At 71.0% G+C, this 57,671-nt stretch carries 38 protein-coding genes and 1 pseudogene (1 of these 39 running past the window's edge); 25 read left to right on the top strand and 14 right to left on the bottom strand.

Features of this window, described 5'->3' with window-relative positions; translation table 11 throughout:
- Positions 1 to 506: 506 nt before the first annotated feature.
- The 8 genes from C6N31_RS35950 (at position 507) to C6N31_RS35985 (ending at position 31,810) form a co-directional block, all read left to right on the top strand.
- Positions 507 to 1,124 (top strand): VOC family protein, encoded by a 618-nt coding sequence (locus C6N31_RS35950; protein ID WP_138351956.1) that lies wholly within the window; start codon positions 507 to 509, stop codon positions 1,122 to 1,124.
- Positions 1,125 to 1,928: 804 nt separating this feature from the next.
- Positions 1,929 to 3,002 (top strand): iron chelate uptake ABC transporter family permease subunit, encoded by a 1,074-nt coding sequence (locus C6N31_RS35955; RefSeq protein WP_138351955.1) that lies wholly within the window; start codon positions 1,929 to 1,931, stop codon positions 3,000 to 3,002.
- Positions 2,999 to 4,081 carry a FecCD family ABC transporter permease gene (locus C6N31_RS35960; protein ID WP_244809713.1) on the top strand — a complete coding sequence of 361 codons (1,083 nt, stop codon included), beginning with the start codon at positions 2,999 to 3,001 and terminating at the stop codon, positions 4,079 to 4,081. The genes C6N31_RS35955 and C6N31_RS35960 overlap by 4 nt, the downstream gene beginning before the upstream one ends.
- A complete protein-coding gene (locus tag C6N31_RS35965; RefSeq protein ID WP_138351954.1) occupies positions 4,078 to 4,983 on the top strand; it encodes an ABC transporter ATP-binding protein in 906 nt (301 codons plus the stop codon). The genes C6N31_RS35960 and C6N31_RS35965 overlap by 4 nt, the downstream gene beginning before the upstream one ends.
- 91 nt (positions 4,984 to 5,074) lie before the next feature.
- Positions 5,075 to 5,317 (top strand): MbtH family protein, encoded by a 243-nt coding sequence (locus C6N31_RS35970; RefSeq protein ID WP_138351953.1) that lies wholly within the window; start codon positions 5,075 to 5,077, stop codon positions 5,315 to 5,317.
- Positions 5,318 to 5,319: 2 nt separating this feature from the next.
- Entirely contained in the window at positions 5,320 to 7,056 is a 1,737-nt protein-coding gene (locus C6N31_RS35975) for an ABC transporter ATP-binding protein (protein WP_138351952.1), read from the top strand.
- Complete coding sequence (locus C6N31_RS35980; protein ID WP_198359096.1) at positions 7,053 to 8,921, top strand: ABC transporter ATP-binding protein; 1,869 nt, start codon at positions 7,053 to 7,055, stop codon at positions 8,919 to 8,921. The genes C6N31_RS35975 and C6N31_RS35980 overlap by 4 nt, the downstream gene beginning before the upstream one ends.
- 41 nt (positions 8,922 to 8,962) lie before the next feature.
- Positions 8,963 to 31,810: a non-ribosomal peptide synthase/polyketide synthase gene (locus tag C6N31_RS35985; RefSeq protein ID WP_198359097.1), complete on the top strand. Its 22,848-nt coding sequence runs from the start codon at positions 8,963 to 8,965 to the stop codon at positions 31,808 to 31,810.
- Positions 31,811 to 31,876: 66 nt separating this feature from the next.
- On the opposite strand, the gene C6N31_RS35990 is transcribed toward C6N31_RS35985, so the two are convergent.
- The gene (locus C6N31_RS35990) at positions 31,877 to 32,746 is read right to left on the bottom strand and encodes an ABC transporter substrate-binding protein (protein ID WP_244809715.1); all 870 of its coding nucleotides are present in this window, start codon (positions 32,744 to 32,746) and stop codon (positions 31,877 to 31,879) included.
- On the opposite strand from C6N31_RS35990, the gene C6N31_RS44540 reads away from it, so the two are divergent.
- The 4 genes from C6N31_RS44540 to C6N31_RS46240 all read left to right on the top strand — a co-directional run bounded on the left by C6N31_RS44540 (position 32,739) and on the right by C6N31_RS46240 (position 34,306).
- Entirely contained in the window at positions 32,739 to 32,936 is a 198-nt protein-coding gene (locus C6N31_RS44540) for a hypothetical protein (RefSeq protein ID WP_232486086.1), read from the top strand. The two genes, C6N31_RS35990 and C6N31_RS44540, sit on opposite strands and share 8 nt — an antisense overlap.
- Positions 32,937 to 33,062: 126 nt before the next feature.
- Positions 33,063 to 33,485 carry an aspartate 1-decarboxylase gene (gene panD / locus C6N31_RS35995; protein ID WP_138351948.1) on the top strand — a complete coding sequence of 141 codons (423 nt, stop codon included), beginning with the start codon at positions 33,063 to 33,065 and terminating at the stop codon, positions 33,483 to 33,485.
- Positions 33,486 to 33,517: 32 nt separating this feature from the next.
- Entirely contained in the window at positions 33,518 to 34,126 is a 609-nt protein-coding gene (locus C6N31_RS36000; RefSeq protein WP_198359098.1) for a hypothetical protein, read from the top strand.
- A 9-nt stretch (positions 34,127 to 34,135) separates the two neighbouring features.
- Positions 34,136 to 34,306, top strand: a complete 171-nt coding sequence (locus C6N31_RS46240) for a (2Fe-2S)-binding protein (RefSeq protein ID WP_198359099.1) — start codon at positions 34,136 to 34,138, stop codon at positions 34,304 to 34,306.
- Positions 34,307 to 34,414: 108 nt separating this feature from the next.
- Here C6N31_RS46240 and C6N31_RS36010 read toward each other — a convergent pair whose 3' ends face one another.
- Entirely contained in the window at positions 34,415 to 35,362 is a 948-nt protein-coding gene (locus tag C6N31_RS36010) for a methionyl-tRNA formyltransferase (RefSeq protein WP_138351946.1), read from the bottom strand.
- A 246-nt stretch (positions 35,363 to 35,608) separates the two neighbouring features.
- On the opposite strand from C6N31_RS36010, the gene C6N31_RS36015 reads away from it, so the two are divergent.
- A complete protein-coding gene (locus C6N31_RS36015) occupies positions 35,609 to 36,961 on the top strand; it encodes a lysine N(6)-hydroxylase/L-ornithine N(5)-oxygenase family protein (protein WP_198359100.1) in 1,353 nt (450 codons plus the stop codon).
- A 278-nt stretch (positions 36,962 to 37,239) separates the two neighbouring features.
- Positions 37,240 to 37,698 carry a GNAT family N-acetyltransferase gene (locus C6N31_RS36020; protein ID WP_138351944.1) on the top strand — a complete coding sequence of 153 codons (459 nt, stop codon included), beginning with the start codon at positions 37,240 to 37,242 and terminating at the stop codon, positions 37,696 to 37,698.
- Positions 37,699 to 37,902: 204 nt separating this feature from the next.
- Here C6N31_RS36020 and C6N31_RS36025 read toward each other — a convergent pair whose 3' ends face one another.
- From C6N31_RS36025 to C6N31_RS47065, 6 genes and pseudogenes are all read right to left on the bottom strand, one after another.
- Positions 37,903 to 38,109: a hypothetical protein gene (locus C6N31_RS36025; RefSeq protein ID WP_187145190.1), complete on the bottom strand. Its 207-nt coding sequence runs from the start codon at positions 38,107 to 38,109 to the stop codon at positions 37,903 to 37,905.
- Entirely contained in the window at positions 38,106 to 39,017 is a 912-nt protein-coding gene (argB, locus tag C6N31_RS36030; RefSeq protein ID WP_138351943.1) for an acetylglutamate kinase, read from the bottom strand. Before argB ends, C6N31_RS36025 begins: the two co-directional genes overlap by 4 nt.
- 17 nt (positions 39,018 to 39,034) lie before the next feature.
- Positions 39,035 to 40,186 (bottom strand): bifunctional glutamate N-acetyltransferase/amino-acid acetyltransferase ArgJ, encoded by a 1,152-nt coding sequence (argJ, locus tag C6N31_RS36035; RefSeq protein ID WP_198359101.1) that lies wholly within the window; start codon positions 40,184 to 40,186, stop codon positions 39,035 to 39,037.
- Positions 40,183 to 41,223 (bottom strand): N-acetyl-gamma-glutamyl-phosphate reductase, encoded by a 1,041-nt coding sequence (gene argC, locus C6N31_RS36040; protein WP_138351941.1) that lies wholly within the window; start codon positions 41,221 to 41,223, stop codon positions 40,183 to 40,185. The genes argJ and argC overlap by 4 nt, the downstream gene beginning before the upstream one ends.
- Positions 41,224 to 41,265: 42 nt before the next feature.
- A pseudogene (locus C6N31_RS36045) lies at positions 41,266 to 41,481 on the bottom strand (isochorismatase family protein); the annotation flags it as partial.
- Positions 41,482 to 41,677: 196 nt separating this feature from the next.
- Positions 41,678 to 41,881: a hypothetical protein gene (locus tag C6N31_RS47065; RefSeq protein WP_381586584.1), complete on the bottom strand. Its 204-nt coding sequence runs from the start codon at positions 41,879 to 41,881 to the stop codon at positions 41,678 to 41,680.
- A 187-nt stretch (positions 41,882 to 42,068) separates the two neighbouring features.
- On the opposite strand from C6N31_RS47065, the gene C6N31_RS36055 reads away from it, so the two are divergent.
- Positions 42,069 to 42,332 carry a hypothetical protein gene (locus C6N31_RS36055; RefSeq protein WP_198359102.1) on the top strand — a complete coding sequence of 88 codons (264 nt, stop codon included), beginning with the start codon at positions 42,069 to 42,071 and terminating at the stop codon, positions 42,330 to 42,332.
- 140 nt (positions 42,333 to 42,472) lie between these two features.
- Here the strand turns inward: C6N31_RS36055 and C6N31_RS36060 are convergent, their stop codons facing one another.
- Positions 42,473 to 43,162, bottom strand: coding sequence for a M24 family metallopeptidase (locus tag C6N31_RS36060; RefSeq protein ID WP_198359103.1), 690 nt, complete (start codon positions 43,160 to 43,162; stop codon positions 42,473 to 42,475).
- Between the two features lie 765 nt (positions 43,163 to 43,927).
- Positions 43,928 to 44,299 carry a winged helix-turn-helix transcriptional regulator gene (locus tag C6N31_RS36065; RefSeq protein ID WP_164293223.1) on the bottom strand — a complete coding sequence of 124 codons (372 nt, stop codon included), beginning with the start codon at positions 44,297 to 44,299 and terminating at the stop codon, positions 43,928 to 43,930.
- Between the two features lie 92 nt (positions 44,300 to 44,391).
- Between C6N31_RS36065 and C6N31_RS36070 the strand changes: the two genes are divergently transcribed.
- From C6N31_RS36070 to C6N31_RS36090, 5 genes are all read left to right on the top strand, one after another.
- Positions 44,392 to 45,231: an SDR family oxidoreductase gene (locus tag C6N31_RS36070; RefSeq protein ID WP_198359104.1), complete on the top strand. Its 840-nt coding sequence runs from the start codon at positions 44,392 to 44,394 to the stop codon at positions 45,229 to 45,231.
- 679 nt (positions 45,232 to 45,910) lie between these two features.
- Complete coding sequence (locus tag C6N31_RS36075; protein WP_198359105.1) at positions 45,911 to 47,851, top strand: RICIN domain-containing protein; 1,941 nt, start codon at positions 45,911 to 45,913, stop codon at positions 47,849 to 47,851.
- A gap of 271 nt (positions 47,852 to 48,122) precedes the next feature.
- The gene (locus tag C6N31_RS36080) at positions 48,123 to 49,985 is read left to right on the top strand and encodes a serine/threonine-protein kinase (RefSeq protein WP_198359106.1); all 1,863 of its coding nucleotides are present in this window, start codon (positions 48,123 to 48,125) and stop codon (positions 49,983 to 49,985) included.
- 324 nt (positions 49,986 to 50,309) lie between these two features.
- A complete protein-coding gene (locus C6N31_RS36085; protein ID WP_198359107.1) occupies positions 50,310 to 50,885 on the top strand; it encodes a helix-turn-helix domain-containing protein in 576 nt (191 codons plus the stop codon).
- A gap of 77 nt (positions 50,886 to 50,962) precedes the next feature.
- Positions 50,963 to 52,024 carry a threonine aldolase family protein gene (locus C6N31_RS36090; RefSeq protein WP_198359108.1) on the top strand — a complete coding sequence of 354 codons (1,062 nt, stop codon included), beginning with the start codon at positions 50,963 to 50,965 and terminating at the stop codon, positions 52,022 to 52,024.
- Between the two features lie 44 nt (positions 52,025 to 52,068).
- Here the strand turns inward: C6N31_RS36090 and C6N31_RS44545 are convergent, their stop codons facing one another.
- A complete protein-coding gene (locus C6N31_RS44545) occupies positions 52,069 to 52,305 on the bottom strand; it encodes a hypothetical protein (RefSeq protein ID WP_232486077.1) in 237 nt (78 codons plus the stop codon).
- Between C6N31_RS44545 and C6N31_RS36100 the strand changes: the two genes are divergently transcribed.
- Positions 52,295 to 52,789, top strand: coding sequence for a TetR/AcrR family transcriptional regulator (locus tag C6N31_RS36100; protein WP_232486078.1), 495 nt, complete (start codon positions 52,295 to 52,297; stop codon positions 52,787 to 52,789). The two genes, C6N31_RS44545 and C6N31_RS36100, sit on opposite strands and share 11 nt — an antisense overlap.
- A gap of 233 nt (positions 52,790 to 53,022) precedes the next feature.
- Here the strand turns inward: C6N31_RS36100 and C6N31_RS36105 are convergent, their stop codons facing one another.
- Positions 53,023 to 53,727, bottom strand: coding sequence for a GntR family transcriptional regulator (locus C6N31_RS36105; protein ID WP_198359109.1), 705 nt, complete (start codon positions 53,725 to 53,727; stop codon positions 53,023 to 53,025).
- A gap of 165 nt (positions 53,728 to 53,892) precedes the next feature.
- On the opposite strand from C6N31_RS36105, the gene C6N31_RS36110 reads away from it, so the two are divergent.
- From C6N31_RS36110 to C6N31_RS36125, 4 genes are all read left to right on the top strand, one after another.
- The gene (locus C6N31_RS36110) at positions 53,893 to 54,429 is read left to right on the top strand and encodes a YbhB/YbcL family Raf kinase inhibitor-like protein (RefSeq protein WP_138351931.1); all 537 of its coding nucleotides are present in this window, start codon (positions 53,893 to 53,895) and stop codon (positions 54,427 to 54,429) included.
- Between the two features lie 8 nt (positions 54,430 to 54,437).
- The gene (locus tag C6N31_RS36115; protein WP_138351930.1) at positions 54,438 to 55,130 is read left to right on the top strand and encodes an iron-dependent transcriptional repressor DtxR; all 693 of its coding nucleotides are present in this window, start codon (positions 54,438 to 54,440) and stop codon (positions 55,128 to 55,130) included.
- A 306-nt stretch (positions 55,131 to 55,436) separates the two neighbouring features.
- Entirely contained in the window at positions 55,437 to 56,258 is an 822-nt protein-coding gene (locus C6N31_RS36120; protein WP_138351929.1) for a hypothetical protein, read from the top strand.
- Positions 56,255 to 56,995, top strand: a complete 741-nt coding sequence (locus C6N31_RS36125; protein ID WP_244809716.1) for a class F sortase — start codon at positions 56,255 to 56,257, stop codon at positions 56,993 to 56,995. Before C6N31_RS36120 ends, C6N31_RS36125 begins: the two co-directional genes overlap by 4 nt.
- A 205-nt stretch (positions 56,996 to 57,200) precedes the next feature.
- Here C6N31_RS36125 and C6N31_RS36130 read toward each other — a convergent pair whose 3' ends face one another.
- Entirely contained in the window at positions 57,201 to 57,359 is a 159-nt protein-coding gene (locus C6N31_RS36130; RefSeq protein ID WP_187145192.1) for a hypothetical protein, read from the bottom strand.
- Positions 57,356 to 57,671, bottom strand: partial view of an ISL3 family transposase gene (locus C6N31_RS36135; protein WP_138352080.1) — the final stretch only. 1,190 nt of this gene lie beyond the right edge of the window; 316 of the gene's 1,506 nt are visible here — the last part of the coding sequence; its start codon lies off the right edge, out of view — the gene reads right to left on this strand; the stop codon is at positions 57,356 to 57,358. The genes C6N31_RS36130 and C6N31_RS36135 overlap by 4 nt, the downstream gene beginning before the upstream one ends.

A 57,671-nucleotide genomic window follows, 5' to 3' on the forward strand; every position in this document is an offset into this window, starting at 1 on the left:
CAAAAATCATTCACGGATCACCAGGCCCGGCGAACGTTCGTGGACAACGCACTAGGCGTGGCGCACCGGTCCCTGCACACCAGCGAACGCCAGCACGTGCGTGACCACGACCACGGATGGGCCGGACGGGTGACTTTTGAGGTAGTACTCGAGGGCAGATGTTGTGTCAGGGCGGTGGCCACGTCGTGCAGAACTACCAGCCTGGTCGATCACGCCCACTTGGCCGTCCCCTCCGTGCTCGCTCACTGACCAAGGGTGGACTCCGGTCCGCCCCGAAGGCTCTCGCGTTCGAGTACGCCACTCGCGGGATCCGCAGCAACGCGGGCTGCCTGAGCGTCGGTTGCTGACCCCTCACCGCACGAGCCGTACCTGGCACGCGGGACGCTCTGGCCCGTGACCTCCCTGGCCCACATCGACCCCTGCCATGCGCTGGGGGTGCCCCGGTGATCGGGCCGTGCAAGTCTCGCCTTGTCGGCATTTTCGGACGAGCGCAGGAGGCGCGGGTCATGGACATGAAGCTCGAAGTCGTCGTGGTGCCGGTGGCCGATGTCGACCGGGCCAAGGACTTTTACACAGGGCTGGGTTGGCGGCTCGACGCCGACGTCGCCACCGACGAGAACTTCCGGGTGGTGCAGGTGACCCCGCCCGGCTCGCCGGCGTCGGTCATCTTCGGCACCTCGGTCACCTCCCAGGCACCGGGCTCGGCTCAGGGACTCCACCTGATCGTCAACGCGATCGAGGCCGCCCACGACCAGCTCAAGCAACTCGGCGCCGACCCGAGCGAGGTGTTCCACGACGCAGGCGGTGTCTTCCACCACGCCGGAACCGACGCCCGAGTAACAGGCCCGGATCCGCGACGCAGCAGCTACGGCTCGTTCCTGTCATTCAGCGACCCGGACGGCAACGGCTGGGTCCTGCAGGAGATCACCACCCGGCTTCCGGGACGAATGGACCCCACGGTCACCACCTTCTCGTCTTCCTCGGACCTCGCGGCCGCGCTGCGCCGCGCCGCGGCCGCACACGGCGGGCACGAGGCGCGCACCGGCGCGCAGGATCCGAACTGGCCGGACTGGTACGCGGACTACATGGTGCGCGAGCAGGCCGGAACCGAGCTGCCTTCGTGAGCGCCCGCAACTCCGCCCGACGCCAGGGATGGGGAGTGATCGAGCGCGGAGTGTGCCCTCATCGGGCAGTGCACCTGTCCGGAGAGCGTCAACTGGTGCGGTGGCCGTCGTTCGATGGGAGGACAGCGCCCGCAAGGGCCGTTCCAGGTCGATGTAGCGGAACTCGTACACGACCTCGTCGAATGCACAACGGATGAAACTACCCGCACCGGGTTGGGTGCCCAATGGGATATGAACGGCAATTCGTCTGACATGGGTGTGCTCCGGCAGGGGGCTCCTCCTCGGCAAGGGGGCCTTCGCGATCTTCCGGGGGCTTGCTGTGTCGGCGGGGTCGAGGGTGCAGGGTTTGGCGGGCGCTGGGTGCGGTGGGTCTCGGGTCTGCACCGGTAAAGGCCAACTCGGCCGGTGCCAAGACCGGATGGCGGACGGGGTGGGCTTCTTTCGCTCGTCCGCCCTCCGGCTGCGGAGCGATTACGCCTCGCGACCAAAGCGTTCACGAATGCCCGTCCGGGCGAATCGGGGTGCCGGTTCCAGAAGCCTGGCGCCCGCGCCCGCCCGTCGTCCGGTGGCCCGGACTCTCCCCGGATGGGATGCCCGAGGAACCGCACTGGGTCCTGTGCGCCGGCGACAACGTTCGTTTCCGTCCGTTTTGGGTGGAGCATGCTACTTGCCTTGGGTCATGGGGGCAGCGGATGATCGACGCTTGGATTAGGTTAGCCTGTCTTAACTAAGATGGGCGCCTGTCTTCGACGGCTATGCGTCTGTCCGGCTGTGTGTACCTGTGGCTTGTGAGGATGTACGGGAATGCGTGCTCGGGTGTCTGATCGGCCGCCTCGGGCGGTGAAGGCGCAGCGTTCAGCGGGGACGACCGGTATAGCCGCGTCGGACGCGCGCCGCGCGGGGTGGCTGCTGGCGTGTGTGGCGCTCCTCGCGGTGGCGTGCCTGTTGAGCATCGCGGTGGGGACACGGACGATCGGAGTGCACACCACCTGGGACGCGTTCGCCCACTACACCGGCACCGATGAGCAGACGATCGTGCGGGAACTGCGGGTTCCGCGGTTGGTGCTGGGACTGCTGACCGGGGTGGCGCTGGGGGTGTGCGGCGCGCTGATCCAGGCGGTGACGCGCAACCCGCTGGCCGACACCCAGATCCTCGGGGTCAACGCGGGCGCGGCGCTGTTCGTGGTGTTCGCCGTCGGCGTGCTCGGGCTGACCAGCATCTGGTCGTACGTCTGGTTCGCCTTCGCCGGGGTGGCTGTGGCGATGGTGGCGGTGTACGCCCTGGGGTCCATCGGGCGCGGCGGTGCCACGCCGGTGCGGCTCACCCTGGCGGGGGTCGCGCTCGGAGCGGTGATGGACGGACTCTCCGCCGGCATCCGTCTCGTACGGCCGCGGGCCTTCGACTATCTGCGGTTCTGGGACGTGGGGACGCTCGGGGGGCGTCCGATGAGCATCGCGCTGGCGGTGGCACCGTTCATCGGGGTGGGGCTGCTGCTGGCGCTGACGGTCGCGCGGTCGCTGAACGCCGTCGCGATGGGTGACGACATCGCGCGCTCGCTGGGCGCGGACATCACCCGTACCCGGGTACTCGCGGTTCTGGCGGTGATGCTGTTGGCGGGTGCGTCGACGGCTGCGGTCGGGCCGATCGGGTTCGTCGGGCTGATGGTGCCGCACGCGGTGCGCTGGCTGGTCGGCCCCGACCAGCGCTGGATCCTCGCCTTCACGGTCGTCTGCGCGCCCGTCCTGATGCTGAGCGCCGACGTCATAGGGCGGCTGGTGATCCGGCCGGCGGAACTGCAGGCCGGGATCGTCACGGCGTTCGTCGGAGCGCCGGTGCTGATCTGGATGGTCCGTCGTTCGAACGTCAGCGCGCTGTGAAGGCCCTGACGCGCCGCCAGGACGGCGCTCCCCGGGTCGACTTCGGCCACCGGGTCATGGTGCTCCGGCCGTCGGCGGCTGTCTCGGTGCGGCTGAGCGTCCGGACGACGGTGGTCTGCGCGATCCTCCTGCTGCTGACGCTGGTGGTCGGTGTGCTGGCGCTGGGTACCGGCGAATTCTCCCTCCCTCCGGACCAGGTCGTACGCGCCCTCACCGGCCAGGAATCCGGCTGGGCCCGGCTGGTGGTGGTGGAGTGGCGGCTGCCACGGGTGGTCCTGGCGCTGCTCATCGGGTCCGCGCTGGGACTCAGCGGCGCGGTGTTCCAGTCCCTGATGCGCAACCCGCTGGGCAGCCCCGACGTGATCGGTTTCAACACCGGTGCGTACACAGGCGTCCTGGTGGCCACGGCCTACGTCGGCCATGACTACGCGCAGACCTCGGTGGGCGCGCTGGTCGGCGGGCTGCTCACCGCCGCGGTGGTCTATCTGCTGGCCTACCGGCAGGGGGTGCAGGGGTTCCGTCTGATCATCGTCGGGATAGCGGTCAGCGCTGTCCTCGGCTCGGTCAACCAGTGGTTCATCATCAAGGCGGATCTGCAGACGGCCTACGCGGCAGCGTTGTGGGGCCAGGGCAGCCTCAATGACCTGAGCTGGGACCAGGTGCCACCGGTGGCGTACGCGGTCGGGGCGCTCAGTCTGCTCCTGGTGGCGATGGGCCCGTCGCTGCGGCTGCTGGAACTCGGTGACGACGCGGCCTCCGCGCTCGGGGTCCGGCGCGAGCCGGTGCGGCTGGCGTATCTGGCGGTCGGGGTGGCGCTGACCGCGGTGGCGACCGCCGCCGCCGGGCCGATCTCCTTCGTCGCGCTGGCGGCCCCGCAGATCGCGGCGCGGCTCACCCGGGCCCCGGGGATCGCGCTGGTGCCCTCCGCGGTGACCGGAGCGCTGCTGCTCCTGGTCGGGGACTTCCTCGCGGTGCGGCTGTTCGCTCCCACTCAACTGCCGGTGGGAGTGGTGACCGTGAGCTTGGGCGGCGCTTACTTCGCCTGGTTGCTCGCCAGGAACACGAGAGGCCGGAAATGAATGCCACCCCCGCACCGAGCGACACGGCGCAGAGCGATGCCGTTGAGACTACTGGGTCCGCACAGACTGAGGCCGGCCTTACGCCCGCACGACTGCACGCCCAGGGCGTGACCATCGGCTACGACCAGCGGGCCATCTGCGAGGACCTCAGTGTGGAGGTGCCCGACGGGCGATTCACGGTCATCGTCGGTCCGAACGCCTGCGGGAAGTCGACGCTGCTGCGGGCGCTGTCCCGGCTGCTGCGCCCGAGGCGCGGGCGGGTCGTGCTGGACGGCCGGGATATTCACGGCTATCCGGCCAAGGAGGTCGCCCGGCGACTGGGTCTGCTCGCCCAGTCGTCGACCGCACCCGAGGGAATCTCGGTGGCCGACCTGGTCGCCCGCGGACGTTTCCCGCACCAGAAGCTGATCCGGCAGTGGTCGGCCCACGACGAGGCCGCGGTACTCGAGGCGATGGAGGCCACCGGGGTCACCGACCTGTCCGGTCGGCTGGTCGACACTTTGTCCGGCGGGCAGCGCCAACGAGTGTGGCTGGCGATGGTCCTGGCACAGCAGACCTCGATCATGCTTCTCGACGAGCCGACGACCTTCTTGGACATCGCCCACCAGGTCGAGGTGCTGGAGCTGTGCGTACGGCTCAACCGGGAGCAGCGCGCCACGATGGTGGCGGTGCTGCACGACCTCAACCACGCCTGCCGCTACGCCGATCACCTCATCGCGATGAAGGCCGGGCGGATCGTGGCGCAGGGCGACCCCCGGGAGATCGTCACCGCGGAGCTGGTCGAGGAGGTCTTCGGGCTGCGCTGCCGCATCATCGACGACCCCGAGACGCACACCCCGCTGATCATCCCCCGGTCCGGAATCGTGACCGCACCCCGGACCGCGACCACGATCCATGGTTAGGTTAGGCTAACCTCTGCGCATCTCGCGCATCACTTACATCGTGCAGATCGCGCCTGTTCCGGGGCGCCCAGCGGCCATTTGAGGAGACCCCGTGTCCGACAACCCCTTCGACGACGACAGCGGCAGCTTTTACGTGCTGGTCAACGACGAGGAGCAGTACTCGCTGTGGCCGACCTTCAAGGAAGTCCCGCGGGGCTGGGCGATAGCCCTCGGCCAGGGACCGGGAGCCCCGCGCCAGGAGTGCCTGGACTACATCGACCGCACCTGGACGGACCTGCGTCCCCGGAGCCTGCGCGAGCGGATGACCGCCGACGCCGACTCCGTCGCGCACTGACCGTGGCCGGGCCCACGACACCACCGGCCACCGGCGGGCGCGTCCTGCGCCGGACGACGACCCGCAACGCCCGGCGGCTGACCGCCGGAACCGTACTGATCAGCCTGCACCAGGTGTGCGAGGCGCTCGTTCCGGTGCTCATCGGCGTGATCGTGGACCGCGCGATCGGGCCGGGTGACGGGACGTCACTCCTGTGGTGGCTCGCCGGGCTGGCCGGGCTGTTCACGGTGCTGACGATCGTCTACCGGTACGGGGCACGCACTCTCATGCGGGCCCTTGCCGAAGAGACGCACCTGCTGAGGCTGGAGGTCGCCGGCCGCATCATGGATCCGCGCGGCATCGAGACCGAACTGCGCGCCGGTGACCTGCTGACGATCTCCTCCAGCGACGCCGAGAAGGCGTCGTACATCATCGACTACATACCCCGGGCGACCGGCGCGGTGGTGGCCACGGCGGTCTGCTCGGTGACCCTGCTGTTCATCGACGTCCCGCTCGGCATCGCCGTGCTGGTCGCGACACCGCTGGCGCTGCTGGCACTGCACCTGGCGACCCCGCGCATCACCCGCCGGGTCGCCGAGCAACAGGAGATGATGGGCACCGCCGCGTCCTTGGCGACCGACCTGGTCAGCGGGGTCCGGCCGCTGCAGGGCATCGGCGCCGAAGCCGCCGCGTCCCGGCGCTATGCGGAGGTCAGCCAGAAATCCCTGGCCGCCGCCCTGCGGGCAGCGCGCACCCAGGGCGTCTACAACGCGGTCTCGAACGCGAGCGGTTCGCTGCTCGCCTGCGGAATCGCCGTCGCTGCGGGCTGGTTCGCGCTGCGCGGGCGGATAACCATCGGCGAGTTCCTGACCATCATCGGGGTGGCGCAGTTCCTGATGGCACCGGTCGGCCTGCTCGCCGTCATCCCCGGCTGGATCGCCGAGGCCCGCGCGTCGGCAGACCGTATCGCGCGGGTGGTCTCCGCCCCCGTGCTGCACACCGACGACGGCGCCCCTGCCGGCCCGGCCGTCGCCGCCTCGCCCGGACTCGCGGTGCGCGGACTGCGCTACGGCACCCTCGACACGATCGATCTGGACGCCCGGCCCGGTGAGTTCGTCGGGATCGTGGCCCACCGCGGCACCGACGCCGACGCCCTCGTCCGGGTCCTGTCCGGGCGGGTGGTGCCGCACGAGTACGACGGCCAGGTGCTCCTCGGTGGGGAGCCGCTCGGCGGGATCAGCCTGGCCGACGCCCGGCGCACGATGCTGGTGGAACCGCACCGCACCGACCTGTTCGAGGGGACGCTCGCCGCCAACCTGACGGCGGGGGCGGACGGCGACGCCGACCCGGCGGCGGTGTCCGGCGCACTGGCCGCCGCCGCGGCCGGCGATGTGGTCTCGGCCCACCCCGAGGGTCTGGCGTACGAGGTGGTGGAGCGCGGGTCCGGTCTGTCCGGCGGACAGCGTCAACGGGTCGCCCTGGCAAGGGCGTTGCTGGCCCGCCCGCCGATCCTGGTGTTGCACGACCCGACGACCGCGGTGGACACCGTCACCGAACAGGCCATCGCCCAGGGCGTACGCGACCTGCGCCATCTCGCGGGGACGGCGGCGTTCACCACCGTGCTGGTGACCAACAGCCCGGCGATGCTGGCGGCCACCGACCGTGTCGTCGTCCTCGACGGCGGCCGGGTGGTCACCGAAGGGATCCACGCCGAACTCGGTGCCACCGATGACGACTACCGACGGGCGGTGCTCCGATGAGCCAACAGAGCGAACAGAGCCATCAGAGCGAGCAGAGCGAACAGCCGGACGAACACCTGCTGCCGATCGCGAACTCCCGTACCACCTGGCGCTGGCTGGGCGGCCGGCTCCGTGAACGCCCCGCCGCCCTCGCCCTCACCCTGCTGGTGGGGCTGCTGGGCGCGGCCGCGGCCGTCGTCCCGGCGTACGCGCTCGGCATCCTCGTCGACCGGGTGCGCGACGGGGCAGGCTCGTCGGCGATCCTAGGGATCGCGGTCACGATCGCCGCGGCGGCGCTCGTCGGTGGCGCCGCCACCGGCCTGACCTCGTATCTGGTGGCCCGACTCGGCGGACAGATCCTGGCCATGCTGCGTGAGCGCACCGTGTCCAGGGCTCTGACCCTGCCGGTCACCACCCTCGAACGGGCCGGCCGGGGCGACCTGCTGTCGCGGGTCAGCGCCGATGTCGCCGAAGTGAGCAACGCGCTCGTCGAACGGATCCCCGTCGTCATCTCCTCGACGTTGCTCGGCACCCTCACGCTGGCCGCCATGTCGAGCCTGGACTGGCGGCTCGGGCTGGCCGGCGCCGTGGCCGTACCCCTCTACGTGCTGGCGCTGCGCTGGTATCTGCCCCTGGCCATGCCCCGGTACGCCAAGCAGCGCAAGACCGTCGCGCGGTCGTCGCAGCGCCTGGTGGAGAGCATGCAGGGCCGGCGTACGGTGCACGCCTATGGGTTGCAGGATCGCCATCTGGAGAACATCGACATGGCGTCCCGGAGTTCACGGGATGTGTCGGTCTGGGTGTTCGACCTGTTCACCCGCTTCGTGGGCCGGGTCAACCGCGCCGAGTTCGGTGGTCTGTCCGTCATTCTCGTCACCGGGTTCCTGCTGGTCCGCGAGGGCACCGTGACGGTCGGTCAGGCCGCGGCCGCAGCGGTGCTGTTCCACCGGCTGTTCGAACCGATCGGCATGCTGCTCTTCGTCTTCGACGAGGTACTGGCCGCGGGGGCGAGCCTCGCCCGGCTGGTGGGTGTGGTCAAGATGCCCCCGGAGCAGGAGCGGGAGCAGGAACAGGAACAGGGACCGGGGCAAGTGTCCGGGGCCCCCGGACAGGTTCCCGCGGACGCCTCGCTCGACCTGACCGATGTGCACTTCGCCTACGCCGGCGGGGCCGATGTACTGCGGGGGATCAGCATGCGGGTACCCGCAGGGTCCCGGGTGGCGTTGGTCGGCTCGACCGGCGCGGGCAAGTCCACGCTGGCCGCCATCGTCGCCGGATCGCTGCGTCCGCGGCGCGGCACCGTGCAGTTGGGCGGAGTGTCGCCCGCCGCGCTCGGAACCGACGGGTTCCGCGGCCGGGTCGCCCTGATCACCCAGGAGATCCATGTCTTCGCCGGACCGCTCATCGAGGACCTGAGGCTGGCCAGCCCCGGCGCCACAGTTCAGCGGGCCACGGAGGCGCTGACCACGGTGGGCGCTCTGGAGTGGGCCGAGGCGCTGCCCGAGGGACTGGACACCGTGGTCGGCGAGGGCGGGCACGAGCTGACCGCCGCCCAGGCCCAGCAACTCGCACTGGCCCGGCTCGTACTGGCCGACCCGGCGGTGGCGGTGCTCGACGAGGCCACGGCCGAGGCGGGCAGCCTCGGCGCCCGGTTGCTCGAGGAGTCCGCCGCCGCGGCGACGCGCGGGCGGACCACGCTGATAGTGGCGCACCGTCTGACCCAGGCGGCGTCGGCCGACCGGGTCGTCGTGCTCGAACACGGCCGCATCGTCGAAGAGGGGTCGCACGAGACGCTGGTCGGGGCCGGAGGCCGTTATGCCCAGTTGTGGTCGGCATGGGAGTCCCGGACCCCGACTTCCCCTGATAATAAGGTTAGGCTAGCCTAAGTATTCGGCTGACCCTCACCTGATAGGCGGAACAAGAGAACATGACGGCGCCCACCACCATCACCACCGTCGCGGACCTGTTCATCGCCCAGGTGAGCCGCACACCGGAAGCCGTCGCCCTGGTGGCCGGGGACGTGCGCCTGACCTACCGGGAGCTCGGAGACCGCGTCCACCAGCTCGCGCACCGGCTGGGGGAGTTGGGCCTGCGGTCCGAGGAGGTCGTGGCGATCTCGACGCCGCGTTCGCCGGAGATGGTGGTCGGTGTGCTGGCGGTGATGGTCGCGGGCGGCGCCTTCGTCCCGGTCGATCCGGCCTGGCCGCAGGAGCGCCGCCGTCAGGTCCGCGCCGACGCGCAGGCCCGGTTGGTCATCGCCGCCCCCGGCGGGGAGTTGGACATCGAGGCGAACGCCCTGGTCGAGGTGGACCTCGGGGACTGGAGCCACGGCCACCACAGCACCGACGCGCCGCATCCGCCGATCCAGGGCCCCCAGCTCGCATACGTGATCTTCACCTCCGGTTCTACCGGGAAGCCGAAGGGCGCGATGATCCGCCATGAGGCGATCTGCGAACGGCTGTTGTGGCAGGTGGAGCACATCCTGGGCTTCGGCCCCGGTGACGCCTCTCTCTTCAAGGCGCCGCTGTCGTTCGACATCTCCGTCAACGAGATCCTGCTGCCGCTGGTCTGCGGCGGCTACGTCGTCGTGGCCGAGCCCGGCGGCGAACGCGACCCGCAGTACCTGCTCGACCTGATCGCCCGCGAGGGGGTCACCTTCGTCTACCTCGTCTCGTCCATGCTCGACGTTCTGCTGGAGATGGCACGCGGCACCTCGCTGCTCTCCGGCCTCAAGCACGTGTGGTGCGGCGGCGAGGTCCTCACTCCGGAACTGTTCGAACGGTTCCGCAGCCGGCTGGGCACTACGCTGTACCACGGGTACGGTCCGGCCGAGGCGACCATCGGTGTCTCGCACGTGATCTACCGGGACACCGCCGAGCGGATCGCCACCTCGATCGGCAGGCCCAACCCGCACACCCGCCTGTACGTCCTGGACGAGCAGTTGGAACAGCTGCCCGCCGGGGAGACCGGCGAACTGTACGCGGCCGGGTTCCTGCTCGGCCGCGGCTATGTGAACGCGCCGTCGCTGACCGGGTCGCGGTTCGTCGCAGACCCGTTCGAGGGCGACGGCAGCCGGATGTACCGCACCGGCGACCTGGCCCGCTGGAACACCGACGGCACCCTGGAGTTCGTCGGCCGGGCCGACAACCAGGTGAAGATCCGCGGCATGCGTCTGGAACTGGAGGAGGTCGAGGCCGCCCTCGCCGCGCACCCGTCCGTCCGGCAGGCCGCCGTCGTCGTCTTCACCAACGCCGCCGGGGCCAAGCAACTGGCGGGCTACGTCACCGTCGACGAACCCCTTGAGGCCGACGGCGGCAGCGCTGACGACAGGCTGCGCGTGTGGTGCGCCGGGCGGCTCCCCGAGTACATGGTGCCCGGCGTCCTGACCGTACTGGACAGGCTCCCGGTGACGGCCAACGGCAAGGTGGACCGGCAGGCTCTCCCAGCGCCCGCGGTGACCACCGCGCCCCGGACCAGGCCCGCGCGCACCCCCCTGGAAAGCACGCTCTGCTCCATCTTCGCCTCGGTTCTCGGCCTCGACCGGGTCGACGCGGAAGACGACTTCTTCGCCCTCGGCGGTGACAGCATCATCGCCATCTCCGCGGTGCGCCAGGCCCAGCGCGCCGGGCTCGTGCTGCGTGCCCGCGACCTCTTCACCGGGCGTACCCCGGCAGCGCTCGCCATGGTGGTGCGCCCCCTGGACACCGCCGCCGCGCCCACGGTGGCCGCCACCGGTCCAGTGCCGTCCACCCCGATCATCTGCTGGCTGCAGGAGGCCGGTCCGAGCCTGGACGGTTTCTTCCAGTCCATGACCGTGCGCACACCCGCCGCGCTCACCACCGGGCGGCTCGACGAGATCGTCACCGCGGTGCTGGACGTGCACGACGTGCTGCGCGCCCGCACCGAGGGCACCTCGCCTTGGACGCTGACCATCGCCCCAGCCGGGGCGCGGCCGGCCGCCGACGTGATCACCAGGGTGGACGCGGCCGGCCTGGACCAGGCGGCGTTGGCCTCGGCCGTCGAAGACGCCACCACCGCGGCCGCCGCCCGGCTCGACACCGCGGCCGGCCGGATGATCGAGCTGGTCTGGCTGGACGCGGGCCCGGACCGCCAGGGCCGTCTCGTCCTGGTGATCCACCATGTGGTCGTCGACGGCGTATCGCTGCGGGTGCTCCTCGAGGACCTGGCAGCGGCCTGGGACGCCGCGGTAGCGGGCCACGACGTGGCACTCCCGCCCGCCCCCACCTCGCTGCGGAAGTGGGCGACCCAGCTGACCGAGGCGACCCGGACGGGCGTCTTCGCCGCCGACGAGGACTACTGGCACCGTGTCGCCGCTGCGGCCGATCCGCTGCTGGGCGTACGCCCCCTCGACCCGCAGTGCGACGTGGTCGCGAACGAGGAGTCGCTGACCGTCGAGCTGTCCGCCGCAGTGACGGCCAGGCTGCTCGGCCCGGTCCCCGCCGCGATCCATGGCGGCGTCAACGACGCCCTGGTCGCCGCGGCGGCGCTCGCGCTGGGTCACTGGCGGGCGGCGGACTCCGCCGTACTCCTGGAGCTGGAGGGCCACGGCCGCGAGGAGGATGCCCCTGGGGACGCCGACCTGTCGCGCACCTTCGGCTGGTTCACCACGCTCTTCCCCGCCGTCCTCGACCCCGGATCCGCCCCCTGGGAACGGCTGCTGGCCGGCGGCGCGGAGCTCGGCGCGGCGGTGAAGGCCGTCAAGGAACAACTCCGCGAGGTGCCCCGGCGAGGGCTCAGCTACGGCGCGCTGCGCTACCTGGGCACCGCGCCCCGACCTGATCTGGCCGTGTCGCCCCAGGTGCTCTTCCACTACCTGGGCCGGTTCGAGGCCGACACCGACCGGCCGTGGACGGCCGTCGGCGGCAAGGAGGTCGTCGTCGAACGGCGCGACCCGAAGATGCCCCTGCCGCGGGCGCTCGAGATCAACGCGGTGGCGGTGGAGACGGCAGGCGGACCGGTACTGCAGACCCGGTTCAGCTGGCCGAACGGGATCCTGGACGCCGCCGAGGTGGGGCGGCTGGCCCGGCTGTGGACCGAACTGCTCGATGCCGTGGCGGGCAGCGACGCCGTCACCGGGCATACCCCGTCGGACTTTCCGCTGCTGGCCCTGGACGCCGCCGACGTCACCGCGCTCGAGGCCGCGGCGGGACCGGACGGCCTGCGCGAGGTGCTGCCGCTCAGCCCGCTGCAGACCGGCCTTTACTTCCACGCCACGTTCGCCCGCGACTCCGATCCGTACGTCGTCCAGCAGATCATCGAACTGGACGGGCCGCTCGACGCCGACCGGCTCAGGCTGGCCGCCGAACGCGTCCTCGACCGGCACCCGCACCTGGGTTCGGCGTTCCGGACGATCGGCGACGGCGAGGTGGTCGCCGTGACCGCCGGACGCACCAGGGTGCCGTGGCGCTTCGACGACCTCGGCTCCGACAACGTCGAGGAACGTCTCGACGAACTGGCCCGCGCGCAGCGTGAGGTGCCGTTCGACCTGACGGAACCGCCCGCGATGCGCTACGCGCTGGTGCGGCTCGGCCCGGACCGGCACATACTGATCCACACCGTGCACCACATCCTCGCCGACGGCTGGTCGGTGCCGCTGATGCTGCGCGAACTCCTCGGGCTGCACGCCGGAACCGAACTTCCCGCACCGGTCCCCTACGCGGACTTCCTGCGGACGCTCGCCGGAACCGGTACGGAGGACGCGGTCGAGGCCTGGGCCCGCTCCCTCGACGGTGTCACCGCGCCGACCCGGCTGGCAGGGACGCTCGCCGCGCCGTCGCGGCCGGGCACGGGCTTCGGCCGGGTCGGCGGCGAACTGCCCGCGGAGCTGAGCCGACGGCTGCGCGAGTACGCCGCCGGCCACGGGCTCACGCTCAGCGCGGTGCTCACCGGGGCGTGGGGCATCCTGCTCGGACGGCTCACCGGCTCCGCCGATGTCACCTTCGGACTGACCGTCTCGGGGCGCGGCGGCGACCTGCCGGGCCTGGACCGGATCATCGGCCTGCTGATCAACACGGTGCCGGTCCGGGTGCGTTGCGCCCCCACCGAACGTGTCACGGACGTGCTGCGGCAGTTCGCCGACGTCCAGTCGGGGCTGCTGGAGTACGAGCAGGTGCCGCTGGCCGAGCTGCAACGGCGTATCGGCGTGCCCGAACTCTTCGACACCCTCGTGGTCATCGAGAACTACCCGGCGCCCGACACCTCGGTGGGCGGGCTCACCGTGACCGCGCTGCGCACCGTGGAGGCCCCGCACTACCCGGTGACGCTGATGGCCAAGCCCGGCGAGCGGACCGAGGTCGTACTGACCCACGACCGGACGCTGATCGGCGCGCAGGCCGCAGCGGACCTGCTGGCCAGGTACGAGACCGTGCTCGCCGCGATCACCGAAGCCCCCGACCGGGCCTGTGGCGCACTCGAAACGGTCACCGGCGGGCAGCGGGAACTGGTCCTCGCGGCGGGCACCGGCGCGGTCCGGACGACCGTCGCGAGCGTGCCGGCGATGTTCGCCGACCGTGTCGCCGAGCACCCCACCCGTACGGCGGTGAGCTGCGGCGACTCCTTCCTGACCTACGGCGAGCTGGACGCCCGCGTGGACCGGGTGGCCCGCGCGCTGGTGGCCACCGGGGTACGGCGCGGCGACATCGTCGCGGTGTCGACCACACGCTCCACGGACCTGGCGGTGGCCCTGCTCGCGGTCATCCGCAGCGGCGCGGCCTATCTGCCGGTCGATCCCGGTTATCCGGCGTCCCGCGTCGAGTTCATGCTGGCCGACGCGCGGCCGGTCGCCGTCCTCACCGACGACGCCACCGCCCGTTCGCTGCCCCCGCACAGCCTGCCGACGCTCACCGTCCGGGCCGCCGCCGCAACCATCGCCACCACTGTTGAACTGCCCGTTCCTGACGGTTCCGAAGCGGTGTCCGTCGTCTACACCTCCGGCTCCACCGGGCGGCCCAAAGCCGTCGTCGGTACCCACGACGGGCTGGCCGGCCGGCTGGCCTGGGCACGGGAGCAGTGGTCGAACACCGGCCGTGACGTCCGGGTGGCCAAGAGTTCGCTGAGTTTCATCGACGGCACCACCGAACTGCTCGGCGGGCTGGTCGCCGGAGCCACCACGGTCATCGCCGACGACACCGTCGCCGCCGACGGCGCGGCGCTGGCCCGCCTCGTCGACCGGTGCGGCGCCACCCAACTGCTGGCCGTGCCGAGCCTGGCCTCGGCGCTGGCCGAGACCGCGCCGCAGCACCTGGCCGGGATCGGCCGCTGGATCCTCAGCGGCGAGGCCCTGGACGAGGTCTGCCTGCGGGCTCTGGCGCAGGCATCGCCCGACGCGGTGGTCGTCAACTCCTACGGTTCCGCCGAGGTCGCCGGGGACGTGCTGACCACCGAAGTGTCGCTGGACCGTCCGGTGGCCCTGGGCGCACCGGTGCCCGGCGTCCGCGTATACCTGCTCGACTCCGCGCTCGGCCTGGCCACTCCCGGCACGGTCGGCGAGATCTATGTCGGCGGCGCCCAGTTGGCCCGGGGCTACCTGGGCCAGGGCGCCGCCACCGCGGCCCGCTTCGTGGCCGATCCCTTCGGCTCGGGTGCCCGGCTCTACCGGACCGGCGACCTGGGGCGCTGGACGGTGGACGGAAAGGTGGAGTTCCTGGGCCGCGCCGACGACCAGGTGAAGATCAACGGCCACCGGGTCGAACCGGCCGAGGTCGAGGCCGCGTTGCGTCGCAGGTCCGGCGTGGCCGAGGCGGTCGCGGCCGTACGGCCCACCGCGGCGGGCGTTCCCACCCTGCACGGTTACGTGGTCGCCGTCGACGGCGAGCGGATCGAGGCGGGCGCGGTGCTGGCCGCGCTGCGCACCGAACTCCCGCCCTACCTGGTCCCGGCGACGGTGACCGTCCTCGACGAGTTGCCACTGCTGCCCAACGGCAAGCGCGACCGCGCCGCGCTGCCCGACCCCGCGCGGGCCCCCCGGCGCGCCGTCAGGACCGCGCCGCTCACCGCCCGGGCGGCGCTGCTGCGCGACCGGTTCGCCGAACTCCTCGGCATCGCCGAGTTCGACGTCGAGGACGACTTCTTCGCCCTGGGCGGCGACAGCATCACCGCGATCCGGGCGGTGAACCGGCTGTCCCGCGAGGGTGTCGACCTGACCACCGAGGAGCTGTTCCGGCTCCGCACCCCGGCCGCGATCGACGCCCGGCTGGGTGCCGCGCAGGATGTGGGCCCGGTGGTGCCGACGACCGTACGGCCTGCCGCGCTGACGCCCGACCAACTGGGCACCGTAACGCTCGACCAGGAGGAGATCGACCGGATCTGTGCCGCGGGACCGGTGCCCGTCGAAGACATCTGGGCGCTGTCCCCGCTGCAGGCCGGTGTCTACTACCAGGCGGTCTACTCCGACGGGGTCACCACCTACATCGCCCAGAACTCCTTCGACCTCGACCGCAGGATCGACGTCCCGGCGATGACCACGGCGTTCGAGGCGCTGCTCCAGCGGCATCCGACGCTCCGGGTCTCGTTCGCCGAGGTGTCGTCCGGCGTCGTGCAGGTCATCGGCTCCCGGGTGCCCGCGGAGGTGACCGTGGCCGACCTGTCGGCGGGCACGCTCGCAGGCCGGCAGGCCGAGCTGGACGAACTGATGCGGGCCGACCGGGAGTTGCCGTTCGACCTGGGCCGCCCGCCGCTCATGCGGCTGACGGTGGTGCGGCTGCCCGATGGGTGCGACCGGCTGCTGCTGACCTCTCACTTCCTGCTGTGGGACGGCTGGTCCCGCGAGCTGGTGCTGCGTGAGCTGTTCGCCCTGTACGGCTCCGGGGGCGCCCGTGGCGCGCTGGAGCCGCCGCGCTCGACGTTCCCCGACTATCTGGCGTGGGTCGCCGACCGCGACCGTACGGCCGCGGCCGACGCCTGGACGCGTGCGCTGTCCGGGCTGGCGGAGCCCACCATCCTGGTGCCGCAGGCGGCGGGACTCGAACCGATCCCGTCCGAGCGGGTCTTCGCGGTGCTGCCCGCCGAGCTGACCGCCCGGCTGGACGAGCACGCCCGCCGCGGCGGCGTCACCCTCAACTCGCTGCTCACCGCCGCGCTGGGCGTCCTGATCGGCTATGAGACCGGACGTACCGACGTCGTACTCGGCACCACCGTGACAGGACGGCCCACCGCGCTGCCCGGTATCGAGGACGTCATCGGCCTCTTCCTGAACACCGTCCCGGCCCGGATCACGCCGACGCCGTCGCAGACCGTCCTCGACCTGGCAGGCAGGGTCCAGGAGGACCGGCTGGAGCTGGCACCGCACGAGTACCTCGGGCTCGGCGACATCCAGCGCGCGGCCGGCCGCGACCAGCTCTTCGACTCCCTGTTCGTGCTGCAGAACTTCCTCGGCGACGCCACTTTCACCGAGCTGGAGCGGGAGCAGGGCATCACCGGGGTCGAGTACATCGACACCACGCACTACCCGTACACCTGGGTACTCACCCCCGGCGCCAACCTGCGGATCAAGCTGGAGTACCGGCCCGATGTGATCGCCGAGGCCGACGCGGACCGGCTGGTGCGCCGGCTGGTCCAGGTGCTCCGGCAGTTCGGCGACGGGCTGTCCACGCCGCTCGCCGCGCTGGACCTGTCGCTCGACGAGGAGCGGACCGCGCGGTTCGGGCAATGGGCGGCCGTCGCACAGCCGATCGGCGAGGAGAGCATCGCCGACCTGCTCGCCCAGCGCGCCACCGCCTGCCCGGACGAGACCGCCCTGGTCTTCGGGCCCACCCGGCTGACGTACGCCGAACTCGACGCCCAGGTCAACCGCTGCGCGCGGCTGCTGCTTTCGCGGGGCGCGGGACCCGGCGAGATCGTCGCGCTGGGCCTGCCGCGTTCCACCGACACCGTCGTGGCGCTGTTCGCGGTGCTGCGCACCGGCGCCGCCTACCTCCCGCTGGACCTCGACCACCCGGTGGACCGGCACGCCACCATGCTGGACGACGCCGCGCCGCGGCTGCTGCTGGCGTCCACCTCCGGCGTCGCACTCGCCGATCACCAGCGCGGGCTCGGCGGCGGCTGCCTGCTGCTCGACGACCCGGCGCTCCGCGCCGAACTGGACGGCCTGTCCGGCGCGCCCCTTGCCGACGTCGAACTGGGCGCCTTCGCACCGGGCGTCCCGGGCCGACTGGAGCACCCGGCCTATGTCATCTACACCTCGGGCTCGACCGGCCGCCCGAAGGGCGTTGTCACCCCGTACCGGGGCCTGACCAACATGCAGATCAACCACCGGGCCGAGATCTTCGAACCGGCGGTGGCCCGCGCCGCCGGGCAGGGCCGGTCGCGGCTGCGCATCGCGCACACCGTGTCGTTCGCCTTCGACATGTCCTGGGAGGAGTTGCTGTGGCTGGTCGAGGGCCACGAGGTGCACGTCTGTGACGAGGAGCTGCGCCGCGACGCCACCGCCCTGGTCGGCTACTGCCGTGACAACGGCATCGACGTGATCAATGTGACGCCGACCTACGCCCACCACCTCTTCGAGGAAGGCCTGCTCGACCCCGCAGGACATCCGCCGTGCCTGGTGCTGCTCGGCGGCGAGGCGGTCAGCGATGCCGTCTGGTCGCGGCTGAGCGAGCCCGGCGGAGCCGTCGGCTACAACCTCTACGGGCCGACCGAGTACACCATCAACACGCTCGGCGCGGGCACCCCCGACAGCGCGACCCCGACGGTGGGACGCCCCATCCTCAACACCCGCGCGCACATCCTCGACCCCTGGCTGCGGCCGGTCCCCGACGGCGTCGTGGGCGAGCTGTACATCGCGGGTGCCGGGCTGGCCCACGGCTATCTGCACGCGACCGGGCTGACCGCGTCCCGGTTCACGGCCGACCCGTTCACGCCGGGCGGGCGCATGTACCGTACCGGCGACCTGGTGCGCCGCCGTACGGACGGCAACATCGACTACCTGGGGCGGGCCGACGACCAGCTCAAGATCCGGGGCTACCGGGTCGAACCGGGCGAGATCGAGTCGGCGCTGACCGCACTTCCGCAGGTCCGGCAGGCGGCGGTCGTCGCCCGCACCGAGTCGACGGTGACCGGCCTGAAGCGGCTGATCGCCTACGTCATCCCGGCCGATCCGCAGGCCGACACCGGGCAGCTGATCTCCGGGCTGCGCGAGGCGCTGGCCGAGCGGCTCCCGGACTACATGGTCCCCGCGCTGTACGGCGTCGTCGGTGAACTCCCGCTGACCGTCAACGGCAAGCTGGACATCGCCGCGCTGCCCGAGCCCGTCACGGCCGGCGGCGGCAGCCACCGCGCGCCCCGTGACGAGCGCGAACGCATACTGGCCGGGATCTTCGCGGACGTACTGGCGTTGCCGGCGATCGGCATCGACGACGACTTCTTCGCCCTGGGCGGCGACAGCATCTCCTCCATCGCGGTATCGGGCCGGGCCCGCAAGGCCGGGCTGCATCTGACGCCGCGTGACATCTTCCGCCGCCGCAACGTGCAGGCGCTGGCCGCCGCGCTGCCGCAGGACCTCCGGCCGGTGAGCGCCGTCCGGGACATCGGGGCGGGGCCGGTCGCGCCGACCCCGATGCTCGCCGAGACGGTCGCGGCGGACACCCCGCTGAGCCACTTCTACCAGTCGATGCTGCTGCGCACCCCGGCCGGTCTGGACGCCGCGGGCCTGGTTCGAGTGCTGCGGGCGCTGCTCGACCGGCACGATCTGCTGCGGGCGCGGACCGAACACGGCGGCGGCAGCTGGTCGTTGGTTGTCCCGCCGGAACCGGTGGACGCAGCGGCTCTGCTGTCGGTGGCCGACACGGACGGCCCCGGTGACGACGTGGACGACGCCGCTGCAGCCGCCGCGGCCCGGCTGCGGCCCGACGACGGTGTCATGGTGCAGGCCGTCTGGTACCCCGCCGCCGATCCGGCAGGGCAGGGGCGGCTGCTGCTGGTCGTCCACCACCTCGTCGTGGACGGTGTCTCGTGGAGGATCATCGGTGACGACCTGGCCCGGGCCTGGACCGAGGTACGCGCGGGGCGTGAACCCGTCCTGGACGAGGTGCCAACCTCGTTCCGTACCTGGTCGCAGCTGGTCTCGGACGCCGCGGCGCAGGGCGTCTTCGCAGCGGAGGCCGGGCACTGGCAGGAGGTCCTCGCTGTGTCCGACCCGGTACTCGGCAGCCGCCCGGTGGACCCCGTGACCGACACCGCGGCCACCGTGCGGTCGCTGACCGTGTCGCTTCCCGCCGACGTCAGTACGGCCCTGCTGTCGCGGGTGCCCGCCGCGATGCACGGCGGCGTCAACGATGTGCTGCTCACCGGGTTCGCCGCCGCGCTGGGCCGCTGGCGCGGGGCGGGTTCAGCGGTGCTGCTGAGCCTGGAGGGCCACGGCCGGGACGGCGACGTCGTCGAGTCCGAGGCCGATCTGTCCCGTACGGTCGGCTGGTTCACCGCCATCCACCCGGTCGCCGTCGACCCCGGTCCGCTGGACTGGGACGAGGTCGTCGCGGGCGGACCCGCCCTGGCCCGTGCCGCCAAGGCGGTCAAGGAACAGCTGCGTGCGGTGCCCCGCCGCGGCCTGGGCTACGGCGTACTCCGCTATCTCACGGACCGGGCGGCCACCTCCTGGCCCGCGCCGCCGCAGATTCTCTTCAACTACTTGGGCCGGTTCGGCGCGGGTACCGACGCGGACTGGTCGGCGGCCGGGCCGCTGCGCGAAGGCGTCGCCCCGACCAACCCGGCGATGACCCTCGAGGTGAACGCCCTGGCGGAGGACGGGCCGGACGGGACCGTCCTCAGTGCCACGCTGTCCTGGCCGTCGGGCGTGTTCGACCGGACGGACCTGGCGGAGCTGGCCGACCTGTGGACGGCCGCTCTGACCGGCCTCACCCGCTGCGACCTGGCCGGGCACACCCCGTCGGACTTCCCGCTGGTCGAGCTGGCCCAGGACGACGTGGACCGGCTGGCCCCGGGCGTCCGGGACGTCCTGCCGCTGCTGCCGCTGCAGGAAGGCATGTACTTCCACGCCAGGATCGCCGACGCCGACGACGGCGCGGACACCTATCTGGTGCAGCAGATCGCCGAGCTGACCGGGCCGGTCGACCCGGCGGCGCTGCGGCAGGCGGTCACCGCGACGGTGCACCGCCATGATGCGCTGCGGGCCTGTTTCGCCGAGACGGGTGACGGCCGGGTCGTCCAGGTCCTCGCCGGGACCGTCGAGGTGCCCTGGCGCGAGCTGGACCTCGGCGGACTCGACCGGGACACCGCGCTGGACCGGCTTGCCGAGTTCAGCGCCGCCGAGCTGGCCGAACCCTTCGACCTAGAACGGCCGCCGCTGCTGCGCTACGCGCTCGTATCGCTGAGCGCGGACGAGCACCGGCTGGTCGAGACGATGCACCACATCCTCGCCGACGGCTGGTCCTACCCGCTGGTCTTCGGCGACATGATCGACTCCTACCGCGGCGGCCTCGCCGGCGGCGGGTTCGAGCTGCCCGCACCCGCGGTGACCTTCCGCGACCACGTCGAGGCGGTGGCGGGCCGCGACCGGGTCGCCACCCGCGAGGTGTGGCGGGCGGCGCTTTCCGGGGTCGGGGACACGACCCGGCTGATCGACGTCGAACCGGGACAGCGGGTGTCGCACCACGAGAACGTGGTGCGTCGGCTGTCGCCCGGGTCCACCTCCGCACTGGCGACCGCCGCCCGCGACCTGGGCGTGACACTGTCGACGGCGGTGCACGCCGCCTGGGGCCTGCTGCTCGGGCAGCTGCTCGGCCGCGAGAACGTCGTGTTCGGCTCGACCGTGTCGGGCCGGGGTGGAGAGCTGCCCGGCGTCGAGACCATCGTGGGCCTGCTCATCAACACCGTCCCGGTGCCGATGTCCTGGCACCCGGGGCAGTCGCTGGGCGAGGTCCTGACCGCGCTGCAGGAGCAGCAGACCGACCTGCTCGACGCGCAGCACATCGGCCTGGGCGAGCTGGCCAGGATGGCCGGGGTCCGGGAGTTCTTCGACACCATGGTGGTGGTCGAGAACTTCCCGTGGATGCCCGGCGGCGACACCCCCGGCACCCTCCAGGTCCGCGGTTTCACCGGCACCGACTCGCCGCACTACCCGGTGTCGCTGGTCGCGTTCCTCGGGGAGCAGTTGGCGCTGGAGCTCAAGTACGACGTGGAACTGGTCGGCCACGAACAGGCGGCAGCCTTCCTGGAGCGGGTCGAACTGTTGCTGGCCGCCTTCACCGCTGACCCGGCACGGCCGGTGTCCGCACTGGGCCTGCTCACCGAACGGGAGCGGGCCGTGGTCCAGGCCGTCCCGGCCGCCGACCCGGAACGGGTCGACGACACCGCCACGCTGGCACGGGCCTACGAGGACGCGCCATCACGTCCCGGGGCGACCGCCGTCGCCTTCGGTGAGGACCGGCTCAGCTACGCCGAGTTGGACGAGCGCGCCAACCGGCTGGCCCGCGAGCTGATCGCCCGGGGCATCGCGCCTGGATCGCGGGTGGCCGTGGCGCTGCCCCGCTCCACCGACCTGATCGTCGCGCTGCTCGCCGTCGTCAAGGCGGGCGGCTGCTACGTACCGCTGGACACCGACGCTCCGCCGAGCAGGCTCGGCTACATCCTGGACGACTCCGCGCCGCTGTGCGTGCTGACCGACCGCGCCACCTCGCCCGCCTTCTCCGGCAGCTCCGCGCCGGTACTGGCCCTGGACGAACCGGAGTTCGCCGCGTCGGTATCGCGGCGGCGCACGGACCCGCCGACCGACGCCGACCGGGCCGCGCCGCTGCTGGCCGACCACGCCGCGTACGTCATCTACACCTCGGGCTCGACCGGCCGCCCCAAGGGAGTGGTGGTCCCGCACCGCAGCGTGCTGTCGCTGTTCGCCGGGTCACGGAAGGTGTTCGACTTCAGTGAGGCCGACGTGTGGACGATGTTCCACTCGTCCGCCTTCGACTTCTCGGTGTGGGAGCTGTGGGGCGCGCTGCTGCACGGCGGCCGGCTGGTAGTCGTCGCGGGCGATGTCGCCCGCGACCCGCAGCGCTTCCACGAGCTGCTGCGGCGCGAGCGGGTGACCGTCCTCAACCAGACCCCGTCGGCCTTCTACCCGCTCACCGAGACCGACCGGACGGCACCCGACGGCCTGGCGCTGCGCTACGTCGTCTTCGGGGGCGAGGCACTGGACCCGCTTCGCCTGACGGACTGGCACCGCCGCCACCCGGGCGGCGCACCGCTCCTGGTGAACATGTACGGCATCACCGAGACCTGCGTGCATGTGTCGTTCCGGCCGCTCGGGCCCGGCGACGCCGCCAGCGTCATCGGCGGGCCGCTGCCGGGGCTGCGCGTGCACGTCCTGGACCACGCGCTGCGGCCGGTACCGCCCGGCGTCGCCGGTGAGATGTACGTCGCCGGCGACCAGCTCGCCGCCGGCTACCTGGACCGGCCGGGCCTGTCCGCGAGCCGGTTCGTGGCCGACCCGTTCTCCGGTACGCCAGGGGGCCGGATGTACCGCAGCGGCGACCTGGCCCGCTGGACGCCCGAAGGCGACCTGGTCTACCTGGGCAGGTCCGACAGGCAGGTGAAGATCCGGGGCTACCGGATCGAGCTGGGCGAGATCGAGTCGGCACTGCTCGCCGTCGAGGGCGTCGCCAATGCGGCGGTGACGGTCCGCGAGGACGAGCCGGGACGACGGCGCCTGGTGGCGTATCTGGTCGCCAGGTCCGGTTCCCAGATGGACGCCGACGAGGTCCGGGCCCGGCTGGGCGAGCAGCTGCCCGGCTATCTGGTCCCGCAGTCCTTCGTGACGCTCGACGCGCTGCCGCTGACCGTCAACGGCAAGCTCGACCGTGACGCACTGCCCGCACCCGCCGCCCGATCCTCGGCCGCTGCGCCGTCGGTGGCCGTCGCGCCCGCCGTCACCGCGCCGTCGGCCGTCGGCGCCCTCCAGGAGCTGTTCGCCGAGGTGCTGCGGCTCGACGAGGTCGGCCCCGGCGAGGACTTCTTCACCCTCGGCGGTGACAGCATCATCGCCATCCAGCTGGTCAACCTGGCGCGCCGCCGGTCGCTGCGGCTGTCGCCGCGCGAGGTGTTCGTACACCGGACCCCGGCGGCTCTCGCCGAGGTGATCGCACCGACCGCGGCGGCCCCGGCCGCCGCAATCGAAGAAGCCCCGTCCGATGGCATCGGCGAGGTCATGCTCATGCCGATCGTGCAGCGACTGGCCGAACTGGGCGGGACGATCAAGCGGCTCAACCAGGCCGAACTGCTCCGCACCCCGCCGTCCCTGACTCTGGATCAGCTGACTGCCATGCTCACCGCCCTGGTCGGCAGGCACGACGCGCTCAGGCTCCGGCTGCACCGCCCGTCGCCGCTGCTCTGGTCGCTGGAGGCCGTCGCGGAGACACCGGCGGACCTGGCGGAGGTGGTGGACGCCACCGGTCTCGACGACGACGCGTTCGCCGAACTGATCGCCGTGACGTCCGACGCCACCGCCGACCGACTGGACCCCGACACCGGGCAGATGCTGCGGGCCGTCCTGTTCGACCGGGGCGAGGAGCAGGGCAGACTGCTACTGGTGGCGCACCACCTGGTGACCGACGGGGTGTCCTGGCACATCCTCGTCGACGACCTGCGCCAGGCCTGGGAACAGCTGGCCGACGGGCGCACTCCGCGCCTCGACCCGGTCGGCACTTCGCTGCGGACCTACGCCCGCACGCTGACCGAGAACGCCGGGCAGGCGAACCGCCTCGGTGAGTTCGGCCATTGGACCGAGGTGCTGGCCCCCGGGGCCGACCTCGATCCCACGGCGCTCACCTTCGGGCTGACCGTGGGCGCCACCCGCGACCACGTACTGCGCCTCCCGGCCGAGGTCACCGCACCGCTGCTCACCTCGGTGCCGGCCGCCGCCGAGGCCGACGTCACCGAGACGCTGGTGGCGACGTTGCACCTGGCGGTGGCCCGGTGGCGTGCCGCCCGTGGCGGCGACGCGTCCGCGCCGCTCCTGCTCGACCTGGAACGGCACGGCCGTGAGCCGGTCGGTGACGACACCGATCTGTCGCGCACCGTCGGCTGGTTCACCGCCATCGCCCCGGTACGTCTGCCGGGCATCACCGGCGACCTGGCTCCGACGCTGCGGGACGTCCGTGACAGTCTGCGGGCGGCGCCCGACGGCGGGCTCGGCTACGGGCTGCTGCGCTACTGCAATCCGCGCACCGCGCCGGTGCTGGCCCGGCTCGGCACCCCCCAGCTCCTCTTCAACTACCTGGGCAGGTTCCCGGTGGGCGCCGAGCACGACTGGGCGAGCGCACCTGAGGCGCTGCGGACGGCCCCCGATCCGGACCTCGGCACGCCGTACCTGGTGGAGATCAACGCGGCCTGCCACGACACCCCGGACGGACCGGAACTGCACGCGGTCCTCACCTTCGCCGATGGCGGGATCCCCGCCGACGAGGTGGCCGCGCTCGCCGACGCCTGGGCGGAAGCGCTGCGCGAGTTCGCCGACACCGGGGGAGACGCGGCAGTACTGCCCGTCCTCGGCGGGCTCGCGCTGAGCCCTGCTGAGGTCACCGCCCTGGCTGATGCGGCCCCGGTGCCCGTGGAGGCGATCTGGCCGCTGTCGCCGCTCCAGGAGGGCCTGTTCTTCCAGGCCCGGCTGGCCGGCGACGCCGACGTGTACGTGGCGCAGAACGCTTTCGACTTCGCCGAACGCCTGGACGCCGACGCCCTGCGCCGGGCCTGCGCCGCCGTGCTGGAGCGGCACGCCGCGATGCGTCTCGGCTTCACCTCCGACCGGGTGGACCGCCCGGTCGCCCTGGTCGGCACGGACCTGACCGGACAGGTCGACGTGGTCGACCTGTCCGGCCTGAACGAGAAGTCCGCGGCGCGGCAGCTGGCGGAGGTGACGGCCGCGGACCGGCGCAGCCCCTTCGACCTGGCCCGGCCACCGCTGATGCGGCTGACCGTGGTGTCGCTCCCCGGCGGACGGGACCGGCTGCTGCTCACATACCACCTGCTGCTCTGGGACGGCTGGTCGCGCGAACTGGTCCTGCGCGAACTGTTCAGCGCTTATGCCCAGGCCCGTACCGGCGGGATCGCCGCCTACGAGACCCCGTCGGCGACCTTCGCCGACTACCTCAGCCATCTCTCGGAGCAGGACGCCGAGGGCTCGGCGCGGGCCTGGGGCGAACTGCTCGCCCCGCTGGAGGAACCGACCCTGCTCTTCCCTGCGGCGATGGGCACCGCGCCGGTCCTGGCCACGAGCCTGTCGTTCCAGCTGTCACCGGACGAGACGAACAGCGTTACCGGGTCGGCCCGGCGCAGCGGGGTGACGCTCAACGCGGTCCTCAGCACCGCGCTCGGCATCGTGCTGGCCCATGCCTGCGGCCGGAACCAGGCGGTCTTCGGCACGACCGTGGCCGGCCGCCCGACCGAACTCGACGGCATCGACACCGTCATCGGTGTCTTCCTCAACACGGTGCCCGCACTTGTCCGGCTGGACGCGAGCGAGCCCGCTCGCGATGTGATGCGCCGGGTCCAGGACGACCGGGTGGCGATGATGGCCCACGAGTACCTCGGCCTGGGCGACATCCAGCGCGCCGCGGGACGCGGGCAGCTCTTCGACAGCCTCTATGTGCTGCAGAACTTCCTCGACGACGACACCTTCACCGATCTGGAGGACGCCCACGGCATCGTCGGCGTGGACGCCGTCGACGCCACCCACTACCCGCTGACCTGGGTGGCGACACCCGGCAGGCAGTTGCGGATGCGGCTGGAGTTCCGCGACGACGTGGTACCCCGCGAGCAGGCGGAAGCGCTTCTTGCCCGGCTGAAGCAGGTCCTGCTGCGGCTGGCCGAGGACCCGTCGGCGGCCGTCGGTGACGTCCCGGTGATGACCGACGCCGAACTGCCCGCACTGACCCGGATGTGGGACGGCCCGCAGCGGTCCTTCGGCGAGGCGACCATCGCCGAGCTGATGGCCGGCCAGGCCGTCCGCACCCCGGACGTCCCGGCACTGACCTTCGGCGACGCCACCCTGACCTACGCCGAGTTGGATGCCCGCGTCAACCGGGTGGCCCGGTCGCTGCTGGCCCGCGGTGCCGGTCCCGAGCAGATCATCGCGCTGGCGGTACCCCGGTCCATCGACATGGTGGTGGCGCTGTTCGCCGTGCTGCGCACCGGTTCCGCGTATCTGCCGCTGGAGCTGGACAACCCTGACGAACGGCTGCTCGGGATGCTCGCCGACGCCACACCGGTTCTGCTGGTGACCACCGGACCGGTCGCGCCCCGGCTGGCCGCGCACCCGGTGCCGGTGCTGCTCCTGGACGCCCCGGGCGCACTGGCGGTGCGCGACGAGCCGCTCACCGACGAGGAGTTGGGGGCCTTCGCGCCCGGCGGTCCGGGACGGCTCGACCACCCGGCGTACGTGATCTACACCTCGGGTTCCACCGGCCGCCCCAAGGGCGTCGTGACGCCCTACCGCGGACTGACCAACATGCAGTTCAACCACCGCGAAGCGATCTTCGACCCGACGGTCACCGCCGCCGGAGAGCGGATCCTCACCATCGCGCACACCGTGTCGTTCTCCTTCGACATGTCCTGGGAGGAGCTGCTGTGGCTGGTCGAAGGGCACCATGTGCACATCTGCGACGAGCAGTTGCGCCGTGATGCCCGCGCCCTGGTGGCCTACTGCGACCGGCACCGCGTCGACGTGGTGAACGTGACCCCGACCTACGCCCAGCACCTCATCGACGAGGGCCTGCTCGACGGCGAGGAGTACGGCGGCCGGCCGGGTGCGCACCGTCCCGCCCTGGTGCTGCTCGGCGGCGAGGCGGTGCCGCAGACCCTGTGGTCGGCGCTGCGCGACACCGACGGCGTCCTCGGCTACAACCTGTACGGCCCGACCGAGTACACCATCAACACCCTGGGCGGCGGCACCACCGACAGCGACGCCACCACCGTGGGCAGCCCGATCTGGAACACCCGCGGCTACGTCCTGGACGGCTGGCTGCGGCCGGTGCCGCCGGGAGTGCCCGGCGAGCTGTACATCAGCGGCGCGGGCCTGGCCCGCGGCTACCTCGGCCGACCCGGACTCAGCGCGCAGCGGTTCGTCGCCGACCCGTATGTGCCCGGCGGGCGGATGTACCGCACCGGCGACCTGGTACGGGCCAGGTCCGACGGCAACCTGGACTTCCTCGGCCGCACCGACGACCAGGTGAAGATCCGCGGTTACCGGGTCGAGCTGGGCGAGGTCGAGAACGCGGTCGCGGGCCTGCCGGGTGTGCACCAGTGCGCCGTACTGGCGACCCCCGACGCCTCCGGCGGGCGGCGCCTCGCGGCCTTCCTCGTTCCCGACGCCGCCTTCGACCCCGACGCTCTCGCCGCCACCGTGCAGCGTGAACTGCGCACGCTGCTGCCCGGCTACATGGTGCCCACCGCGTACGCCGTGGTGGACGGCCTGCCGCTGACCGTCAACGGCAAACTCGACGTGGCAGCACTGCCCCGGCCGGTCCCGGTCACCACCGTGTCCCGCCCCCCGGCGAACGACGCCGAGCGGGTCCTGTGCGGGCTCTTCGCCGACGTGCTCGGCGTCGGGACGGTGGGCGTCGAGGACGACTTCTTCGACTCCGGCGGACACTCCCTGATCGCGATGCGGCTGCTCGGCGCGATCCGTGCCGAACTGGGTACCGACCTGTCGCTGCGGGACCTGTTCGACACCCGGACCCCGCTGCGGCTCGCCGAGCGGATCGCGGCCGCGCGGCCCGGCCGCGAACCGGCCGCCCTGGTGGCGGGGGTCCGGCCGGAACACCCGCCGCTGTCTGCCGCGCAGCAGCGGCTCTGGCTGCTGCAGCAGTTGGAGCCGGGCTCCACCGCGTACAACTACCCGCTGCTGGTACGGCTGCGCGGGGCGGTCGACGTCCCGGCGCTGCGCGCCGCGCTGGCCGACGTCGTCGCCCGCCACGAGATCCTGCGCACGCTGTACACGGTCGTCGACGACGAGCCGGTGCAGCGGATCACCGACCCGGCGCCCGTCCCGGTGACCGTGGTCGGCGGCCCGGCCGCACGGACGGCGGCCCTGGTCGCCGAAGCGGTGGCGCTGCCCTTCGACCTGTCGGCGGATCTTCCGCTGCGGGCACTCGTCCTGCAGGAGCACGACACCGGCGACACCGTACTGACCCTGGTGCTGCACCACATCGCGATGGACGAGTGGTCCGACCGGCCGCTCCTCGACGACCTGGACACCGCCTACACGGCCCGCGCCGCCGGCCACCCGCCGCACTGGGAGCCACTGCCGGTGCAGTACGCCGACTACGCCCGCTGGCAGGCCGACCTGCTCGGCGATCCCACCGACCCGGACAGCAGGCACGCCTCCGAACGGGCCTACTGGCAGCGGCAGTTGCACGGCCTGCCCGAGGAGATGGCACTGCCCGCCGACCGGCCGCTGCGCGGCTCGCGCGGCGAGGGCCTGGTCACCCTGGAGCTCCCGGCCCAGCTGATCGACCCGCTGCGGGACCTCGCCCGCTCCCGGTCGGCCAGCCTCTTCATGGCGCTGCACGCCGCGCTGGCCGCCCTGCTGTCGCGGCTGGGCGCCGGCGATGACGTGGTGATCGGCGCGCCGACCTCGGGCCGGGCCGACCCGGCGCTGCACGACCTGGTCGGATTCTTCGTCAACACCGTGGTGCTGCGCGCCGATCTGTCCGGATCGCCGACGTTCACCGAGCTGCTCGGCAGGGTCCGGGAGACCGACCTGGCCGCGTTCGAACAGGCAACCCTGCCGTTCCAGCAGGTCGTCGAGGCACTGAACCCGGCCCGGGTACCGGGCAGGAACCCGCTGTTCCAGGTGATGCTGGGCTTCCTGCACCAGCCGAACGGCGACGGCGGTGTCCGGAGGGTGCTCGGGCTGCCGACCGGCGACGCCCCGGACTTCCTGGCCGATCCCAAGGTGGACCTGAACTTCACCTTCGTCGACGCGGGCCCGTCCGCGTCGGTCGGGCTGACGCTGGAGTTCGACGCCGCCCGTTTCGACGCGCGCACCGCGGACCGCCTGGTCCGGCGTCTCTCGGTGCTGCTGGGCGACCTCGTCGCCCGGCCGGACCGGCGGGTGGACGCCGCCGAAGTCCGCTGCGCCGACGACCTGGCCGACCTCGCCGACTGGCAGCCCGGCGGCCCGCCGGCGGCCGACGGACCTCCCTGGCACGCACTGCTGGCAGAACACGCCCGGCTGACACCCGACGCCGACGCCTGTGTCTTCGACGGCCGGACGGCCTCCTACCGTTCACTCGACCGGGCCGCCGACGCCTTCGCCGCCATGTTCGCGGGGCACGCCTCGGCCGCCGACCGGGGCCAGGACCGTCTCATCGGGGTCGCGCTGCCGCGCTCACGACGCCTGCCGGCCGTCCTGGCGGGCGTGGCCCGCGCGGGAGCGGCATACGTGCCGCTGGACCCGGCCTTCCCGCAGGACCGGCTGCGCCACATGGTGGACGACGCCCGCCCCGCGCTGCTGGTGGTCGACGCCCGCACCCGGGCGCTGTTCCCTGACCCGCCCGAGGGCACGCACATCCTGGACCTGGACGCGGACGACTTCGGCCAGGCGGTCGACGCCCTCCTCGACGGCGGCACACCGTTCCGGACCGACCCCGCCCCGCACCGCCCGGCCGACCCGGACTCGGCGGCGTACGTCATCTACACCTCCGGTTCCACCGGACGTCCCAAGGGCGTGACCGTGACCCGGCGGAACGTGGACGTCTTCCTGTCCGCGATTCCCACCGCGGCACCCCTCACGGCCGGGGACCGGCTGCTCGCGGTGACGACCCTGTCGTTCGACATCGCCGTACTGGAACTGATGGCCCCGCTGCGCGCGGGGGCCTGCGTGGTCCTGGCCTCCGAGCAGGAGGTCCGTGACCCGCTGCTGCTGGCGGGGCTGCTCCGCGCCGAGCGGATCACCCATCTGCAGGCGACGCCGTCGCTGTGGGGAGCGCTCACCGAGACGGCCGAGGCCGACCTGACCGGCGTGCACGCGCTCGTCGGCGGTGAGGCGCTGCCGGTGCCGCTGGCACGTGAACTGGTCCGGCGGGCGCGTACGGTGACCAATCTCTACGGCCCCACCGAGGCGACCGTATGGGTCACCTCGGCACCGGTCGATGAGGCCTGGTGCGAGGGGCCGCACATCGGACGCCCGCTGCCCGGCACCACCGTCCGGGTCCTGGACGCGGCGCTGCGCCCGGTGCCGCCGGGCATCGTGGGGGAGCTGTACGTCGCCGGGCCGCAGGTCGTCCGCGGCTATCGGGGACGGCCCGCGCTCGCCGCGGAACGGTTCGTCGCCGACCCGTGGGGCGGTCCGGGCACCCGGATGTACCGCACCGGCGACCTGGCCCGCTGGAACTCCGGCGGCGGGCTGGAGTTCCTCGGCCGCGGCGACCACCAGGTCAAGGTCCGGGGCTTCCGGATCGAGTTGGGCGAGATCGAGTCCGTCATGGCGGCGCATCCGGGCGTGGCGCGCGCGGCGGCCGTGGCCCGTACCGACGGGCAGGGCAACGGGCGGGTCCTCGCCTACCTGACCACGGCCGACGGCACCCCTGACGTGCCCCGGACGCTCGCGGCACACCTCGCCACTCAGCTGCCCTCGTACATGATCCCCGCGGCGACGACCGTACTGGACGAGCTTCCGCTCACCCCCAACGGCAAGGTGGACCGGGCGGCACTGCCCGAGGTCGACTTCGCGGACCTGACGTCGCACACCGGACCGCGCTCGCGTACCGAGGCCGCCGTCTGCCAGGCCGCCGCCTCGGTGCTGGGTGTCGAGTCGGTCGGGGTGGACGACGACTTCTTCGTCCTCGGCGGCCATTCGCTGCTGCTGGTCCGGCTGGCCGCCGCGCTGCGCCGCGAGTTCGGGGTGGAGCTGCCGGTCGCGGAGCTGTTCGCGCTGCCGACTCCGGCGGCGCTGGCCCGCAGGCTCAGCGGCGCGGCCGCCCCGGTGGGCGACGCACTGGCGCCGCTTCTGCCGCTGCGCACCGGGGGCGACCGGGCGCCGCTGTTCTGCCTGCCCCCGGCCAGCGGTCTGAGCTGGCAGTTCGCCGGGCTGAAGCGTCACCTGCCGGACGGGATACCGCTGTACGGCCTGCAGTCGCCGCGGCTCAGCCGCACCGACGATCTGCCCACCACTTTCGGGGAGTTGGCGGCCGAGTACGCCGAGCTGATCGGTCGGACCGCCCCGGCCGGCCCCGTCCGGCTGCTGGGCTGGTCGTTCGGCGGAGCGGTGGCCCACGCGGTGGCGACGCTGCTGACCGCCGCGGGCCGGGAGGTGTCCTTCCTGGGCATGCTCGACTCGCGGGCCAGGGTCCCGGCATCGCAGGACGCGACGGAGGAGGACGGGACGCAGCGGTACGACGCGGCGTGGGACGGTCCGGCGGCCGTGGTCCGGCTGCTCACCGAGCTGGGGTACCCGGTCCCGGCGGAGCAGGCGGCCTCGATGTCCGTGGCGGACGCGGTGGTGCTGCTGCGCCACTCCGGTGGCGAGGTGTCGATGCTGGCGGACGGGCAGATCGCCCGGGTGGTCGAGAACTACCTGGAGAGCGACCACCTGGCCGAGCACGCGGAGTTCGGGGTCTTCCCCGGCGACGCGGTGTTCGTCGACGCCACCGTCGCGGAGCCCGGCTTCCACGGCACGGCGTCGGAGCAGTGGGCCGCGCACATCGGTGGGGCCCTGCGGGTGCACGCCGTCGCGTGCGGGCACTCGGAACTGCTCGACGCCCGGACGCTCGACATCCTCGGGCCGCTGGTCGAGGGCTACTTGGCCGAGTGAGCCTGGGAAACGCCCGAGGGCGGCACCGGCGGAATCCGCCGGTGCCGCCCTCGGGCGTCCACTGCGTCAGGACTGGTTGGACAGGTCGGCCACCTTGGTGTCGGTCTTGCCGTCGACCGCGTTGGCCAACTGCGGGACCAGTACGTCCAGCGCGTACAACAGGGCGTTGGGGCCGCTGTAGGACAGCGCGCCCGCCAGCGGGGTGTCGAAGCTGGTGTAGAGCGTACGGTCGCTCGTGACGACGTTCAGGCGGGCGAAGACCGGCGAGGCCAGCATCGCCGGCTTGGTCGCGCCGACAACGACCAGCACGTCCTTGTCGATCAGGTCGAGCCGCTCCTCGCTGAGGTCTTCCTTGACGGTCTGCGTGGCGAAACCGAGCTCGTCGAAGAGGACCCGGCGCGGGTCGTGGGCCGGAGCGATCCAGTGCTGGCCCTTGTCGGGGCCGTAGTCCATGGCGAGCACCTTGCCGGCGAACTCGGGATGGGCCTTCTTCGCGGCGGCGATCTTCGATTCGACCTTGTCGACCAGTGCCTGGGCCTCGGCGCTCTTGCCCAGCGCCTGGCCGGTCGTCAGCGTCTGCACGTTCCAGGGGGTCTTCTCGTCGAGGTATGCGCTGGACTGGACGACGGTCGGCGCGATCGCCGAGAGCTTCCGGTAGCTCTCCTTGGTGACCGTCTCGTTGATCGCGAGGATCACATCGGGACGTTGCTTGGCGATGGCCTCGAAGTTCAGCTCGGCGGAGAAGGTGGGCAGCTTCGTGCCGCCCAACTCCTTCTTGACCCAGGGGTAGGTCGGGTACTGCGTGAACCACTCGCGGGTACTGACCGGCACCACGCCCAGTGCCAGCGCGAAGTCCTGGTCGTCCCAGCCCACGGTGACCACCCGCTTCGGCTTGCTCGGGATGGCCGTGGAGCCGAACTTGTGCTTGATGGTCACGGGAAAGGCCGAGCCGGACGACGCCGCGGCGGCGGGTGCCGTGGTGTCCTCGGACGACGAGCACGCCGACAGCAAGGCGGCGCCGACCACGAAGGCCGTTATCGTCGCGGCGAACCGCGAACGCAACCGTGTTCTGGGAGAGATGCGGATCGAACTGGGGCGAGCCATCGTGCTCCTTTCCACCCGGTGACGTCTGGCACATTCACGCGGGCTCTGGCGGGGGTTCCAAAATTTAACTTAGGTTAGCATTACCTAAATCCGCTCGGGCTCCGGTCCGCGCGGCCGACTCGTCATTTCGTCATACGGAGGGCATGACATGCAGCGCACTCTGCTGGGCGGCAAGATCCACCGGGCCACCGTCACCCAGGCCGACCTGCACTACGTGGGTTCGATCACCATCGACAAGAACCTGTTGGAGGCCGCCGATCTCCTGGAGGGCGAACAGGTCCACGTCGTCGACATCACCAACGGAGCCCGGCTCACCACTTACGCCATCGAGGGACCCGCAGGTTCCGGCGTCATCGGCATCAATGGCGCTGCGGCTCATCTGGTCCAGCCGGGCGATCTGGTCATCATCATGTCGTTCCAGCAGGTGGAGGAGAGCGAAGCCCGCCGCCACCAGTCGCACGTCGTCCATGTCGACCAGGACAACCGCATCGTGGACCTCGGCACCGACCCGGCCGCCCCCGTCCCCGGCGCGGCCGACCAGCTCTCCGGCGCCCTTGTCGAGACACACTGACCCGCCCCTCCGGCAGGACAGGCAGTCCAGCGATGGAACCGATGGAACCGGCCCGGCTCGGCCAGATCATCGCCGAAGTCTCCGAACTCGGTGACCACTTCCACCTCTTCACCGCCCACGACGGCCCCGGCTGGCGGTCGCTGAGCGAACTGCTCAGCGACCGCGACGCCCTCGAAGCACGCATCCTCGCCACCGCAGATGCCTACCGGACCACCGAGCTGCGCGTCGCGGCGTCCAGCGTCTACCAGGACCTGGCAGCTCGCCTGTGGTTCCCTGTCCTCGGCGCGGCCGTCCTGCACCGCACCGTCCTGGACTGGACGCCGACCCGGCTGTCCTGGCGGGCCTCGGCCGCCGGCCCGCTCCCACTCCGCCTGTCCGAGCCCAGGGGCATGGAGACCAACTGCCCTGAGGCCACAGCCGAACCGCTCTACCGGGCGATGGCCCGAATCCTGCAGCCGCTGGCCGACCTCACCCGCGCAGTCGTCAAGGTCTCCCCGCGGCTGCTCTGGGGCAACGCCGCCTCGTCACTGACCGGCGTCGTCGGCGTCATCGCCCACGAACGGCCGTCCCACGCACGCGAAGCGATCGCCCTGGGCGACCGGCTCCTCGGCCTCGGCCACCTCCGGGGCACCGGCCACTAGGCGGAACCTGTGGCCGGGCACCCGTTCTTCACCAGAACCACCTGCTGCCTCAACTACCGCATCCCCGATGCGGGCAACTGTGACGACTGCGTCCTGCTCGCTCCCGGGAGCCGTCAGGAGCGATGGCTCGAAGCTGTGCGAGCCGAGCGTGCGGCCCCGGACGCTCACCTTCGGCTGTGACGCGGATGGGTTATACCGTTCCTCTGAGTCGGGTCGGCCCAGCCTCCTGCGCGTATGGCGGTGCCGAGGGCCCAGGATCGCCTGGGCCCTCGGTGCTCAGCCGACGGGTCAGGGACGGCTGGTGAGGTAGCCGCCCATGGAGGTGAAGTACTCGAGGGCCGGCATCTCCTGGCCGTCCTCGGTCCGTACGCGGCTGATGGCCAGGCCGTGGTTGCGGCCCCTGCGGGCGTCGGCCCCGGCGACGATCACCACGCCGTCACCTTCGCGGTAGAAGACGCGGCCCGGGGTGCCGCCGTACCGGCCCTGGGACACGACGGCGGAGACCACTTCGAGGCGCTTGCCGTTGTGGAAGGCGAAGGCGCTGGGGTAGGGGGCGGACTGGGCGCGGACCAGGCGCGCGAGGTCCTCGGCCGGCCAGCTCCAGTCGATGCGGATGTCCTCCTCGGACCGCTTGTGGAAGAAGGTGGCCTGGGAGCGGTCCTGCTGGGTGAACTCCGTCTGCCCGGAGGCGATCAGAGCGAGGGCGCCGGTCGTTACCGGGGCGATGAGGTCGACCGTCTTGTGGAACAGATCGGTGGCCGTGTCGGTCGGCTCGACGGGGACTGCACGCTGCTGGACGATGTCGCCCGCGTCGAGCTCGTCGTCCATCATGTGGGCCGTGACGCCGACCTCGGGCTCGCCGTTGATGAGGGCCCAGATCAGTGGCGAGAAGCCGGCGTACTTGGGCAGCAGCGAGTCGTGGACGTTCAGTGTTCCGTGCCGGGGGAGGTTGAAGATGCGCGGCGGGATCCACGTACGCCAGTTGTTGGCCACGATGATGTCCGGGTCGGCCTCCTTGAGACGGTCGAACAACTCCTCGTCGTCGGGCCGGTCGCGGATGACCACGGGGACTCCGTGCTTCTCGGCCAGCTCAGCCACCGAGTCGCTCCAGATCTTCTCGTAAGCGTGCTCGCTCTTGGGATGCGTCACGACCATCACCACGTCGTGCTCGGAGTCGAGGAGCGCTTGCAGGGTGCGGTGCCCCCAGGTCTGATAACCGAACATGACGACCCGCATGGGGTTCCTCCTCGAAAGAGCGAATGACCGGCGCTAAGTAAAGCAAGGCTTACCTAAGGGTACAACAGCCCGCGATTCTAGGGCGTTTGACGGCATGATTGACGTTTTGCCTGTTTTGTCCGGGTGACAGGTTGGCCAGATCAGGTTAGCTTTACCTAAGTTCCGCTCGGCCGCCGCTTCCGGTGTGCCCGACGCCTCGTCCTCACCCACACCTCACACGCGGCTGTCCCGCACGATGGGAGTGACATGTCTCAGGTTCTTCCTGGCGACGCACCTCTGGTCCACGACCTCATTGGCATCGGCTTCGGGCCGTCCAACGTGGCCATGGCGATAGCGCTCAGCGAGCACAACGCTCGCGTCGGCAGGCAGGAGGCGGTCACCGCTCACTTCTTCGAGCAGCAGCCGAAGTTCGGCTGGCACCGCGGCATGCTGATCGACGACGCGACCATGCAGGTGTCCTACCTCAAGGACCTGGTGTCGCTGCGGAATCCGGCCAGTGAGTACAGCTTCCTCTGCTACCTGCAGAGCAAGGGCCGCCTCATCGACTTCGTCAACGCCAAGAACCTGTTCCCGCTCCGCGTCGAGTTCCACGACTACTTCGAGTGGGCCGCGGCGAAGGTCGACGACATGGTCTCCTACGGCCACGAGGTCATCGCCGTCGAGCCCGTCGTACGCGACGGTGTGGTGGAGTACCTGGACGTGACAGCCCGTTCGGGATCCGAGGTCGTGGTCCACCGGGCCCGCAACCTCGTCATCAGCACCGGACTGCGTCCCGTCATGCCGGAGGGCGTCGACCGGACGGACCGCGTCTGGCACAACTCCGAGCTGCTGAAGAAGGTCGACGGGCTGGAGGGCACCAACCCCTCCCGCTTCGTTGTCGTCGGCGCCGGCCAGAGCGCCGCCGAGAACGTGGCCTACCTGCACCGCCGCTTCCCCGAGGCCGAGGTCTGCGCCGTCTTCTCCCGCTACGGCTACAGCCCCGCCGACGACAGCAGCTTCGCCAACCGCATCTTCGACCCGGCCGCGGTCGACGAGTACTTCACGGCCCCCGACGACATCAAGCAGAAGCTGATGGACTACCACGGGAACACCAACTACTCCGTGGTGGACATCGACCTGATCGACGACCTGTACCGGCAGGCGTATCAGGAGCGTGTCCTCGGTACCGAGCGGCTGCGCTTCATCAACGTCTCGCGGCTCACCGGCGTGGAGGAGACACAGGACAACGTCCGGGCCACCGTCAAGTCCCTCATCACCGGCGAGGAGACGACGCTGGACGCCGACGTCGTCGTCTACGCCACCGGCTACAGCCAGGCAGACCCCGTGGGCCTCCTCGGCGAGGTCGGGGACCGCTGCCACCGCGACGACCAGGGACGCATCCGGGTCGAGCGCGACTACCGTGTCGCGACCCACCCCGAACTGCGCTGCGGCATCTACCTCCAGGGCGGCACCGAGCACACCCACGGGATTACGTCGTCCCTGCTGTCCAACACGGCGATCAGAGTCGGCGAGATCCTGCAATCGATCATCGACCGCGACCTGAAGGCCGCCCCGGCCACGGCCCAGCCGCTCGCTGACGGCATCGGTACGGCCCGCTAGTCCAGCACTCGACGAGCACCCGCGCCGGGGGCTGTCCCTGTCGGTGGAACCCAGGCGCCGCTTGGAGGGATGCAGTCGGCCCCGGCCCCGACACACCCCAGGGACGGAATCATGCTCTGTACGAGGCTGACGAACGCGTACATCCGGTCCAGGATCGGGGACATCGAGGTCGTGGCGACGTTCGTGGACGGGCGGGACGTGGGGGAGGGGCACAAGCTGTGAGGCTGTCGTCCCGCGCGCACCAACCGCTTTGCCCACCCCACACCCCCACGTCGTCCGTGCGCTCGGCCGGTTCCCGGGACGCCGCCGCTCTCGCCGCTCTCTCACGTCCGTTCATCCGCGCGGGCGTACTGCGTGAGCGGCCGTTCCATGTCTACGCGTCGCAAGCGACCGACTTCCTGGTCGCCGAGGCGCCTGACGGCACCTTGGACGGCTGCCTCGCGCTGCGCGTCGACGACCCGGACCCGACGCGCGACGGCCGGGCCCTCGGGGTCCTGTACAACTTCTGCGTCGCGCAGCACATGCAGGGGAGTGGTGTGGGGGCACGGCTTCTGGGCGCCGCCCTGGCCCGTGGGCGGGCGCAGTCGCTGGACGCGCTGTTCACGGCGACGACCGGCAGTGGCCGCCTCTTCCTGCGGCACGGATTCGCTCCTACGTGCCCGAGCCTGGCCCCTCTGTCCTGGGCACGGTCTCTGGACCCCCGGCGGGGCGCCCGCGTACTCGCCCGGGTCCTGTGAGCGCCACCTGGTGAGCCGTCACGACGAGAGGGCGGAACCCGAGCCGTAACGGCTCGGTCCCGCCCTCTTTCGCACCGAGTGGACGTCACTCGCGCTGACGTCACGTGCCGAGGATGGCTGGCGACGCTCCCACCAACTGGGCGATCTCCGCCTCCGTGACCGTCAGAGCGGGAGCCAACCGCACGGTCCGGTCGCCGGCGGCGTTCACCAGGAACCCGGCCCCCTGCGCCGCCCGCTGAATCCGGGCCGCCACCGGGCGATCCCGCCAGTGAAGTCCGTGTAGGCGCGGCCCGATTTGTCCCACACGGTGCGGCCGTCTTCGCGGACCAGAGCCAGCGGGGGAGTGCCATAGGTGTCCATCATCACCGCTCGCCAGCGGTCCGTCAGCGGTGCGGCGCCGGCGGCGGTCATGAGCTCGTTCCTCCCCTGTCGGGTGTGCTGTCGGGTACGACCGTGGTGCCGGGGCTCCTCCCGGTGAAGACGCCGCGCAACACCGCGTGCGGTACCCGTCCGTCGAGCACGTGCGCCCGGCCGACTCCTGAGCGGACCGCTCGCAGACAGCCCTCCATCTTCGGGAGCATCCCGCCGGCGAGGCCCGGCAGCAGCACGTCCAGCTCACCGGCAGTCAGATGCTCGATCACCTCGGTGCTGTGCGGCCAGTCCGCGTACAGCCCCTCCACGTCCGTCAGCATCACCAGGCGCTCCGCGCCGAGCGCGACGGCCAGCGCGGACGCCGCGAGATCGGCGTTGATGTTGTAGACCCGCCCGTCCGTGCCGCGCGCGACCGGCGAGATCACCGGGATGCGGCCCTGCTCCAGCAGCACCTGTACGGTACCGGGGTCCACCGCCACGACGTCGCCGACCAGGCCGATGTCCACCGGCCGGCCGTCCACCAGGGCGCCGCGTCGTACCGCGGTCATCGTGTGCGCGTCCTCGCCCGACATGCCCACGGCGAACGGCCCGTGGGCGTTGATGGCACCGACGAGCTCACGCTGGACCTGACCCGTCAGCACCATACGGACCACGTCCATGGTCTCCGGAGTCGTCACTCTCAGGCCCGCCTCGAAGCGGACCTCCAGGTCGAGCCGGGCAAGCATCGCGCTGATCTGCGGTCCGCCGCCGTGCACGACGACGGGACGCAGCCCCGCGTGCCACAGCTCCACGACGTCCTGAGCGAACGTCCGGTGAAGCGCGGGATCCACCATGGCGTTGCCGCCGAACTTGATGACGACCGTCCGGCCCTGGAGTTCTTCCTGCCAGGGAAGGTCCCCCGGTGGCAGGTCCGCCGCGGCCACGTGCTGTTCGACGGGAGCCTTCATCCCTGTCCCCGTCCCGTTCATGAGCTGTAGGCGCTGTTCTCGTGGACGTACTCGGCGGTGAGGTCGTTGGTCCAGATGGCCGCCGAGGCGTTGCCGGAGCGCAGATCGACGGTGACGGTGACCTGGCGCCCCGACAGATCGACCTTGTCGCGGGCCTCCCCGGCCGCGCCGTCCCGGCAGACCCAGACGCCGTTGATCGCCACGTCCAGGCGGTCCGGGTCGAAGGCGGCGCCCGTTGTGCCGATAGCCGACAGCACCCGGCCCCAGTTCGGATCCTCCCCGTGCAGCGCGCACTTGAGGAGGTTGTTCCGGGCCACCGACCGGCCCACCGTCACGGCGTCCTCCTCGGACGCCGCGCCGACGACGGCCACTTCGATCTCCTTCGACGCGCCCTCGGCGTCCGCCACCAACTGACGCGCCAGGTCGAGGCACACCGCGTGCACGGCGTCGGTGAACTCCCCGTCGTCCGGGGTCACGCCGGAGGCGCCCGACGAGAGCAGGAGCACGCTGTCATTGGTGGACATACAGCCGTCCGAGTCCACCCGGTCGAAGGTGGTGCGTACGGCGGCGCGCAGCGCGGAGCCGAGAGCCGGGCCGTCGATCTCGGCGTCCGTGGTGAGGACCACCAGCATGGTGGCCAGCCCGGGCGCGAGCATCCCCGCACCCTTCGCCATACCGCCGACGGTCCACCCGGACCGGGGCGCCACCGCGGTCTTGTGCACCGAGTCCGTCGTCTTGATCGCCACGGCCGCGTCCTCGCCGCCGACGGCCGACAGCCGGTCGGCCGCGGTGTCGATGCCCGCCGTGACCCGGTCCATCGGCAGTGGTACGCCGATGAGCCCGGTCGAGCACACCGCCACGTCGTTCACTTCCGCGCCGACCGCCATGGCCGTGCGCTCGGCCATCAGACGCGCGTCCTCGGTTCCGGCCGGGCCGGTACACGCATTGGCGCCCCCGGAATTGAGGACCACTGCGGAGAGCCGATGGTTCGCCAGCATCCGGCGGGACCAGCGCACCGGCGCGGCCTGTATCCGGTTCGAGGTGAAGACCCCGGCGGCGGAACGCGACGGCCCCTGGTTCACGACCAGGGCCAGGTCGGGATCGCCGGATTCCTTGATGCCGGCGGCCACACCGCTCGCAAGGAACCCGCGGGCAGCGGTCACGGTCACGGAGCCACTCCATTCGTGGGCAGGCCCAGCCACTCCGGCAGGCCGAGGGCGACATTCATGCTCTGCACCGCGCCACCCGCGGTGCCCTTCACCAGGTTGTCGATCGCGCTCACGCAGACCAGACGACCGGCGGCCGCATCCACAGCCACCTGCACGTGCACGGTATTGGAACCCAGGACCGATCCGGTGGAGGGCCATTGGCCGGGCGGCAACAGCCGGACGAACGGCTCGTCGGCGTACGCGGCTTCGAAGACCGCGCGCACCTCGTCCGTGCCGCTGTCGACCCCCATGCCGGGGCGCAGACGGGCCGAGCAGGTGGCCAGAATGCCGCGTGGCATGGGTGCCAGCATCGGGGTGAAGGACACGGTGACCTGCTCGCCTGCCACCCGCGACAGGTTCTGCGCCAGCTCCGGGGTGTGCCGGTGGACGCCACCGACGCCGTACGGGGTCATCGAGCCCATCACCTCGGAGCCCAGAAGGTGCGCTCTGGCCGCCCGGCCCGCGCCCGAGGTTCCGCTGGCCGCCACGATCACGGTTTCGGGCTCCACGAGCCCGGCCGCGTAGGCCGGGAACAGCGCCAGGCTGACGGCGGTCGGGAAGCATCCCGGTACGGCGATCCGGTTCGCGCCCTTCAGTTCGACTCGGGCGCCCGGTAGTTCGGGCAGTCCGTACGGCCACGTCCCGGCGTGCTCGGAGTGGTAGAAGCGTTCCCAGTCGCCGGCGTCGTGCAGACGGAAGTCCGCGCCGCAGTCCACGATCAGGGTGTCTTCCCCCAGCAGACGGGCCAGGGGCGCCGACTCGCCGTGCGGGAGGGCGAGGAACACCACGTCGTGCCCGCGCAAGGTGTCCGCCGAAGTCTCCTTGAGCATTCGGTCGGCGAGAGCGGACAAGTGCGGCTGCACCTCACCGAGCACCTGGCCGGCTCGGCTGTGTGCCGTCACGGAACCGATCTCCACGCCGGGATGTGAGTCGAGCAGGCGCAGGATCTCGCCGCCGGCGTAGCCACTGGCCCCGGCCACCGCGACCCGTACGGTCATGTTCTTCCGTCTTTTCTGTCAGTGGGGGCATGCGAAGACGCGTCAGGCGTCCCGAGGGGTCCTGCGGAGCAGCAGGTCTCGCAGCAGGGCGTTGGTGGTGCGGACCTTGCCGTTGTGCGCGGCCCACCGCAGGGCCATGGCGTGCTCCTCGGCGGAGAAGTCGGCCACGGCGTCCGCGACGACGAAAGGCTGAATGTCGTTCATGAAGGCGTCTGCGGCCGTCAGGAGGACGCTGAGGTGCGCATACACCCCACAGACGCCACGAGACCGCGGCTGCCAGGCTGTTGGGCAGCCGGCTCGGCGCTGAAGACCACCGGCATCCCCATGGCTGTTCCTCCCCTTGACGGCCCGGCACACACTGCGATGTGACTTAGCTTAGCCTAACCTAATGTCGAATGATCTCGTCCAAGCATCCTCGATGAGCCCGACCGGATGCGGAGGGTGCGGGCAGTCGTCAGGAGGCTCGCGCGGTGCGCGCGACCGGGTGAAGCGCCGCGAAGTCCAGCGGTGCGTACGGGTCGATCGACACCTCCAGCGGGGCCGGCTGTGCGCCGGCCCGCACCAGTAGTTCGCCGACGGGGTGGGGGTCGCCCGATCCGGTGGACTTTGGGCATACGGGACACCTGAGCGCGGGTACGCCGCTACCGTCCAGAGCCATGAATCGGACTTCTTGGGGCCTGGCCACCGTGGTCCTGCGGGACGGTGAACGCCGTTCAGCCATAACGGTCCAGCCGCCTGACGCGGTCAGGTACGCCGATTTGGCGGTACGGCTGAAGGCCGCGGGAATGCGTCGGCCGACCCGCCGCGAGTGGGACGGCGGGCTGTGGCCGATGACGCACTGCACGGTGACCGTCGAAGCAGACCGGATCACGCAACTGGACACCGGCCGCCTGAAGCTGGCCTGCACCTCCTCCCTGGCACTCAGTCCGGGATGGCACGCCGCGGCGGTCCATGGGCATGTGCTCGTCTCATTGGTCGAACCCGGGACATGGGCTCAGTCACATGCGGCAGACGAAGGCATCGAGGACGCTGTCCTCGTCGCGGCAGTAGATGCCGGTCGCCTGCTCTGCGGGCTGGCCGACATCCGCACCGTCACCGCCCCACGATGAATGCGCTGGTAACCAGCGCCGACCGCCCCGGTGCACCGCTGCCCCGGGAGCGTCCGGGTGAGACCGCATCATGGCCGGGCGACCAGGGCACCCGTCGGGCCGATGTGATCCGCCCAGTGCAGCCACGGCCACGGCCACGATCAGCCGAGGTCGAGCAGCTGATCGTGGAAACCACCGAACCCGCGATCCCGATCGACGAGGTGCACCTCCAGCACCCAGTGGCAGGGACGCCCGGCCTTGTCCTCGCGCCGCAGTTGCTGCGTATTGCCAGGTGCGATGAAGGACATGACCTCGTCCTGGGCGACCGTCTCCGGGGGGACCTCGCCCACCAGATGCCCAGCGTGCGGGCTGCCGAACTCCCACCCCGCCTCGGTTGTCAGCTCAGCGATGACCGTGAAGAGCTCTTCGCCGGTTATGCCAGGATCGCTCTCGAACGCGCGCCTGCCCGCTTCGAAGATCAGTTGCAGATCGTCCCGAAGCCGCAGCTTGACAGGAGACCCGCCGAGAACCGCAGTACGTCGGAAGTGGGCTTCCCTCTGTTCAAAGACACCGCCCAGGTCACAGACAACGACCTCGTCGGCGTCGACGAGCCGATCCTCCGGGCGCACCTGATACGGCTGAAGGGTGTTCGTGCCCGACCGGACGATCCGCTCGTCCTCACCGCGCCGCACGCCGAACAACTCCTGCGCGAGATCGCGAATCCGCTCACTGATCCCCTGCTCACTCTCGCCCGCGGTGACCAGCCGCCGACTCTGCACCTCAGAGAAGAGGGCAATGGCCTTGGCCTGGGCGTCTAACAGGCTCTCCACGCGTTCGGATTCATCATGCATGCGGCCGAGCCTACGGATCCGCCCGCATCGCGACCAGACGACGTATCCACAGCTGCGATCGCTACGAACGATTGGCTGGTGGACCTCGTACGAGGCCAGGTCCGCCGGGTCCTCCGCCGCGAGTGCTACCTACCCGTCGGGCCGTAAGAGAAAGAGCCCCCGGTCCCCGTAGGCCTTGTGTGCGTGGCCGTCCACGTCGATGACGTCGCCCTGCTCGCCGGGCCGGCCGACCCGGACCGGCTTGTAGCGTTCCGAGGCTGGGGCATCGGTCCCGCCGAAGGCGAGGAGAGTGGCGTGCGGGCCGCGGAAGAGGTCGAAGAGACGGATGGGCCCACAGGGGGCGTCGGGGGCGCGTCTCCGGCGCGCAGCGCGTCGTCGCCCAGGCCCTCTCGGTACTCGCGGGTCAGGGGGCTCTCGCGGTAGCCGAGGCCCAGTTGGAAGGTCGCGCCGCCGCGCTGGGAGAAGCCGCGGTCCTTGTCCACGCGGTCCTGCTCGAAGACTAGGGTGGTGAGGGCGAGCACATGCCGCGCGACCGGCCGCCGCTCGGCCTCGTAGGTGTCGAGGAGCGCGTCGGGCGCGCCGTGAGCTGACGTAGCATCACGTTTCCTTCGGCGCCCCGCCCCCTTCACCGGTCGGCAGCGGGGCGCCGCGATTCTTCCGTCGAGGGTGGGGTCGGCCCATGTCTTCGCCGTAGCCGCAGACGTTGAATCGGAGTGGTTCCGTAGGGGCGCACGGCAGTGCCATCGCCACAACCGCGGCGGCGAATTATCCCGCGCTGTGCGGCGACAGCCGCAGCGTGATCCGGTCGAACAGCTCCGTCAGCGGCTCGCCGACGTCCCGGCCGAACTCGGTCAACCCGTAGGTCACCTGAGGCGGCGTCGTCGGTTCGACCTCACGCCAGATCAGGCCGTCCTGGACCAGCCCGCGCAGGGTCTGCGCGAGCATCTTCTCGCTGATGCCCCGGATGCTGTCGCGCAGTTCGTAGAACCGGAGGCTGTTGCTCCGCAAGGAGATCAGCACCCACACGCCCCACCTGCTGGTCACGTGGTCGACCACATCGCGCGCGGGGCAGTCGGTGTGAAACACGTCATACCGCTTCCCCGCCTCGGCCTGTCTGTCCTGCACGCCTTCCGTCATGTCAGGAGCTTACCTCGGGGTATGTCCTTACCAAAAGTAAGCCCGTGCTCCTAGCGTGCAGACCACTGAGGACTTCCGACAAGGAGCTGATCATGATCGTGGTAACCGGGGCTACCGGGAATATCGGCCGGCCGTTGACGCAGGCACTGGCCGAGGCGGGCCATCAGGTGACGGCGGTGTCACGACACGGGGCGGCGGTGCCCAACGGCGTCCGCCACATGGTGGCCGACCTGGCCGAGCCCGCCACACTCAAGCCCGCGCTGGCCGGGGCGAAGGCACTGTTCCTTCTGCTGTCCGGCGACCTGCACGCCACTGGAGCCAACCCCGCCGACATCATCGGCGAAGCTGCGGCCGGCGGGGTCCGCCGGGTCGTCCTGCTCTCCACGCAGGGCGTGGCGACCAGGCCCTACGGCCAAACGCGGATCGCGATGCGCGCACTGGAGGACACGCTGCGGGAGTCCGGTCTGGAGTGGGCCATCCTGCGGCCGGGCGGCTTCGCCTCCAACGCCCTGTGGTGGGCCGATTCCGTCCGCACGCAACAGCTCGTCGCCGCGCCCTTCGGCGACGTCGGGCTGCCGATCATCGACCCGGCGGACATCGCCGCGGTCTCGGCGGCCTGCCTGGTGGAGGACCGGCACACCGGCGGTGTGTACGAGCTCACCGGTCCGGAGGTGATCACTCCGCGCCGGCAGGCGGAGGCCCTAGCCGCCGCGCTGGGCTCGCCGGTGAGGTTCCACGAACTCACCCGCGACGAGGCCAAGGCCGCCATGACCCAGAGCATGCCGTCGGAGCTCGCCGACGACACGCTGGACATCCTCGGTTCGCCGAGCCCGGCCGAGCTGCGCGTCAGCCCGGACGTCCAGCGGGTCCTCGGCCGCGCCCCGCGTCGGTTCGCCGACTGGGCTGCCCGCAATGTCGCAGCCTTCCGCTGAGACCGGTCAGCGCCGCTGGAACTGACACCTTTGGGGGGGCCGTACCCCTCCTCGTGCCGGCGTTCGGTGCGCTGCCCCTGAGGGCGGCCCTGTCGGCCGGATCCGAGGCCGCTAAGGCTCGTTCTCCTTGCAGTTGGCCGGGAGCCGATCGGCTGTGTCGTCGTCCCAGGACCAGGACCGAGTGTCCTTCGGACGGTGCGCGGCATGGGGTCGAAGGGTCGCAGGTTCACATCCTGTCGTCCCGATAGTGCGACCAGCGGGTTTGTCGGCAACGACAAGCCCGCTGGATGCGTTGGGAGTACCTGCGATGGTCCGGTGAGGGCAACCCGGCACCAAAGATCGTCCTTCGTAGCGGCACCCCTGGTCAGGAGTACGCCCGCGAAAGTCGTCGGGGAGGCCCAGGGCTCGCAGAGCGGTCAGACGGCCTGCTCACCCGACGGGCCGTCAGAGGGCAGGGCGTGTTCGCGGGCGGCGCGTTCGAGTTGTGGTGCCGATGGATCGGCCGCCCATGCGGCAGCGGGCAGCAATTACCCGCTATCAGACCCTTGCCACGCCCCGGATTTCTGTCCAATACTGCGCACTACAAGCTCCACGTGGTCTATACCGCGCAGATCGAGCAGCGAATCGCGCACAACCCCGCACCGTGCCGCACCCGTCCCTCCGACAGACCGGACACCCGATGCGACCACTCAGAACCCTGGCCGCGGCCGCCCTCGCCGCCAGCCTCGTCCCCGTCTACCTGCTCGCCGCGGCGCCGGCGACCCACGCCGCCACTGGCACCCCGACGACAGTCCCGTCCCTGCGCTCCTGGACCGCCGGCACCGGCTCGTTCAGCTTCATCTCCGCCAGCCGCGTCGTCGTCGACCCCGCCTATGCCGCACAGCTCACCGCAGACGCGAACACCTTCGCCGCCGACCTTTCCGCCCTCGAAGGCCGTACGGTCGCCGTCGTGCAGGGTGCCGCGGGCGTCGGCGACATCGCCCTCACGCTCGGCGGCAACGGGCTTCCCGCCGAGGGCTACACCATGACCGTCGGCAGCAGCATCAGCATCCAGGGCGGCACCACGACCGGCGAGTTCTGGGGCACCCGGACCGTGCTGCAGATGCTGCACCAAGGCTCGACGATCACCGCCGGCACGGCGACCGACTCGCCGACCAAGGCCGAGCGCGGCCTGATGATCGACGCCGGGCGCCGGTTCTTCGACGTGCCGTTCGTCGAGAACCAGATCCGCGACATGGCCTACCTGAAGATGAACTACCTCCACCTGCACCTGTCGGACACGTTCGGGTTCCGGCTGGAGAGCAGTACACACCCCGAGGTCACGTCGACCCAGCACTACTCCAAGCAGGACATCGCCGACATCATCGCGGTCGGCAACAAGTACCACGTCACGATCGTCCCGGAGATCGACATGCCGGGGCACATGGACGCGATCCTCACCGGCGAGCTCAACATCGGGCACGACTACCGGCTCAAGGACAGCTCGGGAGGCGTCAGCAGCGCCTTCATCGACCTGTCCATCCCCGGCGCGCGGACCCTGATCAGTGATCTGATCAACGAGTACCTGCCGTTGTTCGCCTCCTCGCGCTATTGGCACATCGGCGCGGACGAGTACGTGACCAACTACAGTGCCTACCCACAACTGCTCACCTACGCCCGCGCCAACTACGGTGCCAGTGCCACGGCCAAGGACACCTACTACGGCTTCATCAACTGGGCCGACAGCCTGGTCAAGACCGGAGCCAAGACCACCCGCATGTGGAACGACGGCATCAAGGCCGGCGACGGGACCATCTCCCCGAACGCCGACATCGTCGTCGAGTATTGGTACAACTACGGCCTCACACCGCAGCAGTTGATCAACGCCGGGCACACCGTCGCCAACGAGTCCTGGGACCCGACCTACTACGTCTACGGCGGCTCGAAGCCGAACACGACGTGGATGTACGAGACCTGGAACCCGGACCTGTTCCAGGGCGGCAACACCATCAACAGCGCTTCGAAGAACCTGGGCTCTCTGCTCCACGTCTGGTGCGACAACCCCAGCGCCGAGACGCAGGACCAGACCGCGGCCGGGATCAAGTACCCCATGCGGGATCTGGCGCAGATGACCTGGGGCACCCCCGAACTCGCCGCCACCTACGCCGCCTTCGTTCCGATCATGGACGCCGTCGGCCGCAACCCGCTCTGGCCCGGCTCCGGCACCGGCAACCTCAACGGCGTGCACACGCTCACCACGGGCGGCAAGGCGCTCGACGACCCGGGCAGCTCGACCACCACCGGCACGCAGCTCATCACCTGGGCCCTGCACGGCGGCGCGAACCAGCAGTGGACGTTCACGCAGCAGTCCGACGGCTCCTACACCCTCGTCAACGGCACCTCGGGACTCTGCGCCGACGTGAACGGCGGCTCGACGGCCGCCGGAGCCAAGATCATCCAGTGGACCTGCTCCGGCACCACGAACCAGGAGTGGACCGTGACCCCACTGGCGGGCGGCGGCTACACCGTCAAGTCGGTCAAGAGCGGACTGCTGCTGACCACGGCCTCCACAGCCGACGGCGCGCTGCTGACACAACAAGCCGACACCAACTCCGCGCTCCAGCACTGGACCATCGGGTAGTCCGCCGGGACCGGGTCCGAGCACACGCTCGACCCGGCATCTGCTCCGGCACGAGGGGGGCCGCCGCAGCGTGCGGCGGTCCCCCTCGGACGTCTTCGGCTCCGCCGGTGCTTCGACCGGGTGACCGAGGCGACCGCCACCCCGGCGGGCACCGACCTGAAGGTCCTGGCCGGCCTTGGGGTGCAGGCACTGCGGGCGGGTTCTTGTTCGGGCCGGTAGTGTCGCCGCTGCGCGGAGCGGGTTGACGTACACGGGGGAGAGTGGGGCACGGATGCACGTCCTGGAGCCGGGGGATCCGCGGCGGATAGGGGAGTTCACGCTGGTCGGCAGGCTGGGTTCCGGCGGTATGGGCCAGGTGTTCCTGGGGCGTTCCGCGGGCGGTCGGGCCGTGGCGGTGAAGGTGGTCAAGGCGGCGCTGGCGGAGGTTCCGGAGTTCCGGGCCAGGTTCCGTCAGGAGGTTGCCGCGCTGCACCGGGTGGGCGGTGAGGGGACGGCTCCGGTTCTGGGCGCCGATACCGAGGCCGCGGCCCCGTGGGTGGCCACCGAGTACGTGCCGGGGCCGGCACTGGACCAGGTCGTCGGGTCGGGCTACGGGCCGTTGCCCAAGGCGACACTGCATGCTTTGGCGGGGCGGCTGGCCCGTGCGCTGTGCGCGATCCACGGCGCGGGTCTGGTGCACCGCGATCTCAAACCGTCGAACATCCTGCTGACGGTCGACGGCCCGCGCATCATCGATTTCGGTATCGCCCGGGCGCTCGACACCGCGGCAGGCAGCGTGCGGACCTCGACCGGGGTCGTGCTCGGCTCGCCGGGTTTCATGTCGCCGGAGCAGGTGCGCGGACAGCCGGTGACGGCTGCCGCGGACGTGTTCAGCCTCGGCTCCGTGCTGGTGTACGCGGCGACGGGGCGGCTGCCGTTCGGCTCGGCCGAGTTGGGGCCGCACGCGCTGATGTTCCGTGCCGCCGAGGAGGAACCGGACCTCACCGGGGTGCCGCAGGCGCTGACCGGTCTGGTGACGGCCTGCCTCGACAAGGACCCGCAGCGGCGGCCCACAGCCGAACAGCTCGCCGCGGGCACCCACACCGACGCGGACGGGCCGTGGCTGCCCGCGGAGCTGCTGACTGAGCTCGGCCGGCTCGCCGCCCGGATCCTCACCGCGGAGACACCACCGCAGATACCCCCTGTGGAGGCATCGCCGCAGGTAATCGCCGCGGACGCACCGCCGCTGGTACTCGCCGCTCAGACACCGTCGCAGGGCTCGACGGCGCCGACGCGGTTCACGCGGCGGTGGCGGCCGGTGCTGGCCGCAGTGGTGACGCTCGCCGCGGTGGCCGCGGGCGTGGCGCTGATCCTGCGTGACGGTGGTGACAAGGGCCCCGCGGCGGGCGGCACACACTCGGCGACCGCGCCGGCGTCGAATTCGGCATCACCGAGCGCCGGGCCGGGAGTTCCGAATGAGTTCGTCGGCGCCTGGGAAGGCGTGGTCGAGGGCAATTCCGATCTGCCGAAGCGGGTACTGCGGCTGGAGATCTCACCGGGCCGGCCGGGCGACAAGGTCGCCGCGTACATCGACACCGACCGGAATGTGCAGTGCACAGGGCGCAGCAAGCTGGTGTCGACCGATGCCGACACCGTGGTCGTCGCCGCGGGCCAGGTGACCGCGGGAGTTCCGCAGGGACGCTGCAAGCCGCTGTCCCAGCAGACCCTCAAGGTGCGGTCGCGAGACGTGCTGGTGTGGACGTCCGGCGGCCTGACGGCCGATTTCTACCGGTCGGCCGGCGGAGGGACCGCGGTGCCGGACCAGTACGTCGGCGTCTGGGTGCCGGCCAACCCGGCCTATCGGGAGAAGGAGTTGATCTCGATCACGCAGGGCCCGGTCGGTGGCCGACTGGTGCGGATCTCGGGCATGGCGGGCATGGAGGACGGCACGGAGCAGTTCTGCGACAGCACTCTCGCCATCGGCGCGGTGTCCCCGGTGCTGGCGCTGAGCCCGCCGACCTACGCGGCGAAGTCGGGCAAGGGCTGCCGTGAGCCTTCCGCGATCTTCTTCATGGTCGGTCGCGACGGCCATCTGCTGCTGTACAGCATGGACGCGGATGCCGAACCGGGAGAGTACGTGCGGAAGTCCTCGTAGCGGGGGGCCGTCGGCGCCTGGCCGGAGGCGCACCACCGCTTCGACAACCTTTACCGTGACGTCGCGCCGGCCACCGGCTGCGCCCGCCGGCCTCGCCGCTGGTACCGCGGCGCGCGGCGTTCGCCATTCGTCGGACCGGACGATCGGCTCCCCGCAGTGAGGGTCGTTCACTAAAACGAACGATGGGTTCAATACTGCGTCGAGTGTTCGGTATAGTGAACGCATGGTTCATTCAATCGAGGCCATTCGGGTCGGCGCACAGGTCCGCGCCCACCTCGATGGCACCGTCCGCGTGTCCTGCACCGCACCGCAACGGAGCCGCTGATGACACCCCCGCCGTCCGGCCGCCAGCCGGTGAGCAGTACCGCAGCCGCAGTCGGCGCGAAGATCCGCCTGCGCCGCCAGCAGCGTGGGATGAGCGCCGCGGAGATGGCCCGGCGCGCCGGGCTGAGCAAGGCCACGCTGTCGCAGCTGGAGTCCGGCAACGGCAATCCGACGATCGACACCCTGGACGCGATCGCGATCGCCCTGCGTATCCCGATCGCCGACCTGCTGGCACGTGACGCCGACACCGGGCCGGTCTTCCGGCCGGGCACGGACACCGAGCCCGGCGAGGTCGCCCGGGAACTGCTGCGCCGCATCAGCAGCGGCAACAGCCTGGAGATCTGGCGGCTGCGCATTCCACCCGAGAGGGAGCTGCCCGGTGTCCCGCACGCCACCGGCACGATCGAGCACCTGCTCGTTGCCACCGGGCACGTGACCGCCGGCCCTGTCGACGCCCCGCAGGATCTGGGTCCCGGCGACATGCTCGCCTTCGCCGGGGACGCACCGCACTTCTACCGCACTGGCGCCGAGGAAGTGGACATCACCGTCGTCTTCGCCTCGCCCATCAGCGCCTGATACCAGGCACACCCCCCATCAGGGCCTGATACCAAGACGCACCCCCCATCAGTGCCTGAGAGCAAGGAACACCCCTCATGAGCACCACCATCGCCATCACGCCCTCAAGCCGTGCGTTCATCAGCGACAACATGGCCGGGGCATCCGAGCAGATAGTCCGGGCCGTCGCCGGCGCGGCCGTCGGGCAGGTCCTGCCGTACGGCAACGACCCCTTCACCGACAACGCCCGCCGCAGGCTCGGCGAGATCTTCGAGCGGGACGTCGATGTCTTCCCGGTCTCCACCGGGTCCGCCGCCAACGGCCTGAGCTTGGCTGCCCTCACGCCACCGTGGGGCAGCGTGCTCTCCCATCCCGGCAGCCACATCAACACCGACGAATGCGGCGCTCCGGAGTTCTTCACCAACGGCGCCAAGCTCGTCGGTGTCCCAGGCATTGACAGCAAGATGGACCCGGAAGCGCTGCGGGCGGCGGTGGGCCGGCGGGCCGGTGACGTGCACAGCGTGCAGCCGTCCGTGGTGAGCATCAGTCAGGCCACCGAGAGCGGCAGCGTCTATACCGTGGAGGAGATCCGCCGCCTGTCCGCCATCGCCAAGGACGCGGGACTGCGCGTCCACATGGACGGCGCGCGCTTCGCCAACGCCCTGGACCATCTCGGCGTCGGCCCGGCCGAGATGACGTGGAAGGCCGGCATCGACGTCCTGTCGTTCGGCGCCACGAAGAACGGTGCGATGACGGCCGATGCCATCGTCTGCTTCGACCCCGCGCTCGCCGCCGAGCTCGCCTTCCGCGCCAAGCGGGCCGGCCAGCTCGCCTCCAAGATGCGCTTCCATGCGGCCCAGATCGACGCCTACCTCACCGATGGCCTATGGCTGCACAACGCCCGCCAGGCCAACGCGATGGCCACCCGGCTCGGCGACGGCCTCAAAGCCATTCCCGGCACCGGCCTGCTGGCCACGCCGCAGGCCAACATCCTCTTCTGCCGTCTGCCCCAGCAGGTCACCGAAGGACTCCTCGCCGAGGGCTACGCCTTCTATCACGACCGCTGGGAACCGGGAATCGTCCGGTTCGTCACCGCTTTCTCCCACAGCGCCGACGACGTCGACCAACTCCTCGACGCAGTCCGCCGCCACACCCGCTGACCGACGGCTCAGGTGCTGCGCACAAGGCCGACGGTGCGTATCTGTCAGAGGGCGTCGTGGGCCAGAAGGCAGCGGGCACAGTCCAGTACGGTCTCCTGGGCGGGCCGGGGCTGCCAGCCCATCATCCGGTGGGCCTTGTCGGTGTTGTGGCGGTTGCGGCGGCCCCGTGAACCCAACGCCACCCCGAGCCACTCGTACGGACGCGTCACCAACCGGGCGCGGATCCTCGCTGCCGCGGGCGAGGCGTTCGCCGCGTCGTCCAGCGCTTCGATGACCGCCATCGCCAAGCAAGCCGGCGTCGGCGTCGGCACGCTCTACCGGCACTTCCCCACCCGGGAGGCGCTCATCGTCGAGCTCTACCACCAGGAGATCCAGAAGGTCATCGACCTGGCGCACACCCTTGCGGCCTCGCTCCCACCGCTGGAGGCCCTGCGTCACTGGTTCGACGAAGTCGCCCGCTACGGACAACTCAAATACGGCGTGGCCGAAGTGATCCACGCCGCGGCCAACGGCGGCCTCGACGACGAGAACTACGAGTCCTTCCTCGGTGCCATCGCCGTCCTGCTGGCCGCCGGCGTCGCCGAAGGCACCCTGAAACCCGGGACCGATCCTGAGGACGTGCTCCTGCAACTCAGCGTGCTGTGGCGCATCCCTCCCGGGGCCGGAGAGCCAGGCACGCGCCGCACGCATCCTCGATCTCGTCATCGACGGCCTGCGCACCCGTCCTTCCTCGGCATGACGACCCAGGCCGGCCCTGCCATATGAACGGGCTCAGGGCCAACGGCCGCGCGGGCGAGTACCGCTGCCTGGTCCGTAGATGACAGCTGGGGACATGACGGAGAGTGTGTCCCACGCGGCTGTGATCTACGTGTGACGGTGCGGTTGTCCCGTCCCGCTAGACGTTCCCCCTGGCACGACGAACTGGCCGGAGTCGAAATGTTCGAGCCTCTTCCAGCAGCGCTCGTAGGCTGCGAGCGTCCGGCGGGTGGGCGAGTCCATCAGGCGTCAACCGAGGGTTCGTGGTGGGGGCGGTCGGTCAGTGCGACCGCCGTCATGGTGAGGTGCTGGGTCAGTACCTCGGCTGCGGCGTCGGCGTCGCGGGCCAGCGCGGTCTCCTCCAACCGGCGATGCTCGGGAGCTCCGTCACGCTCGGGTCGACGGTGCGCCGACCAGCGGCGTGCCAGCTCGCTCGCAATCCACATCCGGTCGAAGGTCTCCAGCAGGACCGGGTTGCCGCATCCCTCCAGGAGGGTGCGGTGGAAGTCGCGGTGGGCCGCGGCCCATGCGTCGCTGTAGTACTCGCCTTCTCCCGGCACGTATGCCGGGGTGCGGGCCAGGCGGTGGTGGGCCGCTCGTACGCGAGCCTCCCAGTCGACATCGCCGCGCTCGATGGACATGCGCAACATGACCGGTTCGATGGTCCGGCGGGCTTCCGCGATCTCCTGCCAGCGGCGGTCGGAGAAGGCCGGGACGGCGAAGCCGCGGTTCGGCAGCCGGTCGGCGAGGCCCTCGCCGACCACCCTCACCAGTGACTCGCGTACGACGGCCAGGCTCACGCCCTGTTCCTTGGCGAGGCTCTGCGGTTTGAGGGCGTCACCCGGGGCGTAATCCCCGCGCATGATCGCGTCCCGCAGGTGTGTGTAGACCTGCTCGGAGAGCATCTGCTTGCCCGGCGAAGTCGAGGTGTGGGCCGTCTGCGTCATGGCCTCATCATAGACGATCCCTTCAATAATCGATTATTAGTGTTATCGTCGATTCATCGGCGATGAGAGCCGACGGCAGTGCTCCTGCGCGGCACCGCGGTCCCTCCGTCGACACCGCATCGCCGCCACTCCGCAGCACGGCCCGAACGGCCCGAAAGGAACGACGTGACAACCGCCAACAACCCCTTCGCCCGCCTCCCTGAGGCGGCCTCCTTCACTGTTGCCAGCACCGCCGTCACCGACGGCGGCGCCTGGTCGCCCGAGCAGTTCTCCGCCGGCGTCCCCGGTGGGAAGGATGTCTCCCCGCAGCTGTCCTGGAACGGCGCCCCGAACGGCACCAAGAGCTACGCCGTAACCGTCTACGACCCCGACGCCCCCACCGGGTCCGGGTTCTGGCACTGGGCGGTCGCCGACATCCCCGCAACCGTCACCGAACTGCCCGAGGGCGTCGGCAGCGACACCGGCTCGGGCCTGCCCGAAGGCGCCTTCCAACTGCCCAACGACGCCCGCGCAGCACGCTTCATCGGCGCCGCACCGCCGGCCGGACACGGCCCGCACCGCTACTTCGTCGTGGTGCACGCCCTCGACGTCGAGTCCATCGGCGTCGCGGCCGACGCCACCCCGGCCGTCCTCGGCTTCACCATGGCCGGCCACATCCTCGGCCGCGCGGTGCTGACCGCCACCGCCGAAACCCCCGCCTGACCAACGGCATGACCCACCTCATCGACACCACCGAGAAGTATCTCCGCACCATCCTGGAGCTCGAGGAGGACGGCCTGGTCCCCCTGCGCGCCCGTATCGCCGAGCGGCTGCACCAGAGCGGCCCCACCGTCAGCCAGACCGTGGCCCGCATGGAGCGCAACGACCTGCTGCATGTCGCCGCCGACCGACACCTGGAACTGACCGAGCACGGCCGGCGGCTGGCGATGCGCGTGGTGCGTAAGCACCGCCTCGCGGAGTGCCTTCTCGTCGACGTGATCGGGCTGGAATGGGAGCAGGTCCACGCCGAAGCCTGCCGTTGGGAACACGTGATGAGCGAAGCCGCCGAGCGCCGCATCCTGGAACTGCTCCAGTACCCGACGAAATCGCCCTATGGCATCCCGATCCCGGGCCTGGAGGAACTCGGCCGGACGAGCACCATGGATCCCTTCCCCGACGAGAGAATGGTCAGCATCAGCGACCTTGAGCCCGGGCCGAACGGAACGAGCGCCGTCGTACGGCGCATCGGGGAGACGATCCAGACCGACCCCCACCTGATGCACACCCTGCGGCACGCCGGGATCCGGCCCGGCGCCGTCGTGAACGTGATGTCCTCGCCCGGCAGCGTGACGGTCAGCGGCGGCGCGGAGGCGGTCGAACTCTCCGTGCAGACGGCCGCCTACGTCCTGGTGGCCGAGCGCTGAGCTCAACTGAGGCACGCGCGCCCGCTGTCGTGGCCGGCGCAGACCGTCGGGGGGCCTCGACCACGATCGTGGTCGAGGCACCCCGACGGTCTCCTGGCACGTCACGGCAGGTGGCTGCGGGACCCCGCAGTGGGATCACCGGGCAGGTTGCGCCCTGCCCGACGGCCCGTTCAGAAGTTTTTCAAAGAACCACCAATCCAACGGCGTTGGGGCTCCGAAGAAGCAGAGAGACCACTCCCCGGGATCTCGCGTCACCCCCGTACGATCTGCGGTTCCTCCCTCGGGGGCCGCGGAACAGGAGCGAATGTGATAGCCAAGCGCACCGGTCGCCTCGTGGTACTCGCCGCCCTGCCTGCCGCCATGTTCCTGACCGTGGGACTCTCCTCGCCAGCTCTCGCGGAGGGCGGCAATGCCTATCAGATCGACCTGGCGCAGCTGAACAACTCCGGTTCCCGGGGTACCGCCATGCTCAGCATCAAGGGCAACAAACTCACTGTGCAGATCGAGTCCGAGGGCATGGTGCCCGGACAGCCCTCGGCCCAGCATCTGCACGGCTCGACCAATGGCCATGACTTCCACTGCCCGGACGCCAGCGACGACACCAACGCCGACGGGGTCCTCAGCAACACCGAGGCCACCGTGGACTACGGCAACATCAACATCTCGCTCACCACGTCCGGGGACACCCTGGCGACCAGCGGTCTCGCCGTGGACCGCATGCCCGTCGCCGACAAGCAGGGCAAGCTCTCCTACAAGCGGACGCTCACCGTCTCCAAGGAAGTGGTCGACCACATCAAGGACCTGCACATCGTGCAGCACGGCATCGACCGCAACAAGAACGACAAGTACGACTTCGAAGGGGCCGGGGTGAGCGAGCTCGACCCGAAGCTCCCTCAGGAGGCCACGGCTCCGACCAACTGCGGAATGGTCATGGGCGCGTCCGTGGGGTCCATTCCGGTGGGCGGTATCGAAACCGGGGGCGGTGACCCGCAGAGCGCGATGGTGCCGACGGCGTTGGCCGGCAGCGCGGCAGCCGTGTCCGTGGCGGCGGTCGGCGCGGCGGTCGTCGTGAGGCGTCGGCGTGCGCTCGCCGGCGTCCGGACGGAGTCCTCGAGGAGCGCCGCGTGAAGCCCGCTCACCTCTCCGCTCACCTCTCCGTACCGACCGCGCCTCCTGCGCCCGACGCCGCTACCGCGCGACCCCGCGGCCGCGGAGTCACCGGCCTGGCCGCCGTCCTCACCCTCGCCGCACTGACGCTGACCGGGTGCGGGGGCCAGGACGCCGCTGCGCCCCCGGCGCGCCAGGCTCAGAAAGCCGTACAGGGCCAGGCGCCCGCCGGCGGCTCCCAGAGCGCGTCGCCGGAGGCCGGAGCGCAGGGCGGATCGAATGCGGGAAACGCCGCGCCCGCCCTGGCCCGATCGGCGCCGCAGACGATCACCATCCCGTCCCTCGGCGTCTCCAGCAACCTGGAGACGCTGCGCCAGGACAAGGACGGAGTCATGAAGGCCCCCAAGGACCCCGATCTCGCGGGCTGGTACGAACCCGGTCCGACACCCGGCTCCGTGGGACCGGCCGTCATCGCCGGCCATGTCACCTGGAACGGTGCGGCGGCGGTGTTCGCGAAACTGAAGACCATGAAGGCCGGCGACACCATCGAGGTGACCCGGCAGGACGGCAGAAAGGCCACGTTCACGGTCGACCGGGTCGCCGAGTATCCGAAGGCCAAGTTCCCCACGCTCGAGGTCTACAAGAATCTCGACTACGCGGGACTCCGCCTGGTCACCTGCGGCGGTGAGTTCGACCCGAAGAAGAGGTACTACGACAGCAATGTCGTGGTATTCGCCCGCATGACGGCTGCCGCGTAGCGAAGAGGGCGAAGCAGCGTGCTGCGAGCTGAGCTTCCGCGCGTCCCGTGTTGTGCCGCCCGGCCGGCGGCACAACACGGGACAGCACGTTGGAGCCGGAGCCTGAGGCGGCATCAGCATGACCGCGTCCCAGCCTGCTCACCGAGGCAGCAGATCCCGGCATGGGGTTGTTGCGACGACGTCACCGTCCGACCGGTCGGACGGGTCAGGGCCGCCTGTAGGGGTGGCAGAGCAGGTCCTTGTAATTGCCGTCATCGAGGCAGACCCGCACGAGCCCGGCTCCGCCGACGACATTGGCCGGCACGGTGAAGGTGAAGTTCTTGGTTCTGTCGACGATCTTGTGATGTGAGTGGTCAAAGCTCATCGCGCGAGCAGGACTCGTTTGCGAAGGAGATCGAGGCCGGCCCGGCCGTACATCTGGCGCTTCAGCATTTTCAGCCGGTTAACGTTGCCCTCGACGGCGCCGGAACTGTAGTGCAGGGACAGGCCGTTGCGGACGGCGTCAAGGTCCCGGCGGAGGTTTCGGGCGAAAGACGCGAGCGGGGCCAGTGTGTCCTGCTCGGTGCCCGCGATCCAGCTCTCGAGACGGTCGCCGTGGCGTCCGGTCATCATCACGGCGAACTTCCTGACGTGGAGAGTCAGCCGGTCCAGCTCAGGATCGCGCTCTCGAAGCCGG

This window comes from Streptomyces fildesensis (assembly GCF_016107395.1).
Classification (GTDB): domain Bacteria; phylum Actinomycetota; class Actinomycetes; order Streptomycetales; family Streptomycetaceae; genus Actinacidiphila; species Actinacidiphila fildesensis.

Bases quoted from the DNA above. Each gene is read 5' to 3' on its own strand.
- C6N31_RS35955 (WP_138351955.1), top strand. From the start codon at position 1,929: ATGCGTGCTCGGGTGTCTGATCGGCCGCCTCGGGCGGTGAAGGCGCAG.
- argC (WP_138351941.1), bottom strand. From the start codon at position 41,223: ATGACCGTACGGGTCGCGGTGGCCGGGGCCAGTGGCTACGCCGGCGGC.
- C6N31_RS44540 (WP_232486086.1), top strand. From the start codon at position 32,739: ATGGTCACGGGAAAGGCCGAGCCGGACGACGCCGCGGCGGCGGGTGCC.
- C6N31_RS36060 (WP_198359103.1), bottom strand. From the start codon at position 43,162: ATGCATGATGAATCCGAACGCGTGGAGAGCCTGTTAGACGCCCAGGCC.
- C6N31_RS36115 (WP_138351930.1), top strand. From the start codon at position 54,438: ATGACCCACCTCATCGACACCACCGAGAAGTATCTCCGCACCATCCTG.
- C6N31_RS35950 (WP_138351956.1), top strand. From the start codon at position 507: ATGGACATGAAGCTCGAAGTCGTCGTGGTGCCGGTGGCCGATGTCGAC.
- C6N31_RS36130 (WP_187145192.1), bottom strand. From the start codon at position 57,359: ATGAGCTTTGACCACTCACATCACAAGATCGTCGACAGAACCAAGAAC.
- C6N31_RS36015 (WP_198359100.1), top strand. From the start codon at position 35,609: ATGTCTCAGGTTCTTCCTGGCGACGCACCTCTGGTCCACGACCTCATT.
- C6N31_RS35980 (WP_198359096.1), top strand. From the start codon at position 7,053: ATGAGCCAACAGAGCGAACAGAGCCATCAGAGCGAGCAGAGCGAACAG.
- C6N31_RS36000 (WP_198359098.1), top strand. From the start codon at position 33,518: ATGGAACCGATGGAACCGGCCCGGCTCGGCCAGATCATCGCCGAAGTC.
- C6N31_RS36075 (WP_198359105.1), top strand. From the start codon at position 45,911: ATGCGACCACTCAGAACCCTGGCCGCGGCCGCCCTCGCCGCCAGCCTC.
- argB (WP_138351943.1), bottom strand. From the start codon at position 39,017: ATGAAGGCTCCCGTCGAACAGCACGTGGCCGCGGCGGACCTGCCACCG.
- C6N31_RS35965 (WP_138351954.1), top strand. From the start codon at position 4,078: ATGAATGCCACCCCCGCACCGAGCGACACGGCGCAGAGCGATGCCGTT.
- C6N31_RS44545 (WP_232486077.1), bottom strand. From the start codon at position 52,305: ATGGCGGTCATCGAAGCGCTGGACGACGCGGCGAACGCCTCGCCCGCG.
- C6N31_RS36100 (WP_232486078.1), top strand. From the start codon at position 52,295: ATGACCGCCATCGCCAAGCAAGCCGGCGTCGGCGTCGGCACGCTCTAC.
- C6N31_RS36065 (WP_164293223.1), bottom strand. From the start codon at position 44,299: ATGACGGAAGGCGTGCAGGACAGACAGGCCGAGGCGGGGAAGCGGTAT.
- C6N31_RS47065 (WP_381586584.1), bottom strand. From the start codon at position 41,881: ATGGCTCTGGACGGTAGCGGCGTACCCGCGCTCAGGTGTCCCGTATGC.
- C6N31_RS36085 (WP_198359107.1), top strand. From the start codon at position 50,310: ATGACACCCCCGCCGTCCGGCCGCCAGCCGGTGAGCAGTACCGCAGCC.
- C6N31_RS36080 (WP_198359106.1), top strand. From the start codon at position 48,123: ATGCACGTCCTGGAGCCGGGGGATCCGCGGCGGATAGGGGAGTTCACG.
- C6N31_RS36010 (WP_138351946.1), bottom strand. From the start codon at position 35,362: ATGCGGGTCGTCATGTTCGGTTATCAGACCTGGGGGCACCGCACCCTG.
- C6N31_RS36070 (WP_198359104.1), top strand. From the start codon at position 44,392: ATGATCGTGGTAACCGGGGCTACCGGGAATATCGGCCGGCCGTTGACG.
- C6N31_RS36025 (WP_187145190.1), bottom strand. From the start codon at position 38,109: ATGACCGCCGCCGGCGCCGCACCGCTGACGGACCGCTGGCGAGCGGTG.
- C6N31_RS36090 (WP_198359108.1), top strand. From the start codon at position 50,963: ATGAGCACCACCATCGCCATCACGCCCTCAAGCCGTGCGTTCATCAGC.
- panD (WP_138351948.1), top strand. From the start codon at position 33,063: ATGCAGCGCACTCTGCTGGGCGGCAAGATCCACCGGGCCACCGTCACC.
- C6N31_RS35985 (WP_198359097.1), top strand. From the start codon at position 8,963: ATGACGGCGCCCACCACCATCACCACCGTCGCGGACCTGTTCATCGCC.
- C6N31_RS36105 (WP_198359109.1), bottom strand. From the start codon at position 53,727: ATGACGCAGACGGCCCACACCTCGACTTCGCCGGGCAAGCAGATGCTC.